Source organism: Serratia sp. CY71090 (assembly GCF_052166845.1).
Lineage (GTDB): Bacteria > Pseudomonadota > Gammaproteobacteria > Enterobacterales > Enterobacteriaceae > Serratia > Serratia nematodiphila.
In genome coordinates this window covers 55,275-111,052 of record NZ_JBJNOA010000005.1, presented here as the reverse complement: position 1 = coordinate 111,052, position 55,778 = coordinate 55,275, and the positions used below count along the sequence as shown (strand labels likewise).

Annotated in this window: 53 protein-coding genes and 3 tRNA genes (2 of these 56 cut by a window edge); 16 read left to right on the top strand and 40 right to left on the bottom strand. The window is 62.1% G+C overall.

All coding sequences use genetic code 11. The features are described from left to right. A protein-coding gene (sltY, locus tag ACJ8OK_RS11395; protein WP_033631751.1) for a murein transglycosylase crosses the window boundary here: on the bottom strand, positions 1-1,745 show its 5' portion. The gene continues 184 nt to the left of window position 1, outside the view; the window shows 1,745 of its 1,929 coding nt (coding positions 1-1,745); its start codon is at positions 1,743-1,745; the stop codon falls past the left edge of the window. Between the two features lie 638 nt (positions 1,746-2,383). Between sltY and ACJ8OK_RS11390 the strand changes: the two genes are divergently transcribed. The 4 genes from ACJ8OK_RS11390 (at position 2,384) to ettA (ending at position 6,579) form a co-directional block, all read left to right on the top strand. Further along, entirely contained in the window at positions 2,384-2,989 is a 606-nt protein-coding gene (locus tag ACJ8OK_RS11390) for a YfiR family protein (protein WP_015376603.1), read from the top strand. Further along, positions 2,986-4,233 (top strand): diguanylate cyclase domain-containing protein, encoded by a 1,248-nt coding sequence (locus tag ACJ8OK_RS11385; RefSeq protein ID WP_033631750.1) that lies wholly within the window; start codon positions 2,986-2,988, stop codon positions 4,231-4,233. The genes ACJ8OK_RS11390 and ACJ8OK_RS11385 overlap by 4 nt, the downstream gene beginning before the upstream one ends. Positions 4,234-4,271: 38 nt before the next feature. Next, on the top strand, positions 4,272-4,769 hold the full coding sequence (locus tag ACJ8OK_RS11380) for an OmpA family protein (protein ID WP_015376601.1): 498 nt from the start codon (positions 4,272-4,274) through the stop codon (positions 4,767-4,769). Positions 4,770-4,911: 142 nt separating this feature from the next. Then, on the top strand, positions 4,912-6,579 hold the full coding sequence (gene ettA, locus ACJ8OK_RS11375; protein ID WP_015376600.1) for an energy-dependent translational throttle protein EttA: 1,668 nt from the start codon (positions 4,912-4,914) through the stop codon (positions 6,577-6,579). A gap of 30 nt (positions 6,580-6,609) precedes the next feature. Here ettA and ACJ8OK_RS11370 read toward each other — a convergent pair whose 3' ends face one another. Further along, positions 6,610-7,521, bottom strand: a complete 912-nt coding sequence (locus ACJ8OK_RS11370; RefSeq protein ID WP_280597891.1) for a LysR family transcriptional regulator — start codon at positions 7,519-7,521, stop codon at positions 6,610-6,612. 97 nt (positions 7,522-7,618) lie between these two features. On the opposite strand from ACJ8OK_RS11370, the gene ACJ8OK_RS11365 reads away from it, so the two are divergent. Continuing rightward, positions 7,619-8,620, top strand: a complete 1,002-nt coding sequence (locus ACJ8OK_RS11365; RefSeq protein ID WP_280597890.1) for a zinc-binding alcohol dehydrogenase family protein — start codon at positions 7,619-7,621, stop codon at positions 8,618-8,620. A gap of 31 nt (positions 8,621-8,651) precedes the next feature. Here ACJ8OK_RS11365 and ACJ8OK_RS11360 read toward each other — a convergent pair whose 3' ends face one another. The 4 genes from ACJ8OK_RS11360 to serB all read right to left on the bottom strand — a co-directional run bounded on the left by ACJ8OK_RS11360 (position 8,652) and on the right by serB (position 13,934). Beyond that, a complete protein-coding gene (locus ACJ8OK_RS11360) occupies positions 8,652-10,085 on the bottom strand; it encodes a glycosyltransferase family 39 protein (protein ID WP_033631746.1) in 1,434 nt (477 codons plus the stop codon). A 133-nt stretch (positions 10,086-10,218) separates the two neighbouring features. Beyond that, positions 10,219-11,493 carry a multifunctional transcriptional regulator/nicotinamide-nucleotide adenylyltransferase/ribosylnicotinamide kinase NadR gene (nadR, locus tag ACJ8OK_RS11355; protein WP_442530588.1) on the bottom strand — a complete coding sequence of 425 codons (1,275 nt, stop codon included), beginning with the start codon at positions 11,491-11,493 and terminating at the stop codon, positions 10,219-10,221. Positions 11,494-11,551: 58 nt separating this feature from the next. Next, positions 11,552-12,937: a DNA repair protein RadA gene (radA, locus tag ACJ8OK_RS11350; protein ID WP_025159617.1), complete on the bottom strand. Its 1,386-nt coding sequence runs from the start codon at positions 12,935-12,937 to the stop codon at positions 11,552-11,554. Between the two features lie 19 nt (positions 12,938-12,956). Further along, positions 12,957-13,934 (bottom strand): phosphoserine phosphatase, encoded by a 978-nt coding sequence (gene serB, locus ACJ8OK_RS11345; RefSeq protein WP_004933052.1) that lies wholly within the window; start codon positions 13,932-13,934, stop codon positions 12,957-12,959. Between the two features lie 110 nt (positions 13,935-14,044). Between serB and ACJ8OK_RS11340 the strand changes: the two genes are divergently transcribed. Next, positions 14,045-14,725 carry a YtjB family periplasmic protein gene (locus ACJ8OK_RS11340; RefSeq protein ID WP_033631744.1) on the top strand — a complete coding sequence of 227 codons (681 nt, stop codon included), beginning with the start codon at positions 14,045-14,047 and terminating at the stop codon, positions 14,723-14,725. Position 14,726: 1 nt separating this feature from the next. Here ACJ8OK_RS11340 and yjjJ read toward each other — a convergent pair whose 3' ends face one another. The 14 genes from yjjJ to ACJ8OK_RS11270 form a co-directional block, all read right to left on the bottom strand. Continuing rightward, positions 14,727-16,070, bottom strand: coding sequence for a type II toxin-antitoxin system HipA family toxin YjjJ (yjjJ, locus tag ACJ8OK_RS11335; protein WP_442530587.1), 1,344 nt, complete (start codon positions 16,068-16,070; stop codon positions 14,727-14,729). 137 nt (positions 16,071-16,207) lie between these two features. After that, positions 16,208-16,939: a purine-nucleoside phosphorylase gene (gene deoD, locus ACJ8OK_RS11330; protein WP_004933059.1), complete on the bottom strand. Its 732-nt coding sequence runs from the start codon at positions 16,937-16,939 to the stop codon at positions 16,208-16,210. Positions 16,940-17,035: 96 nt separating this feature from the next. Continuing rightward, positions 17,036-18,259, bottom strand: a complete 1,224-nt coding sequence (gene deoB / locus ACJ8OK_RS11325) for a phosphopentomutase (protein ID WP_004933063.1) — start codon at positions 18,257-18,259, stop codon at positions 17,036-17,038. A 70-nt stretch (positions 18,260-18,329) separates the two neighbouring features. Further along, entirely contained in the window at positions 18,330-19,652 is a 1,323-nt protein-coding gene (gene deoA / locus ACJ8OK_RS11320; RefSeq protein ID WP_004933068.1) for a thymidine phosphorylase, read from the bottom strand. A gap of 66 nt (positions 19,653-19,718) precedes the next feature. Beyond that, a complete protein-coding gene (deoC, locus tag ACJ8OK_RS11315) occupies positions 19,719-20,498 on the bottom strand; it encodes a deoxyribose-phosphate aldolase (protein ID WP_004933072.1) in 780 nt (259 codons plus the stop codon). 370 nt (positions 20,499-20,868) lie between these two features. Beyond that, on the bottom strand, positions 20,869-22,146 hold the full coding sequence (locus tag ACJ8OK_RS11310; RefSeq protein ID WP_004933076.1) for a NupC/NupG family nucleoside CNT transporter: 1,278 nt from the start codon (positions 22,144-22,146) through the stop codon (positions 20,869-20,871). Positions 22,147-22,329: 183 nt separating this feature from the next. Next, entirely contained in the window at positions 22,330-23,112 is a 783-nt protein-coding gene (locus tag ACJ8OK_RS11305; RefSeq protein ID WP_033631742.1) for a TatD family hydrolase, read from the bottom strand. Further along, positions 23,109-24,227 (bottom strand): patatin-like phospholipase family protein, encoded by a 1,119-nt coding sequence (locus ACJ8OK_RS11300; protein WP_033631741.1) that lies wholly within the window; start codon positions 24,225-24,227, stop codon positions 23,109-23,111. The genes ACJ8OK_RS11305 and ACJ8OK_RS11300 overlap by 4 nt, the downstream gene beginning before the upstream one ends. Before the next feature lie 10 nt (positions 24,228-24,237). Further along, positions 24,238-24,423 (bottom strand): CsbD family protein, encoded by a 186-nt coding sequence (locus ACJ8OK_RS11295; RefSeq protein ID WP_004933086.1) that lies wholly within the window; start codon positions 24,421-24,423, stop codon positions 24,238-24,240. 68 nt (positions 24,424-24,491) lie between these two features. Further along, complete coding sequence (locus ACJ8OK_RS11290; RefSeq protein WP_004933089.1) at positions 24,492-24,653, bottom strand: DUF1328 domain-containing protein; 162 nt, start codon at positions 24,651-24,653, stop codon at positions 24,492-24,494. Between the two features lie 160 nt (positions 24,654-24,813). After that, a complete protein-coding gene (osmY, locus tag ACJ8OK_RS11285; protein ID WP_004933091.1) occupies positions 24,814-25,428 on the bottom strand; it encodes a molecular chaperone OsmY in 615 nt (204 codons plus the stop codon). Positions 25,429-25,943: 515 nt separating this feature from the next. Continuing rightward, the gene (gene prfC / locus ACJ8OK_RS11280; RefSeq protein WP_004933094.1) at positions 25,944-27,533 is read right to left on the bottom strand and encodes a peptide chain release factor 3; all 1,590 of its coding nucleotides are present in this window, start codon (positions 27,531-27,533) and stop codon (positions 25,944-25,946) included. Positions 27,534-27,684: 151 nt separating this feature from the next. Next, positions 27,685-28,128: a ribosomal protein S18-alanine N-acetyltransferase gene (gene rimI, locus ACJ8OK_RS11275; protein ID WP_033631740.1), complete on the bottom strand. Its 444-nt coding sequence runs from the start codon at positions 28,126-28,128 to the stop codon at positions 27,685-27,687. Beyond that, positions 28,073-28,510 carry a DNA polymerase III subunit psi gene (locus ACJ8OK_RS11270; RefSeq protein ID WP_442530586.1) on the bottom strand — a complete coding sequence of 146 codons (438 nt, stop codon included), beginning with the start codon at positions 28,508-28,510 and terminating at the stop codon, positions 28,073-28,075. The genes rimI and ACJ8OK_RS11270 overlap by 56 nt, the downstream gene beginning before the upstream one ends. 146 nt (positions 28,511-28,656) lie before the next feature. Here ACJ8OK_RS11270 and rsmC point away from each other — a divergent pair, with 146 nt between their 5' ends. Further along, positions 28,657-29,697, top strand: a complete 1,041-nt coding sequence (gene rsmC / locus ACJ8OK_RS11265) for a 16S rRNA (guanine(1207)-N(2))-methyltransferase RsmC (protein ID WP_004933106.1) — start codon at positions 28,657-28,659, stop codon at positions 29,695-29,697. A 50-nt stretch (positions 29,698-29,747) separates the two neighbouring features. Here rsmC and ACJ8OK_RS11260 read toward each other — a convergent pair whose 3' ends face one another. Continuing rightward, positions 29,748-30,740 (bottom strand): aldo/keto reductase, encoded by a 993-nt coding sequence (locus ACJ8OK_RS11260; protein ID WP_033631738.1) that lies wholly within the window; start codon positions 30,738-30,740, stop codon positions 29,748-29,750. A 118-nt stretch (positions 30,741-30,858) separates the two neighbouring features. Between ACJ8OK_RS11260 and ACJ8OK_RS11255 the strand changes: the two genes are divergently transcribed. The 4 genes from ACJ8OK_RS11255 (at position 30,859) to ACJ8OK_RS11240 (ending at position 32,214) form a co-directional block, all read left to right on the top strand. Continuing rightward, positions 30,859-31,803 carry a LysR family transcriptional regulator gene (locus ACJ8OK_RS11255; protein WP_015376553.1) on the top strand — a complete coding sequence of 315 codons (945 nt, stop codon included), beginning with the start codon at positions 30,859-30,861 and terminating at the stop codon, positions 31,801-31,803. Positions 31,804-31,875: 72 nt separating this feature from the next. Next, positions 31,876-31,962, top strand: a tRNA-Leu gene (locus ACJ8OK_RS11250). Between the two features lie 36 nt (positions 31,963-31,998). Beyond that, positions 31,999-32,085 (top strand) — tRNA-Leu (locus ACJ8OK_RS11245). A gap of 42 nt (positions 32,086-32,127) precedes the next feature. Continuing rightward, a tRNA-Leu gene (locus ACJ8OK_RS11240) sits at positions 32,128-32,214 on the top strand. An 89-nt stretch (positions 32,215-32,303) separates the two neighbouring features. Here ACJ8OK_RS11240 and ACJ8OK_RS11235 read toward each other — a convergent pair. Further along, positions 32,304-32,588, bottom strand: a complete 285-nt coding sequence (locus tag ACJ8OK_RS11235) for a DUF1435 domain-containing protein (RefSeq protein ID WP_004933115.1) — start codon at positions 32,586-32,588, stop codon at positions 32,304-32,306. 259 nt (positions 32,589-32,847) lie between these two features. Between ACJ8OK_RS11235 and ACJ8OK_RS11230 the strand changes: the two genes are divergently transcribed. Then, positions 32,848-33,927: a GGDEF domain-containing protein gene (locus tag ACJ8OK_RS11230; protein ID WP_442530610.1), complete on the top strand. Its 1,080-nt coding sequence runs from the start codon at positions 32,848-32,850 to the stop codon at positions 33,925-33,927. Positions 33,928-33,964: 37 nt separating this feature from the next. Here the strand turns inward: ACJ8OK_RS11230 and ACJ8OK_RS11225 are convergent, their stop codons facing one another. After that, positions 33,965-34,561: a TetR/AcrR family transcriptional regulator gene (locus tag ACJ8OK_RS11225; protein WP_015376551.1), complete on the bottom strand. Its 597-nt coding sequence runs from the start codon at positions 34,559-34,561 to the stop codon at positions 33,965-33,967. Positions 34,562-34,698: 137 nt separating this feature from the next. Here ACJ8OK_RS11225 and ACJ8OK_RS11220 point away from each other — a divergent pair, with 137 nt between their 5' ends. After that, a complete protein-coding gene (locus tag ACJ8OK_RS11220) occupies positions 34,699-35,895 on the top strand; it encodes an MFS transporter (RefSeq protein WP_407573169.1) in 1,197 nt (398 codons plus the stop codon). 10 nt (positions 35,896-35,905) lie between these two features. On the opposite strand, the gene ACJ8OK_RS11215 is transcribed toward ACJ8OK_RS11220, so the two are convergent. Beyond that, a complete protein-coding gene (locus tag ACJ8OK_RS11215) occupies positions 35,906-36,817 on the bottom strand; it encodes a LysR family transcriptional regulator (protein ID WP_164095949.1) in 912 nt (303 codons plus the stop codon). A 108-nt stretch (positions 36,818-36,925) separates the two neighbouring features. Here ACJ8OK_RS11215 and ACJ8OK_RS11210 point away from each other — a divergent pair, with 108 nt between their 5' ends. After that, positions 36,926-38,128 (top strand): MFS transporter, encoded by a 1,203-nt coding sequence (locus tag ACJ8OK_RS11210; protein ID WP_442530585.1) that lies wholly within the window; start codon positions 36,926-36,928, stop codon positions 38,126-38,128. Between the two features lies 1 nt (position 38,129). On the opposite strand, the gene fucP is transcribed toward ACJ8OK_RS11210, so the two are convergent. From fucP to ACJ8OK_RS11175, 7 genes are read right to left on the bottom strand one after another with little or no spacing between them, the layout of a single operon-like run. Further along, positions 38,130-39,359, bottom strand: coding sequence for an L-fucose:H+ symporter permease (gene fucP / locus ACJ8OK_RS11205; protein ID WP_442530584.1), 1,230 nt, complete (start codon positions 39,357-39,359; stop codon positions 38,130-38,132). Between the two features lie 40 nt (positions 39,360-39,399). Beyond that, entirely contained in the window at positions 39,400-39,759 is a 360-nt protein-coding gene (locus ACJ8OK_RS11200) for an L-rhamnose mutarotase (protein WP_015376547.1), read from the bottom strand. Beyond that, positions 39,756-40,532: an SDR family oxidoreductase gene (locus ACJ8OK_RS11195; RefSeq protein ID WP_442530583.1), complete on the bottom strand. Its 777-nt coding sequence runs from the start codon at positions 40,530-40,532 to the stop codon at positions 39,756-39,758. Before ACJ8OK_RS11195 ends, ACJ8OK_RS11200 begins: the two co-directional genes overlap by 4 nt. Continuing rightward, positions 40,510-41,373: an amidohydrolase family protein gene (locus tag ACJ8OK_RS11190; RefSeq protein ID WP_099982018.1), complete on the bottom strand. Its 864-nt coding sequence runs from the start codon at positions 41,371-41,373 to the stop codon at positions 40,510-40,512. The genes ACJ8OK_RS11195 and ACJ8OK_RS11190 overlap by 23 nt, the downstream gene beginning before the upstream one ends. Before the next feature lie 14 nt (positions 41,374-41,387). After that, on the bottom strand, positions 41,388-42,665 hold the full coding sequence (locus tag ACJ8OK_RS11185) for an L-fuconate dehydratase (protein ID WP_099982019.1): 1,278 nt from the start codon (positions 42,663-42,665) through the stop codon (positions 41,388-41,390). Positions 42,666-42,679: 14 nt separating this feature from the next. Further along, positions 42,680-43,525 carry a fumarylacetoacetate hydrolase family protein gene (locus tag ACJ8OK_RS11180; protein ID WP_242141310.1) on the bottom strand — a complete coding sequence of 282 codons (846 nt, stop codon included), beginning with the start codon at positions 43,523-43,525 and terminating at the stop codon, positions 42,680-42,682. A gap of 25 nt (positions 43,526-43,550) precedes the next feature. After that, a complete protein-coding gene (locus ACJ8OK_RS11175) occupies positions 43,551-44,291 on the bottom strand; it encodes an SDR family oxidoreductase (RefSeq protein ID WP_021505398.1) in 741 nt (246 codons plus the stop codon). Between the two features lie 235 nt (positions 44,292-44,526). Here ACJ8OK_RS11175 and ACJ8OK_RS11170 point away from each other — a divergent pair, with 235 nt between their 5' ends. Both ACJ8OK_RS11170 and ampH read left to right on the top strand, forming a co-directional pair. Beyond that, on the top strand, positions 44,527-45,285 hold the full coding sequence (locus tag ACJ8OK_RS11170; protein ID WP_033631726.1) for a FadR/GntR family transcriptional regulator: 759 nt from the start codon (positions 44,527-44,529) through the stop codon (positions 45,283-45,285). A 126-nt stretch (positions 45,286-45,411) separates the two neighbouring features. Then, the gene (gene ampH / locus ACJ8OK_RS11165) at positions 45,412-46,554 is read left to right on the top strand and encodes a D-alanyl-D-alanine-carboxypeptidase/endopeptidase AmpH (RefSeq protein WP_015376541.1); all 1,143 of its coding nucleotides are present in this window, start codon (positions 45,412-45,414) and stop codon (positions 46,552-46,554) included. 33 nt (positions 46,555-46,587) lie between these two features. On the opposite strand, the gene hpaC is transcribed toward ampH, so the two are convergent. The 9 genes from hpaC to hpaE all read right to left on the bottom strand — a co-directional run. Next, the gene (gene hpaC / locus ACJ8OK_RS11160) at positions 46,588-47,103 is read right to left on the bottom strand and encodes a 4-hydroxyphenylacetate 3-monooxygenase, reductase component (RefSeq protein WP_004933156.1); all 516 of its coding nucleotides are present in this window, start codon (positions 47,101-47,103) and stop codon (positions 46,588-46,590) included. A gap of 16 nt (positions 47,104-47,119) precedes the next feature. Next, entirely contained in the window at positions 47,120-48,682 is a 1,563-nt protein-coding gene (hpaB, locus tag ACJ8OK_RS11155) for a 4-hydroxyphenylacetate 3-monooxygenase, oxygenase component (RefSeq protein WP_004933158.1), read from the bottom strand. A 178-nt stretch (positions 48,683-48,860) separates the two neighbouring features. Then, positions 48,861-49,757: a 4-hydroxyphenylacetate catabolism regulatory protein HpaA gene (gene hpaA / locus ACJ8OK_RS11150; RefSeq protein ID WP_004933161.1), complete on the bottom strand. Its 897-nt coding sequence runs from the start codon at positions 49,755-49,757 to the stop codon at positions 48,861-48,863. A 34-nt stretch (positions 49,758-49,791) separates the two neighbouring features. Further along, positions 49,792-51,162: a 4-hydroxyphenylacetate permease gene (gene hpaX / locus ACJ8OK_RS11145; RefSeq protein ID WP_442530582.1), complete on the bottom strand. Its 1,371-nt coding sequence runs from the start codon at positions 51,160-51,162 to the stop codon at positions 49,792-49,794. Between the two features lie 3 nt (positions 51,163-51,165). Beyond that, the gene (gene hpaI / locus ACJ8OK_RS11140) at positions 51,166-51,960 is read right to left on the bottom strand and encodes a 4-hydroxy-2-oxoheptanedioate aldolase (RefSeq protein WP_033631724.1); all 795 of its coding nucleotides are present in this window, start codon (positions 51,958-51,960) and stop codon (positions 51,166-51,168) included. Between the two features lie 75 nt (positions 51,961-52,035). Then, positions 52,036-52,839 carry a 2-oxo-hept-4-ene-1,7-dioate hydratase gene (hpaH, locus tag ACJ8OK_RS11135; protein ID WP_015376538.1) on the bottom strand — a complete coding sequence of 268 codons (804 nt, stop codon included), beginning with the start codon at positions 52,837-52,839 and terminating at the stop codon, positions 52,036-52,038. A 14-nt stretch (positions 52,840-52,853) separates the two neighbouring features. Then, the gene (locus tag ACJ8OK_RS11130) at positions 52,854-53,240 is read right to left on the bottom strand and encodes a 5-carboxymethyl-2-hydroxymuconate Delta-isomerase (protein ID WP_350986845.1); all 387 of its coding nucleotides are present in this window, start codon (positions 53,238-53,240) and stop codon (positions 52,854-52,856) included. A 50-nt stretch (positions 53,241-53,290) separates the two neighbouring features. Then, positions 53,291-54,364 carry a 3,4-dihydroxyphenylacetate 2,3-dioxygenase gene (gene hpaD / locus ACJ8OK_RS11125; protein ID WP_099032679.1) on the bottom strand — a complete coding sequence of 358 codons (1,074 nt, stop codon included), beginning with the start codon at positions 54,362-54,364 and terminating at the stop codon, positions 53,291-53,293. Between the two features lie 37 nt (positions 54,365-54,401). Next, on the bottom strand, positions 54,402-55,778 hold the 3' portion of the coding sequence (gene hpaE / locus ACJ8OK_RS11120) for a 5-carboxymethyl-2-hydroxymuconate semialdehyde dehydrogenase (RefSeq protein WP_033631722.1). Its footprint extends 78 nt past the window's final position; 1,377 of the gene's 1,455 nt are visible here — the last part of the coding sequence; its start codon lies off the right edge, out of view; its stop codon occupies positions 54,402-54,404.

Here is a 55,778-nt window from a genome sequence, read left to right as displayed (position 1 = left end):
CGCGACGGGCCGGCATTATAGGCGGCGCTCGACAGAATGCGGTTGCGGCCGAACTGCTGATAGACCGACTCCAGATAGCTGGTGCCGATGGTGATGTTAGTCTGTGGATCGAACAGCTGGCTCGGGCCGACGTAACCGGGAATATTGAACATCTGCACCGTATGCTGCGCGGTGCGCGGCATCACCTGCATCAGGCCGGTAGCGCCAACCGGCGACTGCGCTTTCGGATTCCAGGCGCTCTCCTGACGCGCGATCGCCATCGCGTAGCTGGTGGTGATCCCCTTGTCATCGGTCGCGCGGCGGAACTCCTGCGGCCAGGCGACCGGGAAGCGCTCCTCCAGATGATCCCACAGCTTGCCGACGATGGTCGCCTGCACGCTCAGATCGGCCCATTTTTGCTCAAAGGCGTAGCGCGCCAGCGCTTCTTGTTCCGGCCGGCTGCGGCTGGCGACGTAAGAGCCCCACTCGCTGCGGGCCAGGTTGTCCATATTCCAGTACATCAGCTCGCGCACCCGGGCGACCTCCGGCCCGTCGACCAGCGACGTGCGCGGCTTGGCCGCCACCGCCACCATCACCGGATAAGTGGCGTTCAGCTTCTGCGCCGCCACCATCGGATAAAAGCCGCGTTCGGTCATCAGGTTACGCAACATCTCCTCGCCTTCGGCGCGTTTGCCTTCGTCCATCAGTTGACTGGCGCGCCAGTAGCGCCACTCATCCTTGTTGCGCGACTCTTCCGGCAGGCGGGCCAGCCAGGTCGCGACGCCCTGCCGATCGCCGTTGCCCAACGCCATGCGCACCCGGCGCTCCAACAGCGAAGGCGAACGGCTGCGCAGGATCACCCGATCGCGCCACTGCGCCTGCTCGTAGGTAGCGTCGCTGCCCATCAGGCGCCAGGCCACCGCCTCTTCCAACCCCAGCCGTTCGTCGTCGCTCATTTTCTGCAGCCGCGCGAGCGTCGGGATCATCGCCCGTGCGTTTTCCACATCCTGCCGCGCCAGGCGTTCAAAGGCGATGCCGGTAGCGGCGCGGGTAAAGTCAGTCGGCCCCACGCTGCGGGCGAAGGCTTCCACGGTGGTCGGATCGTTTTGCAAGCGCACCAGGGCGTTGCCCATGGTCTGATAGTCGGCCGGCAACTGGTTATAAAGGTTGCTGACCAGCGAACTGTTACCCTCTTTCAACGCCAGCTTCATGCGCGCCAGAATATCCAGCGGCGTTTGCTTGCCTGCGCCGCGCCAGACGCTGAACAGACGATCGCAGGCGCCCGGCAGCGTTTTGCCGTTCAGCCACAGTTCATCGGCACCGCTCCAGGCCGCCTGCTGGTCGCCGGTAGCCCATTTGGCGTAGTAATAGTTGCAGCGCGCCGCCACCGGTTTGGGCGGCTGCGCGCTGAAGGCCAACAGAGTGCGCCAGTCTTCGCGCCGCGCCAGTTCATTGACGAAGCGCGGCACCAGTGATTTCGCCGGCGGCAGCGTCGGGTGGCGTTTGATAAAGTCGTTCACCTCGGAGAACCCCGCCTGGCTCAGATCCTGTGTCAGCTCGCGGTATTCCAGGTAAGGATAAAGCGGGTAATCGCGCAGCGTCGGCATCAGCTGCGCCACCACGTCCATCTGATTGCCATCCCACGCCTGTTTGATCTGCTGGTAACGCTGACGTTGCGCATCCAGAGAATCCGCCAGCGCCGCGCCTGAAAACGCCGTCAGACACAGGCCCATTGCCAACAGCCGTCGCTTGTCCACCTTGACCATCCTCGCTCTTTCCTCACTGGTTATACCGCAGGAGCCGCCCAGCTCCCCCGGTGACCGCCGCACCACGGCGCCGCGGGACAAAATAAAGCCGGGCGCACGGCCCGGACGCGGATATCTACCATAGACAGCGCAATCGCTTATCCATTCAATACTGTAGAAGAAGAAGTGTATCGCCATGACGCGGGCCAGGTAAAAACGTTTACTTTGGCTGACAAATCAGGCCGGCGGGATATTTCCAGCCACCGGATTTTTATTAGCTGCCCCGGCGCTTATTGGAGAAGTAAAATACTTTTTAATTATTAGTCATCACATTATTTGATTTGTTATATGGCGCCACCGTTGCGCAAATCGCCTGACAGCGGGCTAAACGCGCCAACTTTGCAGAAAAGCGGTGGCAAACCCGGGTGGGCATTTTTATACTATCAAAAATAAGTAGGATAATTCCGAGAAAACAGCACATAAAGCGCCCAACGAAGACATCTTATAATACAATCCGCGCCAATTATGGGTAGATAGTGTTCATTAGGCAGTGCGACTGACAGCTTTCAGCAAAACGATTGTCCCTTCAAGCGGGCCGGATTTTTCCTTGTCAGGCCACGGCCTGCGGGCAGTGGATCAGGCCGGAATGGCGGGTGAAGATGGTGAATAAGACCGCGATAGCGATGCGTTGCGCAAAAAGCCCCGAACCGGGCTTCCTTGACGCACGCCTGAATATCGGCCGCCTGCTGCTGATCGTTTTGTTGGTGCTGCTGACGTTGTCCGAGCCTGCGCACGCCGCCGCTGATCCCTATCAAAAGCGCACGCACGCCGTGACGACCGTAGTGGTAGGCATCATCAGCTACGCACGCTGGTCGCGTGAACCTAATCCGATCCGCTTGTGCGTGACCGCACCCACCCAGTATGCCGAAGGGCTGTTTGATCCGATCCTGCTGAGCGCGCCGCGTCCGATTAAAGCCGAGCGCGTGCCGTTCGATAGCCCAACGCTGAGTACCGGCTGTGATGTCATCTACTTAGGGAACATCACCGCCGCGCAGAGACAAAATTTCATGCAGCGTATTTCCGGCAACTCCATTCTCAGCATCAGCGAGAACGATAGCGAATGCTCCGCCGGCAGCGCATTTTGCCTGCAGATTGATGGGGACCAGGCCAGTTTCAAAGTCAACCTGGACGCTCTGGCGCGCAGCGGCGTGCGCGTTCATCCCAACGTGTTGCAGCTGGCACGCAAACAGGCGCCGCCGCTATGAGGCTGTTGCGTAGAAACCGCTCCGGCAATGCGCGCCCGACGCTGGGCCGAGTGCTGCAGCGGGTGCATCTTGGGCTGGCGCTGATCGCCGTCGGCACCGCCGGCATCTTTTTGACGCTGGTGGCGCTGTTTGCGCTGCGCGCCTATGCCAATCACAACCTGCACCTGATCGCGCGCTCCATCAGCTATACCGTCGAGGCCGCCGTGGTGTTTGAAGACCGCACCGCCGCGCGCGAGGCGCTGATGCTGATATCCTCCAACGAAGAGGTATCAGACGCACGGATCCTCGACAACAACGGCAAGATGCTGGCCAACTGGCGCCATCCTACCGATGGGCCGCTGCACGGCCTGGAGCAGATCGTCGCGCACTGGGCGCTGCCCGAACCGGTCATTCTGCCTATCACCCACGAGGGCAAGCAGGTCGGCCAGGTCTGGCTGAGCGGCAACGGCGGCAGCCTGCTGCGTTTCCTGTTGCGCGGCATGGTCGGCATGATCGCCTGCCTGGTGCTCAGCACCCTGTGCGCCCTGGTGCTGTCGCGCCGCATGCTGGTCGGCATCGTCAGTTCGCTGGACGACATCGCCAACGTGGCGCATGCGGTGCGCCGCGATCGTACCTTCGGCCTGCGGGTGCCGTCAGCGCCTATCGCCGAGCTGCATGAGCTCAGCAACGATTTCAACGGCTTGCTCGACGAGCTGGAGGCCTGGCAGGCCCATCTGAAGCAGGAGAACGACTCGCTGGCTCACCGGGCGACGCACGACAGCCTGACCGGCTTGCCGAACCGCGCCTTCTTCGAAGGGCGGCTGAGCCGCGCGCTGGGCGATATCGAACCGCCGGCGAAATTGGCGGTGCTGTTTATCGACGGCGATCGCTTCAAGGAGGTGAATGACAGTTACGGCCACGCCGCAGGCGATGCGGTGCTGACCACCATTGCCGGGCGCATTCGCGCGCAGCTGCGCGAGACCGATCTGGTCGCCCGCCTGGGAGGGGATGAATTCGCCGTGCTGCTGGCGCCGGTACACAGCACGGAAGATGTCTTGCAGATCGCTGACAACATCATCGACTGCATGACGCAACCGGTCATTCTGCCGAACGACGAGGCGGTCATCACCTCTCTGAGTATCGGTATTGCGCTGTACCCTGATCACGCGTCGACGCCTCAGGGTCTTTTGCACGAAGCTGACGATGCGATGTATCAGGCAAAGCATCGTTATAACGGAGGCTGGCGGCTGGCTATACATAAATAAGAGCCCCGGCTATAACACTTGAACTAGGGATTTTGACTATGATACAGCAACTTTTTAAAGGCCGTTTTTCACTGCTGACGATGATGTTCGTCGCTCTGCTGGCGCTCGCCGGCTGCCAGAGCAAACCGCAGGGCCTGACACCCGAGCAGGTCGCGCTGTTGCAATCGCAGGGCTTCAAACTGACCGATAACGGCTGGGAGTTCGGCCTGTCGGATAAGGTGCTGTTCGGCAACAACATCGGCAAACTGAACCCGGAAAGCACCGAGACGGTACAGAAGATGGGCCGTGCGCTGCTGAGCGTCGGCATCACCAAGTTCCGCCTGGACGGCCATACCGACAACTACGGTGAAGACAGCTATAACGATCAGCTCTCCCTGCGCCGCGCCGATGCGGTGGCCGATCTGCTGGCCAGCGTCGGCATTCCGCGCGCCAATATCGAAACCCGCGGCATGGGCAAGCGCGATCCCGTTGCCGATAACCGCACCTCCAGCGGCCGTGCGGAAAACCGCCGCGTCGCGATCGTCGTCACGCCATAAGCCACCAATATGCGCCTTTATCGGCGCATAAACGGTTATACTTAGCGATCGCTGAGCGATGTCTGGGATCCGAGATCGAAACGGGCTACACTCATGCCGCCAGACATCCTATAAATACTGATATAGAGAGGCTTAGAGCAACGTGGCTCAATACGTCTATACCATGCACCGCGTCGGCAAGGTGGTACCGCCGAAGCGTCATATTTTGAAAAACATCTCCCTGAGCTTCTTCCCTGGGGCCAAAATCGGCGTGCTGGGCCTGAACGGCGCCGGTAAGTCCACCCTGCTGCGCATCATGGCCGGCATCGATACCGATATCGAAGGGGAAGCGCGCCCGCAGCCGGGCATCAAGATCGGTTACCTGCCGCAGGAGCCGCAGCTTAACCTCGAACACACCGTGCGTGAGTCGGTGGAAGAAGCGCTGGCGGAAGTGGTCGGCGCGCTGAAGCGCCTGGACGAAGTGTACGCGCTGTACGCGGAAGAAGGCGCAGACTTCGACAAGCTGGCCGCCGAACAGGGTCGCCTGGAAGAGATCATTCAGGCGCACGACGGTCACAACCTCAACGCCCAGCTGGAACGCGCCGCCGATGCGCTGCGCCTGCCGGACTGGGACGCCAAAATCGCCCACCTGTCCGGCGGTGAACGCCGCCGCGTCGCGCTGTGCCGCCTGCTGCTGGAAAAGCCGGACATGCTGCTGCTGGACGAACCGACCAACCACCTGGACGCCGAGTCCGTGGCCTGGCTGGAACGCTTCCTGCACGATTTCGAAGGCACCGTGGTAGCGATCACCCACGACCGTTACTTCCTGGATAACGTGGCCGGCTGGATCCTCGAACTTGACCGCGGTGAAGGCATTCCATGGGAAGGCAACTACTCCTCCTGGCTGGAGCAGAAAGACGCGCGTCTGGCACAGGAAGCGTCCGCCGAAGCCGCCCGTCGCAAGTCGATCGAGAAAGAGCTGGAGTGGGTGCGTCAGGGCGCCAAAGGCCGTCAGTCCAAAGGCAAGGCCCGCCTGGCCCGCTTTGAAGAGCTGAACAACACCGAATATCAGAAACGTAACGAAACCAACGAGCTGTTCATTCCGCCTGGCGCACGCCTGGGCGATAAAGTTGTCGAAGTCAGCAACCTGCGTAAGTCCTATGGCGACCGCCTGTTGATCGACGACCTGTCGTTCTCGGTGCCGAAAGGCGCGATCGTCGGCATCATCGGCCCGAACGGCGCGGGTAAATCCACGCTGTTCCGCATGATGTCCGGCCAGGAGCAGCCTGATTCCGGCAGCATTGTGCTGGGCGATACCGTCAAGCTGGCGTCCGTCGATCAGTTCCGCGACAACATGGACGGTTCGAAAACCGTGTGGGAAGAAGTCTCCGGCGGGCAGGACATCATGCGCATCGGCAACACCGAGATGCCAAGCCGCGCCTATGTCGGCCGCTTCAACTTCAAGGGTGTCGATCAGGGCAAACGCGTGGGCGAGCTGTCCGGCGGTGAGCGTGGCCGTCTGCATCTGGCCAAGCTGCTGCAGGTTGGCGGCAACGTACTGCTGCTCGATGAACCGACCAACGATCTGGATATCGAAACCCTGCGCGCGCTGGAAAACGCCCTGCTGGAATTCCCTGGCTGCGCCATGGTGATCTCGCACGACCGTTGGTTCCTCGACCGTATCGCCACCCACATCCTGGACTACCAGGACGAGGGCAAGGTGGAATTCTTCGAAGGCAACTTCACCGAGTACGAAGAGTACAAGAAGCGTACGCTGGGCGCCGACGCGCTCGAGCCGCACCGCATCAAGTACAAGAAGATCGCCAAGTAATACCCAAGGCGCCGCATGCGGCGCCTTTTTTTACTCCCGCGCCAGCTCGCGGGCGTAGTCGTCGAACGCCGGATGCTGCAGCACCACATCGATGAAGCAGGCCAACGCCGCGGAATTCAGCTTGCGGCTCGGGTAGACCAGATATAGCTCATTACCTTCTGCGCGCCACGCCGGCAGCACCTCCACCAACAGTTTCTGCGCCACCACCTCGCGGCTGAGAAACGCCGGCAGCAGCGTGATCCCCGCGCCGGCGATGGCGCATTCGCGCGCATACAGCAGATTGTCGGTGGTGTGCGCCAGCGGCAGCTGCCAACGGTAGTAGTCATCGCCGCAGCGCAGGTTCCAGGCCGTCCAGGCGCGGTGGGCGATGCAGCGATGCTGCTGCAGCTGTTGCGGATTTTCGATCGGCGGGTGCTGCGCCAAATAGGACGGTGCGGCCAACAGATAGCGCGGCGCATACCCGAGACGGCGGCCGATCAGCGAAGAGTCCTGTGGCTTGCCGGTGCGCAGCGCGGCGTCGTAACCTTCCTGCACCAGATCCACCATGGCGTCGGACACCGACACCTCCAGCGAAACGTCCGGGTACTGGCGCTGAAAATCCGCTGCCAGCCGCGCCACCAGGGTCGCCCCCAGCCCGGCGGGCGTCGAGATGCGCAGGCGGCCGCTCGGGTTATCTCGCAGCCGCTGCAACGCCAGATCGGCCCGCTCGGCAGCAGACATCATGACCTGACAATGTTCCAGATAACGCTCACCGGCGAAGGTCAGGTTCAGCTGGCGCGTGGTGCGATTGAGCAGCCGTAGCCCCAGCGTCTGCTCGAGCTGGCTGATGCGCTGGCTGACGCTGGATTTCGGCAACCCAACGCGCTGCGCGGCGGCGGTAAAACTGCCGCACTCCGCCACCAGCGCGAACAACGCCATGTCCTGCAGTTGTTTGAATTCCATTGTTCACCTTAAACGAACACTCCGTTAGATATTGTCCATCTTATCACCCCACTGTCGCGGGTCTACACTGGGGGCATCATTTGAAAGGAGTACAATCATGTCGATAAAAGCCATTGCCGTAGACCCGCAGAACCCCGCCGATTTCATCGAAATCTCACCGGAGATGCCGGTTCCCGGCCAGTACGATCTGCTGGTGGAAGTGAAAGCGGCGTCGGTCAACCCGGTGGACACCAAAGTGCACGCCGGTCTGCAGAAAAACGGCCTGCAGCAGCCGCGCATTCTCGGCTGGGACGCCAGCGGCGTCGTGGTGGACGTGGGCAACAGCGTCAGCGGCTTCAAGCCCGGCGATGAAGTGTGGTACGCCGGCGACATCACCCGCCCCGGCAGCAACAGCAGCCACCAACTGATCGACTCACGCATCGCCGCGCACAAGCCGCGCAGCCTGAACTGGGCCGAGTCCGCCGCCATGCCGCTCACCGCCCTTACCGCCTGGGAGGCGCTGTTCGAACACCTGAACATTCAGGACGCGCCGGAGCACAAGACGCTGCTGATCATCGGCGGCGCCGGCGGGGTCGGCTCGCTGGCCATTCCGCTGGCCGCACTGCGCAGCAAGGTGAAAGTGATCGCCACCGCATCAAGACCGGAATCCGCCGCCTGGTGCCGTGAGCGCGGCGCCGATCTGGTGGTGGACTACCGCGATCTGAAGGGCAACCTGGCGCAGCAGGGCATCGAGCAGGTGGATTACATCCTGTGTCTGAACGATACCGACGGCCACTGGCCGGCGATGGCCGAACTGATCGCGCCGCTCGGCCATATCTGCACCATCGTCGAGAACGCGCAGCCGTTGGATCAAAACGCGCTGAAGTTGAAAAGCGCCGCGCTGCACTGGGAATTCATGTTCACCCGCAGCATGTTTACCACCCCGGACATCGCGCAGCAGGGCAAGATCCTGCAGCAGGTGGCGCAGCTGCTGGACGAGGGCAAGCTGAGCACCACGCTGAGCGAAACCCTGCACGGGCTGTCGGTAGACACGCTGACCGCCGCGCATCAACAGCTGCTCGGCGGCCATATGCAAGGCAAGCTGGTTATCGCTTACTGAGCCTGAATCGCGGCGGCGCAGCGCGCCGCCGTTACTGCGGACGAACGAAGCCGACGCACAGCGTCTGCTCGTCGCTATGCGGATCGGCGCGGAACGTCAGCGTCTGCTGCCAATCGAGGCGCATCTTCGGCCAGTGGGCCAACTCGCCGCCGAAGTCGCTGCGCGCGCAGTCCTCACCCAACCGCCCGAACAGGGCAACGCCGTGCTGCGCAATCTGCGGATAGCTGATGTTGACGTTGTAGATATTCGGCCGCGTATGATTGGACCAACGCGTAATGGTTCGCGGCCGGGAACCGGCGTACACCGTCATCCACTGCGACAGGTATTCGCCGCCGACGTAGCGCAGTTCAACGCCATACCGCTCCTGCCACTGCCGCTCCACCTCGGCGCTGAACGTCTTGATACCCACCATTTTCTGGCCGGCGTTGCGCACGTTGCCCAGCATCACCGCGGCATACCCCAGGTAGACCGCCAGCGCCGCGCACATCAGACCAATGGTCGCCGCGCGCAGCGAACGCACCGGCGGCTGGCGCACGCAACCGACCAACAGCGCAGGCGCCAGCATGAAGAACGGCTGCAACCATTCGGTCAGCCGGCCGCCGACGTTGAAAGAGAACCAGAAGGTAATGATGCCGAGCGGCAACAGGTAGACCCACAGCAACACCCGCATCGGCAACGCCGATGGCCAGGCCAGCACCGCCCCGCTGCGCCGCAGGATCCCCCACAGCACCAGCGACGGATAGAACACCAGCAGCAGCGACTGCAGCATGTCGAGATTGAGCTGCATCTTGATCTGCGAATCCACCCACTTGAAGGCGGCGAAATCGTGGTTCCACAACCAGAACACGTTCGGCAACACCAGCGCCAACCAGATCGCCACCGCCAGATAGAACTGCGGCTGGCGATAACAGCGGCGGATCTGCGGTACGAACAGCGTCGACAGCGCGGCGAAATAGACGAAGGCGAAGGTCGAGTACTTCGCCATCATCGCCAAACCGGCCGTCAGCGCGAAGGCCGGCCACCAGTTGGCCGAACGCGAAATAGCCAGGTGGAAAAACAGCGCCATCCACGGCCACAGCATCACCAACAGGTAATTGTCGTTGTAGGGAATGATGTCGAAATTGATGATGCCGGACAGGTTGAGCGTCAACAGCGCCATCCAGGCCAGCGAGGTGCTGCCGCTCAGCCGGCGCGCCAACAGCCAGACGCCCAACATGCCGATGGCGATGGCGATGAAGTGCCCGCCATACCAGTACAGGTTCAGCGGCAGCCACGAGAACCCGATCGCCGGCTGCATCGCCGCCCCGACCAGCCACGGGTTTTTCGGTGAGCCCCATTCGCCGTTGAGACCCCAGTTGAGCGCCTCGACGGCGTCGTAAGGCAGGGTAGGATCGAGATGAACAGTCAGCAGCGTCCAGGCTGCGGCATAGCAGACCAACCAAAGAGCGAGCAAGCGATAAGACATGTCTTCTTCTAAGCGTTATTGTAAAGAAAAGCTTAACGTAGTCGCTGTCGAATGAACCATGTTTAAACAAGCCGTTAAATGTGCGCCAGGGCGGCTGTTTCTGCCGCGCGATCGCACATTACGCTAATTTTGCTCAGCCTGCGGCGTGATGCTGGGCGGGCGCGTTCGCCAACCGGCCGGCGTCCGCCGCCAGCAGCTGTTGCACCAGCTCGACGCAGCGCAGGAAGCGCTCCTCGTAATCGCTGGACTCAACGTGCACATACTCGATATTGTTGGCGCGCAGCATCTCCTCCAGCAGGCGCTGGAACGCCAGCCGATCGGCGGTACTGCCGAGGCTGCGCAGGCCGTCCGCCACCCACGGCGTGTTGTTTTCCAGCAGGATCACCAGATCGAAACGGTATTCGTCGATCAGCGCCTGCACGAAGGGGTGTTCACGCCCCTCGTACTTTTTGCAAAACGCCTGGGTGGTGACGAAATCGGTATCGATAAATGCCACCTTGTTGGCGTACTTGACCGCGAAATCCACGTATTGCGCCTGCCCGAGGGCAATTTTGTCGTAGTCGGAGTACTGCAGCGCCATCTCGTCGCCGCCCAGGTGCGAGAACACGTAATCGCGGCCATATTCCCAGGCGCTGGTGGTGTTGAAGATGTTGGCCAGCTTGTTGACCAGCGTCGATTTGCCGCTCGACTCGCCGCCGAGGATCGCCACGGTGCGCACGAAGAACGGCTTCACCTCGGTCGGGATGTAATCCCAGTAGCGGAACGGATCCTGGCGGATCTGATTGCCGCTGATGTTCATGAACGAACGCTCGGGATCGACCAGAATGGTTTCGATGCCCAGATGCTCGCGGTAACGCGGCGCATCCTGCGCTTCGCTGGAATAGATAAAGCTCGGCACGATGCCTTTCTGTTCCATAAAGGCCTTCATGCCGTCGCTCCACACGTTCCAGCCGTGCGGGTAGGGCTCGATGCCCTGCTCGTCGAACGAGTGGATATGGATGTTTTTCTGGTACTTGAAGGTCTGCAGCAGCCAGCGTAGGCGATCGCTGACCGTCGGCTGTTGCGACATCGAACTGTTCTCGAACAGTTCGCGGTCGCGCGGCTCGTCGTGGCACAAAATGACGTGCAGCTCATCCACCTGGCTGCAGGCGCGCTGGATCAGGTAGATGTGGCCGGTGTGCAGCGGGTAAAATTTACCAAACACCACGCCGACTTTAACCTCTTTACGCGGGAACTCCAGCCCGAGAAAACGGTGCAGCGCTTCCAGCTTTTGCGCGCTCGGGCTTTTGATCTTGTCGTTCAACAGCTGGCTCAGATAGCCCTTGGTCATGCCGCTGGCATCCGCCACCTGCTGCAACGTGCAGCCGTTTTGCTTGATGGACGTCTTCAGGTAATCAAATTGCGGCATGGCCACCTCCGTTTAGTATGCTAAACAAAATAGCATATCTTGCTCGCCGTCGGCGACATTAATAAAACTCTTCCAGCACGTCCAGCGCGTCCGCCAGCTTCTTGACCCCGAACACCTGCATGTTGGCCGGCGGCTTTTTCGGCATATTGCCGTGCGGCACGATGGCGCGCTTGAAGCCGTGCTTGGCCGCTTCGGAGATCCGCTCCTGGCCGCTCGGCACCGGGCGAATTTCCCCCGCCAGCCCCACTTCGCCGAACACCACCAGATCGTTCGGCAGCGGCCGATCGCGCAGGCTCGAGACCAGCGACATCAGCAACGCCAGATCGGCGCTGGTCTCACTGACTTTCACCCCGCCGACCACGTTGACGAACACGTCCTGATCCGACATCTGCAGCCCGCCGTGCCGGTGCAGCACCGCCAGCAGGATCGCCAACCGGTTCTGCTCCAGGCCCACCGCCACGCGGCGCGGGTTGGACATCATCGAGTGATCCACCAGCGCCTGGATCTCCACCAGCAGCGGACGGGTGCCTTCCCACACCACCATCACCGAGCTGCCGGAAGTGACTTCATCGCCGCGGCTGAGGAAGATCGCCGACGGGTTGCTGACTTCGCGCAGCCCCTGTTCGGTCATGGCGAACACCCCCAGCTCGTTGACCGCGCCGAAGCGGTTCTTGTGGCTGCGCAGGGTACGGAAGCGGGAATCGGCGTCGCCGTCCAGCAGCACCGAACAGTCGATACAGTGTTCCAGCACTTTTGGCCCGGCCAGCGAGCCGTCTTTGGTGACGTGGCCGACCATCACGATCGCCACGCCGCGCGTCTTGGCGAAGCGCGTCAGGTAGGCGGCGGTTTCCCGCACCTGCGCCACGCTGCCCGGCGAAGACTGAATGTCCGCCATGTGCATCACCTGAATCGAGTCGATCACCATCAGCTTCGGCTGTTCCTGCTCGGCGATCAGGCAGATCTGCTCGATGCTGGTTTCCGACAGCATGTTCAGGCCGCCGGTCGGCAGCCCCAGACGGTGAGCGCGCATCGCCACCTGCTGCAGCGACTCCTCACCGGTGACGTACAGGGTTTTCATCTGTTCAGACAGCTTGCACAACACCTGCAGCAACAGGGTGCTCTTGCCGGCGCCGGGGTTGCCGCCGATCAGAATCGCGCTGCCGGGCACCACGCCGCCGCCCAGCACGCGGTCGAACTCGAGAAAGCCGGTGGTGAAGCGCGGCAGCGCCTCCAGGCTGATTTCCGACAGTTTCTGCACCTTGCTGACGCCGGCGTCGCCGGCATAGCCGCTGAGGCGATCGTTGCGCGCCGCGGCGGGCGACGCGGCCAAACGCACTTCCGTGATGGTGTTCCAGGCATGACAGGCGCTGCACTGCCCCTGCCAACGCGGATAGTCCGCCCCGCACTCATTGCACACAAATGCCCGTTTTGCCGCTTTTGCCACGTCTTACCTCAATCTTTCGTTATCGCACTTCGTGTTTCAGGCTGCCGGTGAGAATACACAGCACGCCCATCAAATCCGCATGCCGGATCGATACCTGCGCTTTTTCATACACTTTCGGCTTGGCGTGGTAGGCGATGCCCAGCCCCGCCGCCTGCATCATTTTCAAATCGTTGGCGCCGTCGCCGATAGCCACGGTTTGCGCCAGCGGGATCTCCAGCTTCTCCGCCAGCCGCAGCAGCGTGTCGGCTTTAAACTGCGCGTCCACCACCGGCCCCAGCACTTCGCCGGTCAGCTTGCCGTCGCGGATCTCCAGCTCATTGGCCGCCGCCGCCACCAGCCGCAGCCGGTTGCGCAGGTATTCGGCGTAGTAGGTGAAGCCGCCGGAGGCGATCGCCACATGCCAGCCCATCGCCTGCAGCTTGCCCACCAGGCTGGTCAGCCCCGGCATCAACGGCAGCTCGTCGCGCACCTGCTTGAGGATGTTGGCGTCGGCCCCTTTCAGCGTGCCGACACGCTGGCGCAGGCTGGCGGTAAAGTCCAGCTCGCCGCGCATCGCGCGTTCGGTGACTTCCGCCACCTGTTCGCCGACGCCCGCCAATTTGGCGATCTCGTCGATGCACTCGATCTCGATCGCCGTCGAATCCATGTCCATCACCAGCAGCCCCGGCGTGCGCAGGTGCGGGATCTTGCCGAGCGGCGCCACGTCCAGCCCGCTCTCCGCCGCCAACAGCTTGGCGCGCGGCGTCAAGGTGCCCGCCAGGCGCACCACCTGATAGTCGTCCACGCCCCAGGCGGTGACGATCACCATCGCCGCGCCCAGCTTGCGTTGGAATTGGGTAATGCGCGCCTTGTCCAGCTTCCTGCCGTATAACAGCCACCCGGTATTGCCCGCCCGGTAGTCCAGCGGCATCACTTCGTCGCCGCTGAGCGAAAGGGGAAGACCCGGCCATTGAGAGATCTCCGCCGGAAGATCGCAATAGGTCAGACTGTTTGACATCATTGACTCCTGAATGGACAAAAACGCTGCATGATAAAACGACGCATCAAGCTATCCTATCGCCAGCGGTTCTGGCAACATAAAGTGTCCCCGATGCCCAAGGAACCTGCATGGCTCGCGCTAAACTGAAATTTCGCCTGCACCGCACCGCTATTATCCTGATTTGCCTGGCTTTGCTGGTGCTGCTGATGCAGGGCGCCTCTTATTTTAGCCTGAGTCACCAAATGGCGCGATCCGAGCAGGTGGAAGAGCTGGCGCAGACGCTGACCAAACAGGTCGCCTACAGCCTGGCGCCGCTGCTGGACGACGACGGCAACAACCCGCGCATCGACGCCATCCTCAAGCAGCTCACCGATCACAGCCGCATTCTCGACGTCAGCGTGTATCAGTTGGACGGCACGCTGGTCTCCCACGCCGGGGAGCAGATAAGTATACGCGATCGCCTGTCGCTCGACGGCAAACGCGCCGGCAGCTACTTCAACCACCAGTTGGTCGAATCCATTCAGGGCAAAGACGGCCCGATCGGCTTTATCCGCATCACCCTCGACACCCACGTGCTGGCGACCGAATCCAAACAGGTGGACAACACCACCAACCTGCTGCGCCTGATGATCCTGCTGGCGCTGGCGATCGGCATCATTCTGGCGCGCACCCTGCTGCAGCACCGCCGCAGCCGCTGGCAACAGTCGCCGTACCTGTTGACCGCCAACACGCCACTGGAAGAAGGCAATACGGTGGAAGACGACGAGGATGCGCCGGAGACAAAGCAGGAAGCGCCGAAGAAGGAGTAACTCAGGCCAGGCGTTGAATGCGTTCGTGCAGCTTCTGCAGTTGCGCCAGCATTTGCTCGGCAATCGCGCGGAAGGCTTCGCTGATGTCGTCATGTTGCGCCGTGCGCCGCCAGAACTCGAGAGCCAATAGCTCCGCTTGCCGCCAGACGGCGCCGCTCACCTCATTGCTCAAACGGATCTCCACCGCGTCATGGCGCAGATTGCCGCTGCTTGCCGGGGCAAAAGCCATCGGCAGCATATCGTACAAAGGCGCCAACATGACCGGCCGCTGCGTTGGCCGCAAGAACGACAGATTACCCTGGTGCATATCGCTATTGGCGATCAAGCGGCCAAAGGCCCAATACAGGGCAATCCGTTGGCAGGCAGAGCGATCGATCGCGCCTTGCTGCAATAACCGATTAGCCGCCACAACCCAGTTGGCATGGCCGCTGCCGCTGAACTCGGCATCCAGCGCCTCCAGTGACACCATCGCCACCCGCCCTTCTTCGCCGATGCGATCAAAGCGCTCTACCTCTAAAAAGCATTGTCGATCGGCGCCAAACAGGATTTGCGCCGTTGCGGCAGGCAATCCCGCAGCGGCGACCGTCTGCAACGCCAGCGACTCGGCGATCAGCAAATCGCTCCAGCGCTGTGCAATGGCATGCGTCGGCGCCAGACTGAACTTCACCAAAACATGCGCACGATGCCCAGGCGTCAGCTCAGCATAGGCGGCAAATTTGGGTTGTTCGCCACCGGCGGAGGAACCCACCAACTCCCCGGCCAGCGCCTGGACAGACAATGCGGCGTAACGCTCGGTTTTATCTTCCGCCGCGATAGCGACGGCAGTCTCCCGCATCAACCAACGCTGATAGCTGTCGGCGCCAGGCAGCAAATCGCCGGTCATGTCTTCGCCATAACGGCAGAGCGCCAACAGACGTTGGCCCTCATCCCATCGCCGCACATCCTCCGGCAAATTCAACTCGTGGGCCGCCGCTTTGCCCCAGGCTCGCCCAAGAAAGCCAATCGGCCTCAGGTCATTCAGATACCATGGCAGGCCGTCATAGAGCTGCCACTCTCCGCTGCGCTCATCGCACACCGCACAGTTATCGGCAGGATACAGCGGGCAAAGCGTGGCAAACAGGTGCGCCTTACCCCGTTCATCAACCCGATACAGCGGAAACTGCCTCTCACCGCCGATCCCGCGCCGCAATACATAGCGCGTCGCCTTACCTTTACCGAGGATCAATACGGCGCCCGCCAGTTCGCGGATACGGCGCGATAGCGTCGGCTGGCTGATGCCCAACGCTTCTGTCAGTTGACGAGCCGTGGCCGGCCCATGACGCAAAACATGTTCAACGGTGAGCATCGGATGAATAGATTGGTGAATAGATTGATAGAGGAAGTAATAGCGTTAAATGGCAGGAAGGTAAAGCGTTAGCCAAAAACGGCCGTGCGGAGTGAATAGATTGACGGGCGGGCGCCATGACGACGCCCGCCGCGGTATTACGCTTTGTCGCCCAGCAGCACGGATTCCAGCGCGATAACGATCATTTCGTTAAAGGTGGTCTGGCGTTCCGCCGCCGTGGTCGCTTCGTGACGCAGGATGTGGTCGGACACGGTGCAGATGGTCAGCGCTTTACAGCCGAACTCTTCGTACAGCTCCGCCGCCACGCCGTAGATGCCGGCCGCTTCCATTTCCACGCCCAGGATGCCGTACTTCTTCATCACCTGGAACATGTCCGGATCCGGGGTGTAGAACAGATCGGCGGAGAAGATGTTGCCCACGCGCGCCGGGATGCCCTGCGCCGCCGCGGCGTCGACCGCGTTGCGCACCATGTCGAAGTCGGCGATCGCCGCGTAGTCGTTGTCCTTGAAGCGCAGACGGTTCACCTTGGAGTCGGTGCACGCGCCCATGCCGATCACCACGTCGCGCAGTTTGATATCGTCACGCACCGCGCCGCAGGAACCCACGCGAATGATCTTCTTCACGCCGAACTCGGCGATCAGCTCGCGCGCATAGATCGAGCAGGACGGGATGCCCATGCCGTGGCCCATTACGGAGATGCGGCGGCCTTTGTAGGTGCCGGTGAAGCCCAACATGCCGCGCACGTTGTTCACTTCCACCGCGCCTTCCAGGAAGGTTTCGGCGATGTATTTTGCGCGCAGCGGATCGCCCGGCATCAGTACTACGTCAGCGAAATCACCCATCTCAGCATTAATGTGCGGCGTAGCCATAATTCTCTTCCTTTAAATCGTATTAAATAGCGTTAAACGTATAAGCCGTGGTATGTCAGACGGCGGCCAACTGCGCCACCGCCTTAAACTCACGAATTAAAACAGGGTCTTACCATAATCCATCGGCGACAGGCCAAAATAATTGGCGACGGTCTGGCCGATGTCGGCGAAGGTCTCGCGGTGGCCCAGCGAGCCCGGTTTCACTTTCGGGCCGTAGACCAGCACCGGGATGTGCTCACGGGTGTGATCGGTGCCCGGCCAGGTCGGGTCGCAGCCGTGGTCGGCGGTGAAGATGATGATGTCTTCGTCTTTCACCAGCTTCAGCAGCTCCGGCAGGCGGCGGTCGAACAGCTCCAGCGCGGCGGCGTAGCCCGCCACGTCGCGGCGGTGGCCGTAAGAGGAGTCGAAGTCCACGAAGTTGGTGAACACGATGGTGTTGTCGCCGGCCTTTTCCATTTCAATCAGGGTCGCGTCGAACAGCGCGTCGATGCCGGTTGCCTTCACCTTCTTGGTGATGCCGACGTTGGCATAGATGTCGGCGATTTTACCGATCGACACCACTTCGCCGCCCTTCTCGTCCACCAGCTTTTTCAGCACGGTCGGCGCCGGCGGCTCTACCGCCAGATCGTGGCGGTTGCCGGTGCGCTGGAAGTGGCCCGGCTTGTCGCCGACGAACGGACGCGCGATCACGCGGCCGATGTTGTAACCGCCTTCGGTTAGCTCTTCACGCGCGATTTCGCACAGCTCGTACAGGCGATCCAGGCCGAAGGTTTCTTCATGGCAGGCGATCTGGAACACCGAGTCGGCGGAGGTGTAGAAAATCGGCTTGCCGGTTTTCATGTGCTCTTCGCCCAGCTGATCGAGGATCACGGTGCCGGATGAGTGACAGTTGCCCAGGTAGCCCGGCAGGTTGGCGCGCTCCACCAGCTTATCCAGCAGCGCCTGCGGGAAGCTGTTGTGCTCGTCCTTGAAGTAGCCCCAGTCGAACAGTACCGGCACGCCGGCGATTTCCCAGTGGCCCGACGGCGTGTCTTTACCGGAAGAGAGCTCGCTGGCGTATGCGTAAGCGCCGATGATATCGGCATTGCGATCCAGCCCCTGCGGGAAGTTGCCGGTGGACTCTTCCGCCGCTTTGCCGAGCCCCAGGCGGCTCAGGTTAGGCAGCGTCAGCGGGCCCTGGCGGCCCACGTTGGCTTCACCGCGCGCGCAAACCTCGGCGATGTGGCCCAGAGTGTCGGAACCCTGGTCGCCAAAACGTTCGGCGTCTTCGCTGGCGCCGATGCCGAAGGAGTCCAATACCATAATAAATGTGCGTTTCATCTGTGCTCTCCTGCGTGTTCTCACGCTTTGGACGGCCGCGAAAAAGCCGCGGCCGTTCCTGATTCTTGGGTTATTCCGTGACGCGCTTATACACCACCGGCGTCGCCTCCGGCGCCTTGTCGCTCAGCGTCATTGCGCTACGCACCGCATCGGCCGCCTGCTGCCAGCTCTCTTCATCGTTGGCGTGGATCATCGCCAGCGGCTGCTGGGCATCCACCTTATCACCCAGGCGCGCCACCTCGGTCAGACCGACGCTGTAATCGATGGCGTCGCTCGCCCGGCGGCGGCCGCCGCCCAGCGAAACCACCGCCATGCCCAGCGCGCGGGTATCCATGGCGCTGATGATGCCCGGATTTTCAGCATACACCGGCTTGCTCAGCGTTGCCGCCGGCAGATAGCTATCATAACGTTCGACGAAGTCTATCGGCCCTTGCTGCGCCGCGACCATGCGGCCAAACACTTCCGCCGCCTTGCCGTTGTCCAGCACCGCCTGCAGTTTGGCGCGCGCATCGGCCTCGTCATTCGCCAGGCCGCCGGACAGCAGCATCTCCACGCACAGCGCCAGCGTCACTTCCAGCAGGCGCGGATTGCGGTATTCGCCGGTCAGGAAGCGCACCGCTTCGCGCACTTCCACCGCATTGCCGGCGCTGGAGGCCAGCACCTGGTTCATGTCGGTCAGCAGCGCGGTGGTCTTGCAGCCCGCGCCGTTGGCCACGCCGACGATCGCCTGCGCCAAATCTTGCGACAGGGCGTAGGTCGGCATAAAGGCGCCGGAACCGACCTTCACGTCCATCACCAGCGCATCCAGCCCTTCCGCCAGTTTCTTGGCCAGAATGGAGGCGGTGATCAGCGGGATAGAATCCACGGTGGCGGTGATGTCGCGGGTGGCGTAAAAACGTTTGTCCGCCGGCGCCAGCGAGCTGGTCTGGCCGATGATCGCCACGCCGACGTCCTGAATAATTTTGCGGAAGGCGTTATCGTCCGGGAAAATATTGAAACCCGGAATAGCTTCCAGCTTGTCCAGCGTGCCGCCGGTATGCCCCAGGCCGCGGCCGGAGATCATCGGCACATAGCCGCCGCAGGCCGCCACCATCGGGCCGAGCATCAGCGAGGTCACGTCGCCCACGCCGCCGGTCGAATGCTTGTCGACGATCGGGCCGTTCAGCGCCAAACTCTTCCAGTCCAGCACGGTGCCGGAATCGCGCATCGCCATGGTGAGCGCCACGCGCTCCGGCATGCTCATGTCATGGAAATAAATGGTCATCGCCAGCGCGGCGATCTGCCCTTCCGACACCACATTGTCGCGAATGCCGTTGATGAAAAAGCGGATTTCCGCTTCGCTTAACGGCTGGCCGTCGCGTTTCTTACGAATAATTTCTTGAGCCAGGAACAAGGCATCCCCCTGTGTCGCCGAGAGTCGGTGCAGACGGGCGCGCCTGGCGCCCGCCAACGAAATCGATCAGTAGCCGCCGCCGGCGGTCTGGGTCTGGTGGCCCAGCGCGGTCAGCAAGCTGGCCAGCAGGCTGGAAGCGCCAAAGCGGAAATGCCGCGCATCGGCCCACCCCTCGCCCAGAATACGATCGGCAAGTTGCAGATAATGCAGCGCGTCTTCCGCGGTGCGCACGCCGCCGGCCGGCTTGAAGCCCACCGTCTTCGCCACGCCCAGATCGCGGATCACCGACATCATCAGCTCGGCGCTCTCCAGGGTGGCGTTGACCGGCACCTTGCCGGTGGAGGTCTTGATAAAGTCAGCCCCGGCCTTGATGGCGATCTCGGACGCCTTGCGGATCAAATCGGCCTGTTTCAGCTCACCGGTTTCGATGATCACTTTCAGCAGCACGTTAGCCGCCTGGCAAGCCTGCTTGCACTGTTTCACCAGCTCGAAGCCGACCTGTTCGTTGCCGGCGATCAGCGCACGGTATGGGAACACCACGTCCACTTCATCCGCGCCATAGGCGATCGCCGCGCGGGTTTCCGCCAGCGCGATGTCGATATCGTCATTGCCATGCGGGAAGTTGGTCACGGTGGCGATGCGGATGTCCGGCGTGCCTTGCTCGCGCAGCGCCTTACGCGCCACCGGGATAAAACGCGGGTAGATGCAGATGGCCGCCGTGTGGCCGGCCGGGCTGTTGGCCTGACGACAGAGCGCGATCACTTTCTCGTCGGTGTCATCATCATTCAGCGTGGTTAAATCCATCAAGTTCAGCGCACGTTGCGCTGCTGCGGTTAATTCGGTCATAAAACTCTCCAACTGAGTACCTGGGTGTTGGCGAGCGGACTTGGTTCCATGAAGATAGCGCTGGGGAACGGCGTTCCCGCGGCGGCAACTGAGATCCTTCTCACCGCACATGGCCACCCGCCTTGCGGCCGGCCAGTAATAGCTATTTGAACACGAATGCCGGAGGCGATTCGCGTTCATCGTCACACTATATGAAATAGCACTGTAACAGACCGGAATTATATGTGAAGAGCATCACAAAATAACGCGATATCGTTCACAAATTCGCTAAAGAAGCGGCTGAAGATCGCGGGTGCGGCAAACACCCGCGTTGCTTAGAGTATAGGCGGAGTCCCGCGATCGGTCGCGCCGTCGCGGGCTCCGTGATGACTTACAGCGCCAGGAAGAAGCCGGCGATGGTGGCACTCATCAGGTTGGACAGCGTGCCGGCCGCCACGGCCTTCAGACCGAAGCGCGCGATGTCGTGGCGACGGTTGGGCGCCATGCTGCCCAGACCGCCCAGCAAGATCGCCACCGAGGAGAGGTTGGCGAAGCCGCACAGCGCAAAGGAGATGATCGCCTTGGTGTGCGTCGACAGCACCTGCAGGCCTTCCGCCGCCACTACGTCATCCGGGCGCAGATAGGCGCCGAAGTTCATGTAGGCGACGAATTCGTTGACGATGATCTTCTGGCCGATGAACGAACCGGCGGTCATCGCCTCGCTCCACGGCACGCCGATCAGGAAAGCGATCGGCGAGAACACCCAGCCGAGGATCAGTTCAAGCGACAGCTGCGGATAATCGAACCAGCCGCCGATACCGCCGAGAATACCGTTAAGCAAAGCGATCAGCGCGATAAACGCCAGCAGCATCGCACCGACGTTCAGCGCCAGCTGCATGCCGGAAGCCGCGCCGGAAGCCGCCGCATCGATCACGTTGGCCGGACGATCCTCTTCGGCGATCAGCTTCATCGCATCGTCTTTATCGTGGGTCTGCTCGGTTTCCGGCACCATCAGCTTGGCGAACAGCAGCCCGCCCGGCGCGGCCATGAAGGACGCGGCGATCAGATATTCCAGCGGCACGCCCATCTGCGCGTACCCCGCCAACACCGAACCGGCTACCGAGGCCAGGCCGCCGCACATCACGGCGAACAGTTCTGACTGGCTCATGGTGGCGATATAGGGGCGTACCACCAGCGGCGCTTCGGTCTGGCCAACGAAAATGTTGGCGGTCGCCGACAGCGATTCGGTGCGCGAGGTGCCCAGCAGCTTGTGCAGGCCGCCGCCCAACACGCGGATCACCAACTGCATGATGCCGAGGTAGTACAGCACCGCAATCAGCGAGGAGAAGAACACGATCACCGGCAGGACGCGCAGCGCGAATACGAAGCCGCCGCCGCCGAACACCTCGAACATCTTGTCGGACACCAGCCCGCCGAAGATGAACGAAATGCCCTGATTGCCGTAGGCGATAACGTTTGCCACGCCGTTAGACATACTGCCGAGAATGCTGCGGCCCAGCGGCACGTACAGCACCAGCGCGCCGATGCCGACCTGAATGATGAACGCCCACACCACGGTGCGCAATTTGATGGCCCGACGGTTGCTGGAGAGCAGCACCGCAATGGCGATCAGCACCGCCATACCGACCAGACTCATGATGAGTTGCATGCAAAGTTTCCCTGTTGCAAAAAATAAAATACATCCCTGCTCATGAAGAGAGGTCTGCTATTGGAGAGTTTCGGGGGGATTATACTGAGCGAGGTCACCCTCGCACCGATTTATGTCACAAATGTATACAACGAGACGCAAATGAAAATCCTATAACGTGACACAAGTCACGTTATAAGCTCATCAATCCGGCATGGCAAACAGTGACTGGGTATTGCGTTGCAGATGAGCGGCGATCTCGTCGGCCGGTTCCGGCCGCAGCTCGCACAGCGCGTGAAACACCTCGGCGGCACGCTCGGGGCGATTCGGCTGCCCCTGATAACCGGCCAGCGGCATGTCCGGCGCATCCGTCTCCAGCAGCAGCGCCTCAAGCGGCAGCTGCGCCATCACGCCGCGCGTTTTCTGCGCCCGCTCATAGGTGATGGTGCCGCCCACGCCGATGTAATAGCCGAGGCGGATAAACGCCTGCGCCTGCGACAGGCTGCCGGCGAAGCCGTGCACCACGCCGCGACGCGGCAGCTGCATGCGCCGCAGCGCCGCGGCCAGCTGATCGTGGGTACGCCGCGAGTGCAGGATCACCGGCAGGTCATGCTGTTTCGCCAGCCTCAGTTGGGCCAGCAGCACGCTTTGCTGGCGCTCGAACTGCGGGTTGTCCATATACAGATCGAGCCCGATCTCCCCCACCGCCACCAGCTTGCGCGGCCGTTCGGCCAACAGCGCCGCCAGCTGTTCCAGCTGCGGCTCATGATGCTGCGCGATATACAGCGGGTGCAGCCCCAACGCGGCGAACAGCGGCGCGTGATCCTGCGCCAGCCGCAGCACCCGCGTGAAGCGATCGGCGGTAACCGTCGGGACGATGATGCGCTGCACGCCGGCGCTTGCCGCCCGCGTCAGGCTCTCGGCCTCATGTCCGGTAAAGGGCGGGAAATCGAAATGGCAGTGGGTGTCGGTAAAGGCGTAGCTCACAGCGCGCCCCCTTCACCCGGCGGCAGATCGCCCGGCAGAATGAGCTTCGGCGCCGCCACCGCAGCCTCCGGCTGCGCCGTGAGATCGGGCGACATGGCGATGTCGGTCACGATCGGCGAAGGCATTCTGACGTTCTCCGGCTGGATAAGGCGGCGCGACAACGATTTTTGCACCTTGATACCGTCCGGTTCCTGCTGCGCCATCCACTGGCCGACGGTGGCCAGGAAGTAGCGGCCGCAGCGGCGCCCCAGGTGATAATCCTGATTGAGCGCCCCCAGTCGGCTGCCCAGCGCATTGCTGGCCAGCGGCTTAGGCGGGAAGATCTCGAAGATGCGCAGCTTGCCCGGCGGCTTCTCGATAAAGCGCTGGATGCGGTGATAGCTTTGCTCATGATGCTGCAGGATGCGCACCATCTGCTGCAGGCTGCTGTCGCTCAGCCAGTGCTCCATGCGCTTCATCCACTGCGGGGTGTAGTACATTTGCGAAGGCACGGTGCGGATCACCACGATGGTGTCGGCGCCGCGGCGGTAGGCCTCTTCCACCGGGATCGCATCGCTGATGCCGCCGTCCTGATAGCTGACGCCGTCCAACTCCACGCCCTGACGGTAAAAGCCGGGAATGGCGCTGGACGCCTTGATGGCCGGCAGCCAGCGTTCACGCTGCGCCGGCAGATAGGCCGGTTCGAAATCGTCGCTGCGGCAGGCGCACAGCAGGAATTCGCGCCCGTCGATAAAATGCTGTTCCGCCACGTCCATCGCCAGCGGCATCTGCGCCGCCGCCGTATCAACCAGCCAATCGAGATCGATCAGATGCCCGCCGCGCACGAAGCGCAGCGGATTGAAGAACTGGGCCGAGGTGGTGTAACGGGTGATCACCCGGCGCGCGTAGCCCATCTGCCCGCAGATATAGGCGGACAGATTTTGCGCGCCGGCCGACGTGCCAATCAGCAGATCGAAAGGGTTAAAGCCCGCGCGCTGAAACTCGTCCAGCACGCCGGCGGTGAAAATGCCGCGCTGGCCGCCGCCTTCGCAGACCAACGCCATTTTTCCTGGTCGAAAAGGTTTAGACGCCAGCGGTTCTATATTGCCGAGCGTGATGGGTATTCTGTATCCCAACTTGGCATCCTCAGTGAGACGTTTTCTCCGAGGATACCGCGTCTCGCTCTCTTCCGTAATCCTCTTGCAGCACGCCGACGAGGAAATCATTGCTGCCGGCCAACCAGGCACCATCGCTGCCGGACCATTCGGCCCACGCCTGCCATACCTGACCTTTCAGCTGTTTCCAGCGCCCGACGATGATGTCGCTGTTCATGGCCGGCCCTCCCCGAGGTGAGAAAAGGAATTAAGCTTTGTTACAGTTTGCAGGAAAATGCCGGCCGGCTAAGGGCGCCGACGGCCGGTGAACAGGCTGACCAGGAACAGGATGATGCCGACAACGAACACGACTTTGGCGGCCCAGGCGGCGGTGCCCGCCAGCGAACCGAACCCCAGTGCCGCAGCGATAAGCGCGATGACTAAAAAGATAATGCCCCAACGAAACATAAGCTTCTCCTTACCATTGTGAAAAAATTCGCTGCCGTCTACCGCCCCGACACCGGACGTCGACGGCAAATCAGTTTCTTTTTTTGGTGGTACACGTCGGGCCGCCTTGACGGCCCGACAGATGCGGCTTGTTGTTACTTGTTACGGGCGCCTGGCGGGATTACGGCTTGACCACCAGGTCGTTTTTCACGCTTTTCACGCCGTCGATAGCCTTGGCGATGCTTTCGGCACGCTCAGACTGCGCCTGCGTTTTCACCTCACCGGAAAGCTGCACCACGCCATCGGTGGTTTCCACTTTCACATTGCGCGACGGCACGATGTCATCGGCCAGCAGCTTGGCTTTCAGCTCGCTGGTGGTGGCGGTGTCGCCGGCATACGATTTGATCGACTGGTTGGCTTCATCTTTCACGTGCAGCTTGTCGCTGACGGTTTTGACGCCTTCCACCTTACCGGCAACCGCAACCGCATGCTCCGCCTGCGCCTGGCTGCCGACAAACCCGCTCAGGATCACGGTGCCTTTTTCGGTTTTCACCGAAATGTCAGTGCTTTTGATGGTTTTATCGTCCACCAACGCACTTTTAACTTTAGCCGTTATCGCGCTGTCATCCATGTAACCGTCAACTTTTTTCATGGAGCTATCGATTTTGGCACCGGCACTGTCCGCGGCGTTAGACGCCTTGTTGAGCAGACTGTCTTCGGCCAGCGCAGTGCCGCTCACCAAAGCAGAACCCAAAACAACAGCCATCAGCGAGTGTGCAAATTTGGTCTTTTTCATCGATCTCTTCCTTTTGTTGGGGGCCCCAGCGCCAGAGCGCCGGAACCCTTCAGCCGCCTTCACGCGGCCTCTCGGTAAATACTTCATCATCGCTATACGATTAAGCGTTCACGACAGGAATATTGCAACCGCCGTGCCAACTCCATAAACACCTTAAAAATCAAACAAAAAAAGCATTGAGTCGGATTTTTAATCAAAAAACTGTCACCTATTGACGACAGACTAAGTGACACGAAACGGTAAAACAGTCATCTCATTGATATTTAAGGAAACAGACTGTCTCCTATCGGCAACACATCAGAATAACTCACCAAACAATCAGCGTATTACAGTGATTTACTCTCAAGCAATGTGCAGACATCTCGTTAAAGATAGACCATGCGGCGGAAAACGCAGGCCTAACGAACGCTGCCTGGCGATATCGGTTTGCGGCATAAAAGGTGAGGAAGTTTTATTAATTAGCGGAGTGAGGATGAGGGAGATTGGCAGGGCGCACCGGGCGCCCTGCCGATTTATCAGTGTTCGCGGGTTTTGCGGAAGGTCACGTCAGGATAGCGTTCCTGCGTCAGGTTGAGGTTCACCATGGTCGGCGCGATGTAGGACAGGTTGTCCCCGCCGTCCAGCGCCAGGTTGATCTCGTTCTTGCGCTTGAACTCTTCGAACTTCTTCACGTCGTCGCACTCGACCCAGCGCGCGGTCGACACGTTGACCGATTCATACAGCGCTTCCACGTTGTACTCGCTCTTCAAGCGCGCCACCACCACGTCGAACTGCAGCACGCCGACCGCGCCGACGATCAGATCGTTGTTGGCGATCGGGCGGAACACCTGCACCGCGCCCTCTTCGGACAGCTGCACCAGCCCCTTCAGCAACTGTTTCTGCTTCAGCGGATCGCGCAGGCGAATGCGGCGGAACAGTTCCGGCGCGAAGTTCGGAATGCCGGTGAACTTCATGTCTTCACCCTGGGTGAAGGTATCGCCGATCTGAATGGTGCCATGGTTGTGCAGACCGATAATGTCGCCCGGGTAGGCTTCTTCCACGTGCGAACGGTCGCCGGCCATAAAGGTCAGCGCGTCGGAGATCACCACGTCTTTGCCGGTGCGCACCTGGCGCAGCTTCATGCCCTTCTCATAACGGCCGGACACCACGCGCATAAAGGCCACGCGGTCGCGGTGCTTCGGATCCATGTTGGCCTGGATCTTGAACACGAAGCCGGTGAATTTCTCTTCCGCCGCCGTCACTTCGCGGGTGTCGGTTTTGCGCGGCATCGGCGCCGGCGCCCAGGCCACCAGGCCGTCCAGCATATGATCCACGCCGAAGTTGCCGAGTGCGGTACCGAAGAACACCGGCGTCAGCTCGCCGCTCAGGAAAGCTTCCTGATCGAACTCGTGAGAAGCGCCCTGCACCAGCTCCAGCTCATCGCGCAGCTGCGCCGCCAGATCTTCGCCCACCGCCGCATCCAGCTCTGGGTTGTTCAGGCCCTTGACGATGCGCACTTCCTGAATGGTGTGGCCTTTACCGGTCTGGTACAGGTAGGTTTCATCCTTGTACAGGTGGTAAACGCCCTTGAACAGCTTGCCGCAGCCGATCGGCCAGGTGATGGGCGAGCAGGCGATCTTCAGTTCGCGCTCAACTTCATCCATCACTTCCATCGGATCGCGAATGTCGCGGTCCAGCTTGTTCATGAAGGTCAGGATCGGCGTGTCGCGCAGGCGGGTGACTTCCATCAGCTTGCGGGTGCGATCCTCAACGCCCTTGGCGGCGTCGATCACCATCAGACAACAGTCGACCGCGGTCAGGGTGCGATACGTATCTTCGGAGAAGTCTTCGTGCCCCGGGGTATCCAGCAGGTTGACCAGGCTGTCACGGTACGGGAACTGCATCACCGAGGTGGTGATCGAGATCCCGCGCTGCTTTTCCATTTCCATCCAGTCGGATTTGGCGTGCTGGCTGGAGCCGCGGCCTTTTACCGTACCGGCGGTCTGGATCGCCTGTCCGAACAGCAGCACTTTTTCGGTAATGGTGGTTTTACCGGCATCGGGGTGCGAGATGATGGCGAAAGTTCTTCTTTTGGAGACTTCGCGGGCAAATTCACTAGGAGACATGGTTTTCAGGTTCTACGGTTAGTCCGCCCTGCGACATCATCAGAACGCGCCGATCGCGGCGCCGGGCAAAGCGGTGAATAAAAGATAACAGCCGGGCATTTTCGCCGATTTGCCAACCGGTGACAATCAATGCTTTTTCCGGCCGGGCTGATTACGCCAGCGGCAGCGCCATCACGATCGCGTCTTCGCGGCCGTGGGCGCTCGGGTAATAATTGCGGCGCACGGTGACTTCGTTGAAACCGAGATCTTCATACAGCGCGATCGCCGCCTGGTTGGAGGCGCGCACCTCCAGCCACAGCGTGACCACGCCGCGGCTCTCCAGCTGTTCGATCAACGCGTTGAGCAGCAGGCGGCCAAAGCCCCGGCGCTGGTGCTGCGGATGAATGGCGATGTTGAACAGCGTGGCTTCGTCCAGCACGATCTGCGTGATGGCGAAACCCGCCATCTCCCCATCGGCGCTCAGCTTCAGGTTAAGGTAGCGATCGCCCTGATTGCTGGCGAAGGTGGTTTCCGTCCAGGGGAAAGCGTGGCTGGCTTGCTCAATGTTGAAGGCCGTGGCCAGGTCGGCCGCCGTCAGGGTAGAAATCGTGTTCATGATGACAAATCTGCTGCCAGAGGGCGCGTTTGGCCCCCGCGTCTTGGGAAAGCTCGGCCAGCGCCGGGCTGTGTAGCTGCGCGCCGGCGACCGCGAGCGGTTCCACCACGCCCAGCCGCCAACTGTTGCATGCGGTCTCTGCAGGCAGCATCGCCACCTGTTCCGGCGTCAGGCTGTAGGTTTGCGCCGGCGTCAGCCCCAGGCTGCGCAGCACGTCGCAAAACAGCGGATCGTCGGGCGCCGGCAGCGTCTGCGCCACCACCAGCAGGCGCGCCTCGGGTGGCAGACTGACCGCCACTTCGCCCTGCAACACGCCCGGGCGGCGCAATGTCCACTGCGTAATACCCAGTTGTTGTAACAGCCAGTCGCGTTTTGATGCCATGCCGATTCCTACCCGTTGTGGTGCGCCATGCCTGCCATGCGCCGCGCTATGCTAACAAACCCGCGCAGCCCGCGCCAACAAACCCGTCGAACATATCGCCACAAAGCTCTATAATCCCCGGTCTCATTTCCAGGAGCCAATATCTGATGTCTGCATTAACCCCCGCCAGTGAAGTCATGCTGCGCCACAGTGATGAATTTATCGAACGCCGCGTGCTGTTTGCCGGCGACCTGCAGGACAGCCTGCCGGCCCAATTCGAGGCCGCGGACGTGCGCGTCCACACTCAGCAATACCATCACTGGCAGTTACTGAACCGGACGATGGGCGATAACGTGCAGTTCGGTTTGACCGTCGATCCCGCTTTCGTCGCCGACTGCGACACGCTGGTTTACTACTGGCCGAAGAGCAAGCAGGAAGCGCAATTCCAGCTGTGCAACCTGCTGGCGCTGCTGCCGGTGGGCGCGGACGTGTTCGTGGTCGGTGAAAACCGCAGCGGCGTGCGCAGCGCCGAGCCAACGCTGGAAGGCCACGTCACGCTGGTGAAAATCGACAGCGCGCGCCGCTGCGGCCTGTATCACGGCCGCCTGGACGCGCAGACCGAGTTCGACCTGAACGAGTGGTGGGACAGCTATCAGCTGCACGATCTGGAAGTGAAAACGCTGCCGGGCGTGTTCAGCCGCGACGGCCTGGACGTCGGCAGCTCGCTGCTGCTGTCGACGCTGGAAAAACACATGAAAGGCAAGGTGCTGGACATCGGCTGCGGCGCCGGCGTCATGGCCTCGGTGATGGCCAAGCTGTCGCCGAAGGTGAAACTGACCCTCAGCGACGTCAATGCCGCCGCGGTGGAATCCAGCCGCGCAACGCTGGCCGCCAACGGCATCGAAGGCGAAGTGATCGTCAGCAACGTTTACTCCGATATCACCGGCCGTTTCGACATGATCATCTCCAACCCGCCGTTCCACGACGGGCTGCAGACCAGCCTGACCGCTGCCGAAACGCTGATCCGCGGCGCGGTGAAGCACCTGCCGATCGGCGGCCAGTTGCGCATCGTCGCCAACGCCTTCCTGCCCTACCCGGACATTCTGGACGCCACCTTCGGCAGCCACGAAGTGCTGGCGCAAAACGGCCGCTTCAAGGTGTACCAGGCGACCGTCGGCCGCCCGCCGCGCGCGCCGAAGAAAAAATAAGTTTCCGTTGGCGGAAAACGACAGAGCGCGGCCCGAGGCCGCGCTTTTTTTTAGCCGTTGATATAGGTCATCGACTCCGCGCCGTAGCGATCGCCGGCCGCCGCGCTCAGCGGAAACACCGCTTCTATCGCCGCCAGTTCAGCCGCGCTCAGCGCGATCTCCGCCGCGGCGACGTTCTCTTCCAGATAGCGACGGCGTTTGGTGCCGGGGATCGGCACAATGTGTTCGCCCTGCGCCAATACCCAGGCCAGCGCCAACTGAGAAGGCTTGACGCCCTTCTGCGCCGCCAGCTCGCTCACCTTCGCCACCAGCGCCAGGTTGCGGGCGAAGTTTTCCCCCTGGAAACGCGGGTTACTGCGGCGGAAATCGTCCTCGGCCAGATCCTCCGGCCGCCGGATAGCGCCGGTGAGGAAACCGCGCCCTAACGGGCTGTAGGGCACAAAACCGATGCCCAGGCGCTCGCAGGCCGCCAGCACGCCCTGCTCGGCGTCGCGCGTCCACAGCGAATACTCGGTCTGCAGCGCGGTGATCGGATGCACCTTGTGCGCCCGCTCCAGCGTGGCGACCGACGCCTCGCTCAGGCCGATGTGGCGGATCTTGCCTTCTCGGATCAGATCCGCCATCGTACCCACGACGTCTTCGATCGGCACTTGCGGATCGACCCGGTGCTGATAATAGAGATCGATCTCCTCCACGCCCAAGCGCCGCAGGCTCCCCTCTACGGAGCGCCGGATATACTCGGGCCGGCTGCTGACGCCGCGCGCCGAAGGATCCGCCGGATCGCGCAGGATGCCGAACTTGGTGGCCAGGAACACCTGTTGCCGCTTGCCCCTGATCGCCTCCCCCACCAGCTCTTCGTTGGTGTGCGGCCCGTACATGTCGGCGGTGTCGAGCAGCGTGACGCCCAACTCCAGCGCCCGGTGCAGCGTGGCGATGGCTTCCTGCCGATCGGCGCCGGTGGAATAGAAGTCGCTCATGCCCATGCATCCCAGCCCCAGGGCGGAGACGACGGGACCGTTGGAGCCGAGTTTACGTTGTTGCATTGTGCTGCCCTCATGCGATGAATGGATAACGCAGCAAAGTCTGGTTGTTTACGCGACAAAGATAAATAATGCAGATTGCACATCACTATTCAAAAATCACCAACAATCCGGAGTGGACATGGATCAGGTTCAAGCCATGCGCATTTTTACCCGCATCGTCGAACTGGGCAGCTTCAGCCGGGCGGCCGAACGCCTGCAGCTGCCGCGCGCCACGGTCAGCAACGCGCTGAAACGGCTGGAACAGCGGCTGGGCGTGCGCCTGCTGATCCGCACCACCCGCCAGGTGCAGGTGACCAGCGAAGGGAGCCTCTATTACCAGCGCTGCGTGCAGCTGCTGGGGGCGCTGGAAGAGGCGGACACGTTGTTCAGCCAGCATAAGCTGCAGCCGTCCGGCAAGGTGCGCATCGATATGCCCCATTCGCTGGCGCGCGAGGTGGTGATTCCGGCGCTGGACGACTTTTATCGGCGGTATCCCGACATCACGCTGGCGCTGGGCGCCAACGACACCCACGTCGATCTGTTGCGCGAAGGCGTGGACTGCGTGCTGCGCGCCTGGGAAACCGAAGACGACGGCCTGGCGGCGCGGCGCATCGCCCAGCTGCCGCAGGTCACCTGCGCCTCCCCCGCTTATCTGCAGGCCCACGGCACGCCGCTTGACATCGATAGCCTGGAGCCGCATCGCGCGGTGGGGTATTTTTCACTGGCCAGCAACCGCGATTACCCGCTGGAATTCTGCCGCGGCGGCAAGCTGGAACTGCGCGAACTGCCCGCCCGGCTCAGCGTCAGCGGCGCCGACGCCTACATCGCCGGCGCGCGCGCCGGCATGGGATTGATTCAGGCGGCGCGCTATTCGCTGGCGCCCTGGCTGAAACAGGGAGAGCTGGTGGAAGTGTTGGCGGACACGCCGCCCCCGCCGATGCCGATTTACATCATGTATCCGCCCGGCCGTTTCCTGGCGCCGCGGGTCAGGGTGTTGATTGATTGGCTGATTTGGCTGTTTGACCAGCAGAAAAGCGGCGATATGGCTGTTTTTCCAGCAAACGCCCGCAAAGCGGGGAAATAACTGTTGACGTGCCCGCCAAAATCTCTAGAATTCGCCTCCGTGGTAACGTTACTCCGGTAATGTTTCTGGTACGCGAAGGTGGCGGAATTGGTAGACGCGCTAGCTTCAGGTGTTAGTGTCCTTACGGACGTGAGGGTTCAAGTCCCTCTCTTCGCACCAAATAACCACATGATTTATATTGCACTCAGCATCGATGCGAAGGTGGCGGAATTGGTAGACGCGCTAGCTTCAGGTGTTAGTGTTCTTACGGACGTGAGGGTTCAAGTCCCTCTCTTCGCACCAAGCTGGCGACGTAATATAAATCAAAGTAACAACATCGACTGTGCGAAGGTGGCGGAATTGGTAGACGCGCTAGCTTCAGGTGTTAGTGTCCTTACGGACGTGAGGGTTCAAGTCCCTCTCTTCGCACCAATTGATGATCTCTCCGGTAGTTCCTTCGAAAAAATCCCAACGCATTGATGATAAACACGCTTAAGCGTGGTTTTGCCGTTTCTGGCGTTTCACCCAAAGCTGAAGTTGAGGCTGACTGCCGCCAGGCCACCCGCCAGCGCCATGCAGGAAGGCAGCAGCAGATAGTGGCGCAGCCGGCTATTGAACAGCATCACCAGCGTGGCCAACATCGCTATCACGATCAGGGTGCGCAACTGCAGCATATCCAGGTTGATCAAGGCCAGCAGCGGCATCAACGCACAAGGTAGCAAAACGCCCCAGGCGCTGGCCAGGCGATCCCCGAGGCACCAACTGACGCCCCACAGCCCGCACGCGGCAATCATGGCAGTGAGCATGACACCCCTCCTTAAGTGATAATGATAACCAATATCATATAACACTTTTTTGGCCGCTGCATCATTTTCACTGCGCTGACCAAACTCAGATGACACCAGCAGGAAAAAATGATAATTTGACATAAGAAAATTCCTAGTCCTGTTTGCATGATAATAATCACAATCCTCAACCATGCAATTCAAGTGGATATTCGCGCCAAAGGAATGCTTCTCAACCTTAATTATTCGACAGAACGACTTTGCAAAGAGTGACCTCCGTATGAACGCCCGTTCTTATCAGGAATTACTGAACAGCAAGCAGCGCCTGGCATTATTTCTTTTTCTGATAATGAATGCCGCCTCTTCCGTATTTACATTATTGTTCCCTTTTAGGGATACGCCCGCATTTACCCTACCTTTATTATGTATACCGCTATTTTGTCTGGTAGCGGCGCTATTTTCCCTGCAAACGCCACGTAACTATTTGTACAAACTCAACCTGTTCGCCAGCGTACTCGGCCTGCTCTGGGCCGCACATATTTACGTTAAAAGTCAATATTGCCTACCGAATAACCAAGATTTTTTATTAATTAGTTTGTTTAGCATCTTTTTTATCAGCGCTATTTCTCTGACGGATAACTTTACCGCCTTTTGTTTACACGCCGTACCTTCCGCAATGATGATCCTGGCTTTAGACGGCATGCATAATACCCTGCGGATATTATTCACCACGCTATTACCTATTATCGCTTTCTCCATTCATCACCTGATGTTGAAACGCAGTGAAATCTTTACCCACGCGCTGGTGGCCAACCTGTATAACGAGCGGGACAAATTCAATAATTTGAGCATGCTCGATCCCCTGACCGGCCTTTATAACCGACGTGGGCTGGAGAATAAGATCACTATGCTGCTGGAACCGCAAACCGGCCACCATTACGTGCTATTGCTGGATATCGACCACTTCAAGGTCTACAACGACAGCTACGGCCACGCCATGGGCGATCGGGCTTTGGTGCAGGTGGCGGTCGCCATCCGCGATGCGGTGCGTTCGCGCGATATCGTGGTGCGTTACGGCGGGGAAGAGTTTTTGGTGCTGCTGACCAACGTGCACGAAGGCTACGCGGCGCAGCTGGCCGAGCGGGTGCGCCAACGCGTGGCGGAACTGAACATCCCGCACGGCGCCAGCCCGCAGCACAGCGGCACGCTGACGCTTAGCGCCGGCATCTCCGCGCTGGAAAAACTGGACATCGAATCGGCGATAGGCGCAGCCGACGCCGCGCTCTATCTGGCGAAACACAGCGGCCGCAACAATATCCAGCTGGCGCAAAACGTCCAGCCCGTCGTCATTCACCCTTAAGCCGCCGCCGAAACGGCGCGGCGGCCGCCAGTAAAACTTAAGCAGAGGTGGAACGCAGCCCGTTCAACAACAGGTTCAAACTGGCCAAGGCCTGCTCCAGCGCCACGTCTTTTTCCGGCTGATGGGCGACCCACAGCGCAGCATCCATCAGGCCGCCATTGATTAAATGCGCCAGCGCTTCCGGTTCGGCGGTAGCGATACGCCGCTGCGCCATCAACGCCTGTAAGGCCCCCGTCATCCAGGTGATGCAACCCAGCTTGCTGGCCTGCAGATAGTCGGCTCCCAGCACCGAGGGCGAATCGCGTAACAGAATGCGCTGCGATTGCGGCTCCGTCATCATGATCAGATAACCGCGGCAACGCCCCGCGAAGGCCTCCCAGTCATCTGGCGTGCTGGCGGTAATGTCGGCGAGGCGCGCATCCATTTCGGCGTCGATTTCCTGCACGACGGCCAAAAACAATCCCTTCTTGTCGCCAAAATGGTGATAGAGCGCACCGCGCGTCATACCGGCTTGCGCAGTAAGCTCATCCATCACCGTCTCGGCATACCCCACGCCGCCGAACTGCTGACGGGCGGCCGCCACCAGCTTACGCCGGGTTTCTTCAATCATTTCTGTGCGCGCTTTACGTGCCATGGATTCACTCCCGTCTCGCCATTGATGACGTTATAATTGACATACGCCATGTATGTCAATTAACGTAACATACGTGGCGTATGTCAATGATGGGCATTGCGCGAATACCGAGCCGCCAACATTCAGGAGCCCTATTCATGGCTAATCCTTATTTCACACTGTTCAGCGCACCGGGCAGCAAGGCGTTTTCCTCTGCCGGGTTGATCGCGCGCCTGCCGATCTCAATGACCGGTATCGGCATCATCACCATGCTTTCGCAGGTACGCGGCTCCTATTGGCTGGCGGGTGCGGTGGCGGCGACATTCGCCTTTTCCATGGCGCTGCTCGCGCCGCAAATCGCACGCGCGGCGGACCGCTACGGCCAAAACCGCGTGCTGCCCTACGCCACCGGGGTCAGCGCACTCGCCCTGTTGCTGCTGCTGATCTGCACCCACTATCGGGCGCCGGACTGGACGCTGTTCGTCTTCGCCGCGCTCGCGGGCGGCATGCCCAGCATCTCCGCGATGGTCAGAGCCCGCTGGAGCGAAATCTATCGCGGCACGCCGCAGCTGCACACGGCGTATTCATTCGAGTCCGTACTGGATGAGGTCGCCTTTATTGTCGGCCCGCCGATCGCCGTGGGGCTCAGCGTTGCGCTCTTCCCTGAAGCCGGCCCTCTGGCGGCCGCGCTGCTTCTGGTGGCGGGCGTTTCGGCATTCGCCTGGCAAAAAAGCACTCAGCCCCCGGTTTATCCCCGCAATAACCAGCGGCAGCGCGCCATCCTGGCCATGCCGTCGATGCAGATCCTGGTCCTGACGCTGATCGCGCTGGGCACCATCGTCGGCACCGTGGACGTCATCAGCGTGGCCTTCGCCGAGCAGCAGGGGCAGCCGGCCGCCGCCAGCATCGTGCTGTCGGTTTACGCAGGCGGCTCCTGCCTCGCCGGGCTGATTTTCGGCGCAATAAAGCTGCCGTCCCCATTGCCTCGGCAGTTCTTATACGCCGCCTTCGCCACCGCACTCACCACTCTGCCGCTGCTGTGGGTGCACAATGTCTTAACGCTGGCGGCGGCGATGTTTGTCGCCGGACTGTTTTTCGCGCCGACCATGATCGTCGCCATGGGGTTGGTTGAACGCCTCGTGCCGCCTTCACGTTTGACGGAAGGATTGACCTGGATGGTGACCGGCCTGGGGGTTGGCGTGGCGCTCGGCGCCGCCTTGGCGGGGCTGGCGATCGATGCGCTGGGGATCAAGGCCGGCTTTGGCGTCACGCTCACGGCTGGCCTGGTCGTACTGCTGGTGGCGGCCGGCGGCTATCGCTTAATGCGGCGAACGCTGGCCGTGCAAGCGGCATGAACCGCTCGCGCTAGGCGCTTTCCCAAATCGCCTTGCCCTGCCAGCGCCGTTCGATCGCCGCCAGAAACAGTTTCACCTTGGGGGAAAGGTGGCGCCGGCTGGGATAGACGGCGCAGATCGGCGGCCCCGGGCGACAATAGCGCTCCAGTATCGGCACCAGCGTGCCGGCCGCAATCTGCTCACCGACCAGAAACGCCCCTACCTGACACAGACCGGCCCCGGCGACGGCCGCATCCCGCAATGCCTCGACGTTGTTGAAACGCATCCGGCCGCGCACCGGCTGTTCGTGCAGTTGACCGTTAACCCGATAGCGCCAGGGCGCCGGCAATCCCTGGTGGCTGAAGACCAGCGTCTCGTGATCGCCCAACGCCTCCGGTTTCGCAGGCGTACCGTGCCGCGCCAGATAGTCCGGCGCCGCGCAGGTGATCAGGCGGTGCGGCGCGAGCACCCGCCGCACCAGTCGGCTGTCGTCGCTGCCGCCGACGCGGATCGCCACGTCGATGCCGTCGCGCACCAAATCGCTGTAATCGTCGGAGAAGCTGACGTCGGCGTCCACCTCCGGCCACTGCGCCAAAAACTCCCGCAAAATCGGCAGAATATGCAATCGCCCCAGCGAGACCGGCACATCCAGCCGCAGCCGCCCGCGCGGGGTTTGCCGCCGCGTATTGAGCGCCGTTTCCGCCTCTTCGGCCTGCGACAGGATACGCTGCGCATACTCGTAAAACACCGCGCCGTCTTCGGTCAGGCTGACGCTGCGCGTGGTGCGCTGCAGCAGCCGAGTCGCCAATCGCGCCTCCAATCGGGTCACGCATTTGCCCGCCGCCGAACGGGAGATGCCCAGCCTCTCGGCCGCCAGCGTGAAGCTGCGGGCATCGGCGACGCGAATGAACACCAGCAGGTCGGTCAGGTTATCCAACGGCATAGACGGTAAATTAGCCACGATTTGTCCCCAATGTTGCGCATTCAGGCCAGTTTATCAGCCATTTTGGCGCGGATACACTGGGGTTCTTCATCTGTTGGGAGAGTCATTATGAGTGCCTTACACGCCGACGGCGGCGCAAAAGCGTGGCTGGCGACCTTCACGATCGGCCTGTCCACCTTTACCGTCGTCACCGCAGAAATGCTGCCCGTCGGGCTGCTGACCCCGATCGTCAATACCCTGAACGCGACGATCGGCCGCGCCGGGCTGCTGATTTCCCTGCCGGCCCTGTTCGCCGCGCTGTTCGCCCCGCTGGTGGTGCTGGGCGCCCGGCGCACGGACCGCCGCAGCCTGTTGGCGGGCTTTCTGCTGCTGCTGATCGCCGCTAACCTGCTGGCCGCCGCCGCCACCTCCCTGGCCCTGCTGTTCGCCGCGCGCATCCTGCTGGGTTTTTGCATCGGCGGTATCTGGGCCATCGCCGGCGGGCTGGCGGAACGCCTGGTGCCGCCGGCCTCAGTCGGATTGGCGCTGTCCATCATCTTCGGCGGCGTAGCGGCGGCCTCGGTGTTCGGCGTGCCGCTCGGGGTATTCCTCGGTGAAGCGCTGGGCTGGCGCCTGGCGTTTCTGGCGGTCGCCGTTCTGGCGGCGCTGACCCTGCTGCTGCTGGTATGCGTGCTGCCGCCGCTGCCGGTCACGCAGGCGATAAGCTGGAGGTCGTTCACCGCGCAGCGCGCGAATCGCCGGCTGCTGACCGGGCTGCTGCTGACGTTTTTGCTGGTCGCCGGTCACTTTATGGCTTACACCTTTGTCCGTCCGCTGCTGCAGACGGTCTCCGGCATCGAGAGCCGCTGGGTGGGGCCGCTGCTGTTCGCCTACGGCGTCGCCGGCCTCGTCGGGAATTTCATCGCCGGCCAGGCCGCCGCCAAACGGCTGCGCCGCACCCTGGCGCTGATCGCCCTCGGGCTGGCGCTCGCCGCCCTGCTGCTGCCGCTGCTGGGCCACGCGCCGCTGAGCGGCGGCGCCTTCCTCCTGCTGTGGGGCCTCGCCTACGGCGGCGTTTCCGTTTCGTTGATGGCGTGGATGCTCAAGGCGGCGCCCGACGCGGTCGAGGTCGCCTCTTCGCTGTATATCGCGCTGTTTAATCTGGCGATTTCCTGCGGTTCGCTGGCGGGCGGGCTGGTGGTGGACGCCGGAAGCTTGACGATAAACGGCGCGCTGTGCGGCATGGTGCTGCTGCTGGCGTTGGCCATCCTGATGGGAACCCGGCGGCAGATGCCGAAAGCGGCGGCGAAGGCCGATTCGCCGCCGGGGTGAATCAGGCACGGCGCTGCCGCAGGCCGTAAACCAGCACCACCGCGAAGCACAGCAGCGGCAGCAGATAAGAGAGCGCGGTGCTGTAACGGTCGGCCAGCGCCCCCATAAAGTAAGGCATGATGGCGCCGCCGACGATCGCCATGATCATGAACGAGCTGGCGCGCTTGGTGTGCTTGCCCAGATTTTTCACCCCCAGGGCGAAAATGGTCGGGAACATGATCGACATAAAGAAGAACACCGCGATCAGCGCCACCACCGATACGCCGTCGACGCTCAGCATCACCACGCCGCACAGCGCGATGTTGATCAGCGCATAGACCGCCAGCAGCGTCGCCGGTTTGACCCGCCCCATCAGCCAGGTGCTGAAGAAGCGCCCGACCATAAAGCAGATCATGGCGATCGACAGCAGGTAAGAGGCGTTCTGGTTAGACACCTCGCGCCAGTGCTCGGTGGCGTAGTTGATGAAGAACGCCCCCACGCCCACCTGCGCCGCCACGTAGAAGAACTGTGTGATAACCCCGCCGACGAAATGCGGATGCTGCCACAATCCCTGCGCTATCACGCCGTGCACCGGTTTTTCCTCTTCGCGGATCGCCGGCAGCCGGGTGCGGCTGAACAACAGCGCGATCAGCAACACCAGCGCGGCGATCGCCACATAGGTCATCTTCACCGCGCTCTGATCGCCGTCGCCGGCGGACTGGCCGGCGGAGAAGAACAGCGTGCCGCCGATCAGCGGGCCGATAAACTGCCCGAGGCCGTTGAACGACTGCGCCAGGTTGAGCCGCCGTTCGGCGCCCTGCGCGTCGCCCAGCACCGTGGCGTAAGGGTTGGCGGCCGTTTCCAGACAGCCCAGGCCGCTGGCGATAACGAACAACGCAAACAGGAACACGCCGAAGCTGTTGGCCGACGCCGCCGGCACGAACAGCAGCGCCCCCAGCGCGTACAGGCACAGCCCGACCAGAATCCCCGCCTTATAACCCTTGCGATCCATAAAGTACCCGGCGGGCAGCGCCACCAGGAAATAGGCGCCGAAGTAGGCCGCCTGCAGCAGCCCCGACAGCGCCTTGGTGACGTGCAACGTCTCCTGAAAATGTTTGTTTAATACGTCCAGCAGGCCGTAGGACAGCCCCCACATGAAGAACAGGCTGGTGACCAGGATAAAGGCCCAGCGCAGATTGGCGGTCACGGGGACGCCCGGCTGCGCGGAGGCCGCACTTTTTTCAGCAAGCATGGTGATACCCTCGTATCGTCTGGCGATGATGATGTTGGCGTTATTGCTGTTGCAGAGAGAAAATCCGCGCCATTTCCACCCATTTTTCGCCCTGCGGCGTCCAGGGGGTGGCGGCCTGGTAGTGCCACATCAGCGCTTCCCATCGCTGTACTTCGGGGTTGTTCAGGCTGGCGGCGTCAAAACGCGCGGCGTCGAAATCGGCGCTGACCTCCACAATCATGAACAGCCGGGTGCCCAACCGGTAAATCTCCATGTCCAGAATGCCGTGCTCGCGCAAATGCGCGGCGATGCCCGGCCAAATGCGCTGATGATGCTGCTGGTACTCCGCAATTAGCGCCGGTGAGTCAATCAGATCGAGCGCCTGGCAGAAACGGCGCCGCCCTGCCGCCGCGCCGCTCACGTCAGCGCCCGATCGAGATGCAGGTAGCCGCCGTCCACCGACAGCCACTGCCCGGTGGTGTGCGATGACCGCGACGACAGCAGAAACGCCACGGTGTCGGCGATCTCCTGCGGCGTGGTCATGCGTTGCCCGAACGGGATGCGCGCGGTGATTTTCTCCATCTGCCGCTGCGGCTCGACGAAGGTGTTGAGCCAGCGCTGGTACTGCGGGGTGATCACCTCCGCCGGCACCACCGCGTTCACCCGCACCCCGTCATGGCGCAGCGATACCGCCCATTCGCGCGTCAGTGCCAGCACCGCGCCCTTAGCGGCGGTGTAACCGCTGGTGCCCCCCTGGCCGCTGAGCGCGGTCTTGGAAGCGATGTTGACGATGGCGCCCCGGCTCTCCCGCAGCGCCGCCTGGCACAGGTGCGCCATCAGGTAGTAGTGCACCAGGTTCTTTTCCAGCGAGCCGACGAACGCCTCGCGCCCCGCCTCCAGCCCGACGCCGTCATTGACCCCGGCGTTATTCACCAGCCCGTCGATGCGGCCGAAGGTCGCCAGCGTCTGGCTGACCGCCCGGCGGCAGGCCGCCTCGTCGCACAATTCGGTGAGGATCACCTCGGTGCGCGGCTGCAGCCGCTGCAAATCGGCCAGCAGCGCCGCCTCCGGCGCGGCGTTAGTGACCAGCACCGGGATCGCCCCTTCCTCGGCCAGCACATGAGAAATCGCCGCGCCAATGCCGGAACCGCCGCCGGTAACCAACACCACCTTATCTTGCAGATACAGATCCATAACCAGACTCCGTTAAACCGTAAATTCGCCAGGCGGTGCCGCCCCAAATCGCCGCCTGTTCGGCGGCCCCCAGCGTCGACAGCGCCTGTTCGCACAGTTGCACCACCTGGCGGTAGTCGCCGGCCAACAGGCACACCGGCCAGTCGGAGCCGAACATCAGCCGCTGCGGGCCGAACGCCTCCAGCGCGGCGTCGAAGAACGGCAGCAGCTCCTCCGCCCGCCACCGCCCGCCCGGCGCCTCGGTGATCAGTCCCGAGAGCTTGCAGGCCACGTGCGGCAATGCCGCCAGCGGCCGGATTTGCTGCGCCCAGTGCCGCGCACCGCGCGCCACGTCCGGCTTGCCGAGATGATCCAGCACCAGCCAGTGTTGGTCGTGGCGGGCGGCAAACGCCGCCGCGGCCGCCAGATGCCGGTGCGTCACCAGGATCTCGTACACATACCCGGCGCGCTGCAGCGTTTGCATGCCGCGTTCCACCTCCGGCCGCGCCAACCAGGCCGCCGGATCCGCTTCGTCCTGCACCTGATGGCGCACCCCGCACAGCGCGCGATAAGGCCGCAAAGTTTCCAGACGCTGCGCCAGCTGTGGCGAAGCGATATCCAGCCACCCCACCACGCCGCATACGCCCTCGCTCTGCTCAGCCAGCGCCAGCAGGGCCAGCGTCTCTTCCTCGCTGGGGCGCGCCTGCACCGCCAGCGCGCCGTCGAAACCGTGTTCCTGCAACAGCGGCCGCAGCCGGGGCGGATCGAAATCCTGCCGCAGCACGCGCATCCGCTCGTCGATCCACGGGTAGTGCTGCGGGTGGTAGCGCCAGTAGTGCTGGTGAGCGTCGATGCGCGGCATGCGATCCTCCCGCTTCACCCGCGGAACCGGTATTGCTCGATCGACGACGGATGCATCTCGATCGAGTAACCGGGCCGGCTCGGCGGCATGTAGGCCGCGCCGTTGATCACGCAGGGATCGACAAAGTGTTCATGCAAATGATCGACGTACTCGATCACCCGGCCCTCGTGGGTGCCGGCGATGCACAGGAAGTCGATCATCGACAGGTGCTGCACGTATTCGCACAGCCCGACGCCGCCGGCGTGCGGGCAGACCGGCAACTGGTATTTGGCCGCCATCAGCATCACCGCCAACACTTCGTTGACGCCGCCGAGGCGACAGGCGTCGATCTGCACCACGTCCACCGCGCCGCGCATGATGAACTGTTTGAACATGATGCGGTTCTGGCACATCTCGCCGGTAGCCACCTTGACCGGCACCACCCCTTCGCGGATGCGGCGATGCCCTTCCACGTCGTCCGGGCTGGTCGGCTCTTCGATAAACCAGGGTTTGGCGAACGCCAGATGCTTCACCCACGGAATGGCTTCATCGACTTCCCACACCTGGTTGGCGTCGATCATCAGCCGGCGATCCGGGCCGATCACCTCACGCGCGATGCGCACCCGGCGAATGTCGTCTTCCAGATCGCGCCCAACCTTCAGCTTCAGGTAGGAGAAACCGGCGTCGACCGCCTCCTGGCACAGGCGGCGCAGCTTGTCGTCCGGATAACCCAGCCACCCTGCCGAGGTGGTGTAGCAGGGATACCCTTCCTGCAGCAGCCGCTCCAGGCGGCGTTCTTTGCCCTCGGCCCGCTGTTTCAGCAGCGCCAGCGCTTCCTGCGGCGTGATGCAGTCGGTGATGTAACGGAAGTCGATGCAGCGCACCAGCTCCTCCGGCGTCATCTCTGCCACCAGCCGCCACACCGGTTTGCCGACCGATTTGGCCCACAGATCCCACACCGCGTTGACCACCGCGCCGGTCGCCAGGTGAATGGCGCCCTTGTCCGGCCCGATCCAGCGCAGCTGGCTGTCGCTGGTGAAGCGCCGCCAGAAGGCGCCCATGTCAGCGGCGATATCCTCCAGCCGCTCGCCGACGATCTGATGCTCCAGCGCGCGGATCGCCGCGCAGCAGATCTCGTTGCCGCGCCCGATGGTGAACGTCAGCCCGTGGCCGCTGAGATCCGCGCGATCGGTCTCCAGGATCACGTAGGCGGCGGAATAGTCGGGATCCGGATTCATGGCGTCGGATCCGTCCAGCCCCAGCGACGTGGGGAAACGAATGTCTTCAACCCGCAGTGCGGTAATGGTGGTCATGGCGGCGCTCCCGGTTAAGCCTGTACGGTTTGCTGGCGCTGTTCGCCCAGCCCTTCGATACCCAGACGCATCGTCTGGCCCGCCCGCAGGTAGATGGGCTGCGGTTTCTGCCCCATGCCGACGCCCGGCGGCGTGCCGGTGGAGATCACGTCGCCCGGCTGCAGGCTCATGAAGCGGCTGAGGTAGCTGACGATCTGCGGAATGCGGAAGATCATGGTGCTGGTGTTGCCGTCCTGATAGCGCTTGCCGTCCACCTCCAGCCACAAATTCAGGCTGTGCGGATCGGCGATCTCGTCGGCGGTCACCAGCCAGGGCCCGATCGGCCCGAAGGTGTCGCAGCCTTTGCCCTTGTCCCAGGTGCCGCCGCGCTCAATTTGATATTCGCGTTCTGAGACGTCGTTGATCACGCAATAACCGGCGACGTGGCGCATCGCATCCGCTTCGCTGATGTAGCGCCCGCCCAGGCCGATCACCACGCCCAGCTCCACTTCCCAGTCGGTTTTCTGCGAGCCGCGCGGGATCTCCACCCGGTCGTAGGGGCCGACCACCGCGCTGGTCCATTTGTTGAACACCACCGGTTCTTCAGGAATGGCTGCGCCGGTTTCCGCCGCGTGATCGGCGTAATTCAGGCCGATGCAGATGAACTTGCCGATGCCGCCGACGCAGGCGCCGAGGCGCGGCTGCCCTTCGACCAGCGGCAGCGCGGCGCTGTCCAGCGCGCGCAGTTTGGCGAGCGACGCCGGCGATAACGCGGTGCCGCCCACGTCGGCGATATGCTGCGACAGATCGCGCAGGCGACCTTGCGCATCCAACATGCCGGGGCGCTCTTGCCCGGGTACCCCATAACGTAAAAGTTTCATGCCTTCCTCTCTCAAAAATGACGGATCAGTTGCTCCAGCCGCCGTCGATGATCTGCACCGTGCCGGTGGTGTACGAACTGGCGTCGGAGGCCAGATACAGCGCCAATTGGGCGATCTCCTCGGTGGTGCCGATGCGCCCGATCGGCTGACGGGCGACGAACGCCTGATACACCTCTTGCTCGCTGCGCCCCTGTTCGCGCGCCTGCTCATTGATGCGCTGGCGCAGCGACGGCGATTCCACCGTGCCGGGGCAAATGGCGTTGCAGCGGATGCCCTGGGTGACGTAATCCGCCGCCACCGAGCGCGTCAGGCCGATCACCGCCGCCTTGCTGGCGCCGTAGGCGAAGCGGTTCGGCACCCCTTTCACGCTCGAGGCCACCGAAGACATGTTGATGATCGAGCCTTTGCCGCGCGCCAACATGCCCGGCAGGAAAGCGCGGATCATGCGGAACATCGCGGTCACGTTGAGATCGAGCGCGAACGCCCACTGATCTTCGCTGCAATCGAGGATCGATCCGCTGTGCACCACGCCGGCGCAGTTGAACAGCACATCGATCGGGCCGATCGCTTCCGCCGCCGCCGCGATGGCGGCCGGATCGGTGACGTTCAGCGTCAGCGCGCGGATCCCGGCGCAGCCCTGCAGGCGCTCGAGGTTGATGTCGCTGGCGATCACCTCGGCACCGGCGGCGGCGAACAGCCTGGCGGTGGTAAAACCGATCCCTTGCCCGGCGGCGGTGATCAGTACGCGTTTCCCGGTTAAATCCATCTTGACTCCTCGGCCTAAAGGTCTAATGGTCAGGCCACTAAGGGCGATTAAAGGTCAGGCCTCTAACATGACAAAAGACGCTTTACGCGTTATCGTTGGGGGAAGAAGTTAATAAAACAGCCTTGAAACCACATTTCAATTAACCATTTTTTTACACTTGAATAACGATTACTCAAGCGCCTTGTCGCATAATTGTGCGCCAAATCACTGAACGCCGAATCGTCAAAGGTCAAAAATGCCGATTACCCGACTGGAAAACCCAAGGATTTACAGACAGATAGCCGACCAGCTCAAACGTCTTATCGAGAATAACGAATTTCCGCCTGGCAGCCGCCTGCCCTCGGAGCGCGATCTTGCCCAGCAGTTGCAGGTCAGCCGCGCGTCGGTGCGCGAGGCGCTGATCGCGTTGGAAGTGATCGGCCTGGTGGACGTCAAGGTGGGCAACGGGGTGATCGTGCGTTCGCAAACGCCGCCGCCAACGTCGCAGGAATCGGTGATGGCCCAGGCCGGCCGCAACCAGTGGGCGGAGATCGACGACGAACTGAATATCGAGCTGGATTTCAACGCCGAGCTGCCGCCGTTTTCACTGCTGCAAACCCGCCTGCTGATTGAACCGGAGACCGCCGCGCTGGCCGCGCGCCACGCCACCGACGAGGAGCTGGCGGGCATCCGCGCCGCCTATGAGCAGAACTGCCGCGATAACCGCGCCGGCTCCGCCACCCACCCCGGCGATCGGCTGTTCCACATCCGCATCGCCCAAGCCAGCGGCAACCCGGCTTACGCGTTCATCATCGGCCATCTGCTCGGCCACCGCTACGGCAGCATGTTCCGCGTGCTGCAGCGCCACTATACGCCGGACGACATGCCGCACCGCTCCGAGCTGGAACACCGGGCGATCCTGGCGGCGATCGAAGCGCGCGACGTGCGCGGCGCCCGCAAAGCGATGAAGGCGCACCTGGATGAAGTGATCGCCATTTTCGCCCGCGCGCAGTAAGCCGCCGGCGGTTAAAAAATTTTATCGCCACCGCTCTTTTTTCTACATGCAGCGGGGGGGCGGGCGCATTACACTGGGCGATGGATTACGCCCTTTCCCGCTGCATTGTTAAATGGATAACGACCGTTGAAGAACTCTGTCTCCGCTTTATTGCTGGCGCTGGGCCTGTGCGCCGCGCCGCTGGCCGTGCAGGCCGCGCCCCCGCAGCTGGCTTCGCAAATCGTCGACCAGTATGCCGAACATATTTTCTACAACAGCGGCGCCACCGGCATGGCGCTGGTGGTGATCGACGGCAATCAGGTGGTTAACCGCAGCTTCGGCGACACCAAGCCCGGCAACAACCTGCGCCCGCGCCCGGATTCGCTGATCCGCATCGCCTCGATCACCAAGCTGATGACCAGCGAAGTGATGGTGAAAATGGCGGCGGCAGGCCAGGTCAAGCTGACCGACCCGCTGCGCAAGTACGCTCCCAAGGGCGCCTATGTGCCGTCTTACAACGCCGGCCAGCCGATCACGTTATTGAACCTGGCCACCCACACCAGCGCGCTGCCGCGCGAGCAGCCGGGCAAGAAGCCGCCGAAAACGCCGGTGTTCACCTGGCCGACCAAGGCTCAGCGCTGGCAGTGGCTGGCGCATGCCAACGTCACGGTGCCGCCGGGCGTGCGCGCCGCGTATTCCAACCTGGCGTACGATCTGCTGGCCGACGCGCTGTCGCGCGCCGCGGGCAAGCCTTACAGCGCGCTGCTGAAAGAGAAAATCACCGCGCCGCTCGGCATGGTCGACACCACGTTGACGCCGAGCCCCGAACAATGCTCGCGCCTGATGGTGGCGGCGGCCGGCCCGAGCGCCTGTCGCGACACCACCGCCGCGGCCGGCAGCGGCGGCGTCTACTCCACCCCGCGCGACATGCAGCGCTGGATGCAGCAGTTCCTCTCCTCCAGCGCCAGCGGCCCGCGCAAAGCCACCGCCGCCAGCGAGCAAACCATGTACTTCCAGCGCCACGATCTGGTGTCGCTGAAGGGCATGGACGTGCCGGGGCAAGCGGATGCATTGGGATTGGGCTGGGTGTATATGGCGCCGAAGGACGGGCTGCCGGGCATCATTCAGAAGACCGGCGGCGGCGGCGGATTCATTACCTACATGGCGATGATCCCGGCGAAAAACGTCGGGGTGTTCGTGGTGGTGACCCGTTCGGAGCTGAGCAAGTTCACCAACATGAGCGATCCGGTCAACCGCCTGGTGAGCGATCTGGCGGCCAACAAGAGTTGAGATGAGGGGCGCAGCCAACTGCGCCCCCACGCCTCAGGCCGGCACCGCCATCTGGTGGATCACCGAATGGAAGTTGCGCTTGAAGTAGATCAGGCCGTTGCCGGCTTCGCTCAGCGCGATCTGCTTGATCTGCACCAGGTACATCTGGTGAGTGCCGATGCTCTGGATCTGCTCGATCTCCCCTTCCAGGCTGGCCAGGGTATTGCGCAATACAGGCTGCCCCAACGCGCCAAGCTGCCACTCTTCCAGCCTGAAACGATCTTCCATGCTGACGCCGGTCATGCCGGCGAAGTGGCGCGCCATCAGCTCCTGTTCGTGGTTGAGCACGTTGACGCACAGCCTGCGATTTTCCTGAAATACCGGGTTCATCGCGCTGTTGCGGTTGATGCACACCAGCAGCGTCGGCGGCGTATCGGTTACCGAGCACACCGCCGTGGCGGTGATGCCGCAGCGCCCCGCCGGGCCGTCGGTGGTGACGATATTCACCGCCGCCGACAGGCTGGCCATCGCGTCGCGAAAGCGCAACCGCTGTTCATTTTCCTGAGACATACAACCTCCTCCTGAATTACTTCAGCAGATTATCCAACTGATTAATATCGTCATTGTTCCGCAGGTGCGGCACCTTCCAGCCATGCTGATCGTAATCGGCCAGGCACTTGTCGACCATCTGCATCATGCGATCCATGTTGCCGGATCCCTGCGCGTGGCGCAGGCACTGCAGGCGGATCTCATCCTGGCTGCCGGCGTAGTTGATCTCATACAGCTCGTGACGGCCGCCGAATTCGCTGCCGATCGCATCCCACATCAGCTTGAGGATCTTGATGCGCTCGACGTGATCCATGCCGTCCGATCCGCGCACGTAGCGCGCCAGGTACTTGTCGATCTCCGGATTGTTCATGTCGCGCACGCTGGACGGCAGGTAGATCAGGCCGCTGGTGACGTTCTTCTCGATGATGTGTTTCACCTTGGTGTAGGCCATCGGCGCCATCACGCGGTAGGTCTGCAGCGCGGCGGAATCCGGCAGGTAGGCACCGTTTTCCCATTGCGTGGCTTCGGCGCACATCGCGTCGCTCAGCGACCAGAACAGGTTGCGCCAGGCCACCACTTCGCCCAGATCGGCCTGCACGCCGCGGAACTCCAGCACGCCGGTACACGAGAGGCTCTTTTGCAGCAGCGCAGTGATGAAGTCCATCTTCACCGCCAGGCGCACGCAGGCCTGCAGCGGGAACAGCCGGGCGAAACCGCCCTGGGTGCTCCAGCGGCGACAGCGGTCGAAATCGCGGTAGATCAGCACGTTTTCCCACGGGATCAGCACATGATCCATGATCAGGATCGCGTCGTTCTCGTCGAAGCGGCTGGTCAGCGGGTAGTCGAACGGCGAACCGGTCGCGCCGGCCACCAGCTCATAGGAGGCGCGTGAAATCAGCTTCACCCCTTCGGCGTCCATCGGCGCCACGAACATCAGCGCGAAGTCCGGGTTATCGCCCATCACCTGCGCCGAACCGAAGCCAATGAAGTTGTAGTGGGTCAACGCCGAGTTGGTGGCCACCACTTTGGCGCCGCTGACGATGATGCCGGCGTCGGTTTCTTTCTCCACCTGAATGTAGACGTCCTTCACCTCGTTGACCGGCTTATGACGATCGATCGGCGGGTTGACGATAGCGTGGTTGAAATAGAGCCCGGTTTCCTGAATGCGTTTGTACCAGTGGCGCGCGTTGTCGGCGAACTGGCCGTAGAACTCCGGATAAGCGCCCAGCGCGCAGCCGAAGGCCGCCTTATAATCCGGCGTGCGCCCCATCCAGCCGTAGCTTTGGCGCGACCAGTCGGCGATGGCGTCGCGCTGCTGGCGCATCTCTTCCGGGCTGCGGGCATAGCGGAAGAACTTGTGGGTGTAGCCGCCGTTGCCGGTGTCGGTATTCCAGCACAGGCGATCCTGGCTGGCCGGATCGTGCAGCGCGTCGTACAGCTGGCCGACCGAGGCCGCCGCATTGCGGAACGCCGGGTGGGTGGTGACGTCTTTTACGCGTTCGCCGTAAATGTAGATTTCGCGGCTGTCCTGCAAACTTTTCAGGTACTCGGCGCCGGTGAACGGACGCTTGCTGTCGGCACGAAAGTCTTCTGGTTTCATCGGGTCTTCCTCGTAATCGGCATTTTTCAGGCCGTGGAGTCGGCCATTTGTTAAAATAATGTTTTCTTTTGGTTGCTTAATTGAAGCTGCCAAAGCCGGTTTCGAGAAGAGACTTTTGCGGCAATCGCCGGTACTTTTCAGGTCAGTTTGCCGCTTTCGCGGCAAACTGTGATCGCGGTTACGAAAGGGCGTGTTGCGCCGCGCGGTAGGTCGAGGGGGAACAGCCTTCCAGCCGATTGAAAAACCGGGCGAAATAGGCCGGATCCTTGAAGCCGAGGCTGTAGGCGGTTTCATGCACCGTGCAGGCGCTGAACAGCAGCATGCGCTTGGCCTCGCGCAGCAATCGATCGAAGATCAGCCGCTTGGGTGGCCGGTTGGCGAAGCGCCGACACAGGTCGTTGAGCCGCGATTCGGTCACCCCCAACGCCTGCGCATACTCCGGCACCGGCAGGTGCTCGCGAAAACGCTCGTCCACCATCTTGTTGAAGCGCTGGAACAGCTGCAGTTCGCCACGCACGCCGCTGTTGGCGCTGTCTTCCAGCGCGGTATTGCGCAACAGCAACGTGAACACCGCCTGCGCCAGCAGCGCCAGCGTCTGTTCGCGCCCGGCCAGGTTCTGCGCGAACTCGCGGCGGATCAGCGCCCAATAGTGGCTGAGCGCCGTCAGCTCCTGCGGCGCGTCGGCCAGCGACAGGCAGATGCCCGGCATGTCGAGCGCCAGGTTGCTGCCGGGGTACAGGCGCTCCAGCAGCGGCCAAATCAACTCCTGACGCACCGTCAGCACGTGGCCGTCGCTGTCCGGTTCGGTGAAGAACGCATGCGGCACCGACGGCGGCGTGAGGATGAACAGCGGCGCCTGCACCGAATAGTGCTGATCGTCGAGCTGCAGCTCTATCTTGCCGGTCTCCAGAAAATGCACCTGGAAGAAGCAGTCGTGCCAGTGCACCTGCATGTCGCGGCCAAAGAATGCCGCCAGCCCGGCGAAGGTTTCGTAGTGCACCTCGTCGGCGGCGTAGCGCGCGTCATACTCTTTGCAAATATCGATGTTGGCGATAAAACCGGTACTTTTCCGCACCTCATTACCTCCTGCAATCCTGCCTGTCTGCGTATCAAGGCGTCGCTCTCGGGCGCGAATCCTTCATCGGGATGCGCCACACCAGCACGGCGCCGACGATCAACAGCGCCGAGACGAAATACAGCCCGGAGTTGAAGCTGCCGGTCAGATCCTTGAACCAGCCGATCAGCAGTGGGCTGAGCGCCGATCCGATGTTGCCGGTGGCGTTGATCACGGCGATCCCCACCGCTCGCGCTTCCAGGCTGATCGACTGATCCGGCGTGGTCCAGAAGATCGCCATGGCGGTAAAGGAACCGACCGACGCCATCACGATCCCCAGCAGCTGGATCAGGTTGTGATCGGTGGCGGACGCCAGCAGCCAGCCGGCGGCGGCGAACAGGTACGGCAGCGCGGTGTGATGCTTGCGCTCCTGCAGCCGGTCGGATCGTTTGCTCCACCACACCATGCCGGCGATGGTGCAGATCTGCGGGATCGCCGCCAGAATGCCGATCGTCACGTTGCTGCTGCCCTGGTTGAAGCTCTGCAGGATCTGCGGCGTCCAGATATTGATCGCGCTCAGGGTGTTGGTCAGGCAGAAATAGGCCAGCGTATACATCAACACAATCGGCGTGAAAATCTCGCGCCACAGGCTGCGCTGCTGCAGCGCGCGGTGGCTGCTCGGCCCGTTGGGCTGCACCAGCTGCAGCTTGTCGACCTCCATCATCGCCTTCAGGTTGGCTTTTTCCTCGTCGGTCAGCCACTTGGCCTTAGCCGGCGTGTCGTCGAGGTAGAACCACACCACCACGCCCAGCAGTACCGACGGAATGCCTTCCAGCAGGAACAGCCACTGCCAGCCCTTCAGGTTCATCACCCCGTCCAGCGCCAGAATATAGCCGGAGACCAGCGAGCCGATCGCCATGGTCACCGGCATGGCGATCATGAACAAGGCGTTGGCGCGGGCGCGGTAGAACGCCGGGAACCAGTAGGTGAGGTACACCAGAATGCCCGGCAGAAAGCCGGCCTCGGTGATGCCGACGATCATGCGCAGCACGTACAGGCTGGTGGGTCCGGTGGCGAACATGGTGCAGGTGGAGGCGACGCCCCACAGCACCATGATGGTGGCGATCCAGCGCCGCGCGCCGACCCGGCTCAGCATCATGTTGCTGGGAATGCCGAAGATCACGTAGGTGACATAGAACAACGTCGCCGCCAGCCCGAACATGGTCGAGCTGAGGCCGAGATCTTTGCCCATCGTCAGCCCTGCGAAGCCGATGTTGATGCGGTCGAGGAAAGAGAAAACAAACAACACGAACAGGAAAATAATCAGGCGCCGAAACAACTTTTTAATCACCGATTGCTCGGCGGCGGTTAACGCTTTATGTTGCTGCGCCGGGTTGGCCGGCGGCAGCGAATCGACGTGGTTCATGGTTCAGTAGACTCCCGATGAAGGCGCTTGCGCCCCGCCCTGTTTGAACTCGTCCGCCAGGGCTTCCGCCGCCCGCGCCAGCAGGGTGGTGTCTACCCCTACCGCGACGAACAGCGCGCCGGCTTCCAGATAGCGCTGCGCCAGCGCCTTGTTGGCCATCAGAATGCCCGGCGCCTTGCCGGCGGCGCGGATGCGCGCGATGGCGTCGTCGATGGTGCGCTGTACCTCCGGATGCTGCGGATTGCCGGCGAAGCCCATGTCGGCGCTGAGATCCGCCGGGCCGATGAACACGCCGTCCACCCCTTCCACCTGCAGAATGGCGTCGAGGTTTTTCACCGCCTCGCGGGTTTCAATCTGCACCAGCACGCACATCTGCTCGTCGGCCTGCTGCAGGTAATCGGGCACCCGGTTCCAGCGCGAAGCGCGCGCCAGGGCGCTGCCGACGCCGCGCACGCCGTGCGGCGGATAACGCGTGGCGCGCACCGCGTCGCGCGCCTGTTCGGCGTTCTGAATCATCGGGATCAATAAGGTTTGCGCGCCGACATCCAGCAACTGCTTGATGATCACCGCGTCGTTCCACGGCGGCCGCACCACCGGCTGGCTCGGGTAAGGGGCGACCGCCTGCAGCTGCCCCAGCACCGTCTGCACGTTGTTGGGCGCATGTTCGCCGTCGATCAACAGCCAGTCGAAACCGGCGCCGGCCAGCAGCTCGGCGCTGTAGCTACTGCACAGACCGAGCCACAGCCCGATCTGCGGGCGTTTTTCCTGCAGCGCACGCTTGAAGTGGTTGGTTAACATCGCATTCTCCCTGACAAGCGGGCGCGGCGCACGGCCCCGCCCGGTTATTGCGGCCCGGTTCGCCGAGCCGGCTTATTAGACGAAGCGGCAGCTGATGCAGCCCATCGGGCCGTAGTCGACGTGGAAGGTATCGCCGCGCCGCGCCGGCACCGGCCGGGTGAAGGAACCGCCGAGGATCACCTGCCCCGCTTCCAGCTCCACCTCATACGGCGCCAGCTTGTTGGCCAGCCAGGCCACGCCGTTGGCCGGGTGGTTGAGCACCGCCGCCGCCACGCCGGACTCTTCAATCACGCCGTTGCGGTACAGCAGCGCAGAGATCCAGCGCAGATCCAGCGCATCCGGCTTGATCGGCCGCCCGCCCATCACCACCCCGGCGTTGGCGGCGTTGTCGGAGATGGTGTCGAACACCTTGCGCGGCCGCTGCGTCTCGGGATCGACGTTGTGGCTGCGCGCGTCGATGATCTCCAGCGCCGGAATGACGTAGTCGGTGGCGTTGTAGACGTCGAACAGCGTACAGTTAGGCCCGCGCAGCGGCTTGGCCAGCACGAACGCCAGCTCCACTTCCACCCGCGGCACGATAAAACGATCGATCGGAATGTCGCTGCCGTCGTTGAAGAACATGTCGTCCAGCAGCGCGCCGTAATCCGGCTCGGTGATCTGCGAGCTGACCTGCATGGCGCGCGAGGTCAGGCCGATCTTGTGGCCTTTGAGCGTGCGCCCCTCGGCGATCTTCAGATCTACCCACTGCCGCTGAATGGCATAGGCGTCTTCAATGGTGATCTCGGGATGATCGAGCGACAGCGCGCGGATCTGCTCACGGCTCTTTTCCGCCTGATGCAGACGCTGCACGGCGCGGTTAACCTGCTCTTTATCCAGCATTTACGACCCCTTATTCACGCCTTGTTGAACAGCGCGTGGACATTGTTCTGTTTGTAATTCAGCACCGGATCCAGCTCTTCCATGGTGAAAGAGAGCGCCAGGTAACGCTGCGCCATCAGCGCGGCGAAGTGTTCCTTGATCAGCGCAAACAGCATCTCGCCCACCTGCTGACGGCTTTCCAGACTGCGGCCGTGGCCGATCTTCAGCGTCATGTGCACGAAGGCGTAATCCTGCTTGCCGTCGGCCATTTGCCAGGTATCAAGCCAGATGGCGCGGCTGCGCACGCCGGCCAGCGGGAAGATGCCGGTCGCCGCCAGCACCTCGTTGACCTTGGCGAACAGGGTGGGCAAATCCGCCTCGCGGCGGATGTTGTCGGTACATTCAGCGTAAAAATGGGGCATAGCGTTCTCCAGACGGCGCATAGGCGCGGGCGAAGCCCGCGCAGCGGCATTTACAGCGTATTGCCAAGTTTGAAACCTTTTTCCGTATCGCCCTCGCGGGTATAGGAAAAACCGTCTGCGCCGATGGTGACGGCCATTTCGCTGGGCGCGCTGCGTTCGATCACCGGCTGCGGCTGCCCATCGAGATCCAACACCAGCGATCCTTCGGTGTACCAGCTCGGCACCACCGGATTGCCCCACCAGTCGCGGCGCTGGTTGTCATGCACGTCCCAGGTCACGGTCGGGTTGTCCGGATCGCCGGTGTAGTAATCCTGCGTGTAGATTTCCACCCGGTGGCCATCGGGATCGCGCAGGTAGAGATAGAACGCGTTGGAGACGCCGTGACGGCCAGGGCCGCGTTCGATCACATCGGATTTGCGCAGCGCGCCGAGCTTGTCGCAGATGGCCAAAATATTGTGTTTTTCATGGGTGGCGAAGGCGATGTGGTGCATGCGCGGCCCGGCGCCGCCGGTCATCGCGGTATCGTGCACCGTCGCCTTGCGGCGCATCCAGGCGGCGTAAACCACGCCGTCTTCATCGCGGATGTCTTCCGTCACGCGGAAACCCAGCCCCTGGATATATTCCACGGCGCGCGGCACATCAGGGGTGATTTGGTTAAAGTGGTCGAGGCGCACCAGCGCGCCCGGCGTATACAGATCGTAACGCCAGGCCAGACGCTCGACGTGCTGCACATCGTAGAAAAACTCATACGGGAAACCGAGCGGATCTTCTACCCGCACCGCATCGCCGATGCCTTTGGCGAACCCGTTCACCCGCCGCTCGGTGCGGCAGCCAAGCGCCTTGAAATACGCTTCGGCGCGATCGACGTCTTCCGGCGTGCGCACGCGGAAAGCAAACGCCGCCACGGCGGCGACCGGGCCTTCGCGCAGCACCAGGTTATGGTGAATGAACTCCTCCATCGAACGCAGGTAGAGGGTTTTGTCATCTTCGGCGGTCACGACCAGGCCGAGGATATCGACGTAAAATTCGCGTGCGGCTTTAAGGTTCGTGACCTGAATCTCCATGTAGGCACAGCGCACGACGTCGGGAGCAGGGACAGCATTAGTGGTCAGTTTTGTCGTCATTGTTCTCATCTCTTTCGTTATTATTGTGGCCTGAGGCTCAGACGCCCCATTTCGGGATCGGGTGGTCGCCCATGGAAATGCACACGTTCTTCATTTCGGCGAACACTTCGAAGCTGTATTCCCCGCCTTCGCGGCCGGTGCCAGAGGCTTTCACGCCGCCGAACGGTTGGCGCAGATCGCGCACGTTTTGGGTGTTGACGAAAACCATGCCCGCTTCGATGCCGCGGGCCAGGCGCAGAACCTTGCTCACATCCTGCGTCCAGATGTACGACGCCAGGCCGTACTCCACGTCGTTGGCCATGCGCAGGCCGTCTTCTTCTGATTTGAACGGCAGCAGGCAGGCCACCGGCCCGAAGATCTCCTCCTGCGCCACGCGCATCCGGTTGTCGACATCCGCCAGCACCGTCGGGCGCAGGAAGTTGCCGTGGCTCAAGCCGGCCGGTTTATCCGGGCCGCCGGCCAACAGGGTCGCCCCTTCCTCCACCCCGAGGCGGATATAGCCGGAGACTTTTTCCCAGTGCTGCGGGCTGATCAGCGCCCCTACCTGGGTGTTGGGATCTTGCGGATCGCCGACGCGCAGACGGTTGGCGCGCTCGGCGAAACGTTTGACGAATTCCGGGTAGATGCTCTCCTGAATGAAGATGCGCGAACCGGCGGTGCAGCGTTCGCCGTTGATCGAGAAGATGGTGAACAGCGCGGCGTCGAGCGCCCGCTCGATGTCGGCGTCTTCAAAGATCAGCACCGGCGACTTGCCGCCGAGCTCCATGGAGAATTTCTTCAGCCCGGCGCTTTCGATGATGCGCCGGCCGGTGGCGGTGCCGCCGGTGAAAGAGACCGCGCGCACGTCTTTATGGCGCACCAATGCGTCGCCGGCGGTGGCGCCGTAGCCCTGCACCACGTTCAGCACCCCGGCCGGAATGCCAGCCTCCAGCGCCAGCTCGCCCAGGCGATCGGCGCTCAGCGGCGACAGTTCGGACATTTTCAGCACCGCCGTGTTGCCCAGCGCCAGGCAAGGCGCAGTTTTCCAGGTGGCGGTCATGAACGGCACGTTCCACGGCGACACCAGCGCGCAGACCCCCACCGGCTGCACCAGCGTGTAGTTGAGCATCTTGTCGTCCACCGGGTAGGTCTTGCCGTTCATCTGTTGGCACACCTCGGCGAAGAATTCGAAGTTGTGCGAGGCGCGCGGGATCAGCACGTTTTTGGTCTGATGGATCGGCAGACCGGTGTCGGCGGTTTCCATTTCGGCGATTTGCGGCACGTTCTGGTCGATCAGTTCACCCAAACGGCGCATCAGACGCGCGCGCTCTTTCATCGGCGTGTTGGCCCATTTGGGGAAAGCCTCTTTCGCGGCCGCTACCGCCTGGTCGATCTCCAGCTGGCCGCCAGAGGCCACCTCCGCCAGCACCTCGCC

Excerpts from the sequence above, each read along its gene's own strand:
- ACJ8OK_RS11310 (WP_004933076.1), bottom strand. The coding sequence starts at position 22,146 with ATGCAACTCATCATGAGTCTGGTCGGTATGGCGGTGCTGATCGCCATT.
- rimI (WP_033631740.1), bottom strand. The coding sequence starts at position 28,128 with ATGAACACGATTTCTACCCTGACGGCGGCCGACCTGGCCACGGCCTTC.
- deoC (WP_004933072.1), bottom strand. The coding sequence starts at position 20,498 with ATGACCGAATTAACCGCAGCAGCGCAACGTGCGCTGAACTTGATGGAT.
- ACJ8OK_RS11255 (WP_015376553.1), top strand. The coding sequence starts at position 30,859 with ATGGATCAGGTTCAAGCCATGCGCATTTTTACCCGCATCGTCGAACTG.
- hpaC (WP_004933156.1), bottom strand. The coding sequence starts at position 47,103 with ATGTCTCAGGAAAATGAACAGCGGTTGCGCTTTCGCGACGCGATGGCC.
- ACJ8OK_RS11365 (WP_280597890.1), top strand. The coding sequence starts at position 7,619 with ATGTCGATAAAAGCCATTGCCGTAGACCCGCAGAACCCCGCCGATTTC.
- ACJ8OK_RS11130 (WP_350986845.1), bottom strand. The coding sequence starts at position 53,240 with ATGCCCCATTTTTACGCTGAATGTACCGACAACATCCGCCGCGAGGCG.
- ACJ8OK_RS11210 (WP_442530585.1), top strand. The coding sequence starts at position 36,926 with ATGAGTGCCTTACACGCCGACGGCGGCGCAAAAGCGTGGCTGGCGACC.
- ACJ8OK_RS11260 (WP_033631738.1), bottom strand. The coding sequence starts at position 30,740 with ATGCAACAACGTAAACTCGGCTCCAACGGTCCCGTCGTCTCCGCCCTG.
- ACJ8OK_RS11180 (WP_242141310.1), bottom strand. The coding sequence starts at position 43,525 with ATGAAACTTTTACGTTATGGGGTACCCGGGCAAGAGCGCCCCGGCATG.
- nadR (WP_442530588.1), bottom strand. The coding sequence starts at position 11,493 with ATGCCGCAATTTGATTACCTGAAGACGTCCATCAAGCAAAACGGCTGC.
- ACJ8OK_RS11270 (WP_442530586.1), bottom strand. The coding sequence starts at position 28,510 with ATGGCATCAAAACGCGACTGGCTGTTACAACAACTGGGTATTACGCAG.
- prfC (WP_004933094.1), bottom strand. The coding sequence starts at position 27,533 with ATGTCTCCTAGTGAATTTGCCCGCGAAGTCTCCAAAAGAAGAACTTTC.
- ACJ8OK_RS11225 (WP_015376551.1), bottom strand. The coding sequence starts at position 34,561 with ATGGCACGTAAAGCGCGCACAGAAATGATTGAAGAAACCCGGCGTAAG.
- ACJ8OK_RS11170 (WP_033631726.1), top strand. The coding sequence starts at position 44,527 with ATGCCGATTACCCGACTGGAAAACCCAAGGATTTACAGACAGATAGCC.
- hpaI (WP_033631724.1), bottom strand. The coding sequence starts at position 51,960 with ATGTTAACCAACCACTTCAAGCGTGCGCTGCAGGAAAAACGCCCGCAG.
- fucP (WP_442530584.1), bottom strand. The coding sequence starts at position 39,359 with ATGCTTGCTGAAAAAAGTGCGGCCTCCGCGCAGCCGGGCGTCCCCGTG.
- rsmC (WP_004933106.1), top strand. The coding sequence starts at position 28,657 with ATGTCTGCATTAACCCCCGCCAGTGAAGTCATGCTGCGCCACAGTGAT.
- ACJ8OK_RS11195 (WP_442530583.1), bottom strand. The coding sequence starts at position 40,532 with ATGGATCTGTATCTGCAAGATAAGGTGGTGTTGGTTACCGGCGGCGGT.
- hpaH (WP_015376538.1), bottom strand. The coding sequence starts at position 52,839 with ATGCTGGATAAAGAGCAGGTTAACCGCGCCGTGCAGCGTCTGCATCAG.
- ACJ8OK_RS11390 (WP_015376603.1), top strand. The coding sequence starts at position 2,384 with ATGGTGAATAAGACCGCGATAGCGATGCGTTGCGCAAAAAGCCCCGAA.
- ACJ8OK_RS11215 (WP_164095949.1), bottom strand. The coding sequence starts at position 36,817 with ATGCCGTTGGATAACCTGACCGACCTGCTGGTGTTCATTCGCGTCGCC.
- ACJ8OK_RS11230 (WP_442530610.1), top strand. The coding sequence starts at position 32,848 with ATGAACGCCCGTTCTTATCAGGAATTACTGAACAGCAAGCAGCGCCTG.
- ACJ8OK_RS11175 (WP_021505398.1), bottom strand. The coding sequence starts at position 44,291 with ATGGATTTAACCGGGAAACGCGTACTGATCACCGCCGCCGGGCAAGGG.
- yjjJ (WP_442530587.1), bottom strand. The coding sequence starts at position 16,070 with ATGCTCACCGTTGAACATGTTTTGCGTCATGGGCCGGCCACGGCTCGT.
- deoB (WP_004933063.1), bottom strand. The coding sequence starts at position 18,259 with ATGAAACGCACATTTATTATGGTATTGGACTCCTTCGGCATCGGCGCC.
- ACJ8OK_RS11295 (WP_004933086.1), bottom strand. The coding sequence starts at position 24,423 with ATGAACAGCGACATCATCGTCGGGCGCTGGAAACAGCTGAAAGGTCAG.
- ACJ8OK_RS11185 (WP_099982019.1), bottom strand. The coding sequence starts at position 42,665 with ATGACCACCATTACCGCACTGCGGGTTGAAGACATTCGTTTCCCCACG.
- ACJ8OK_RS11380 (WP_015376601.1), top strand. The coding sequence starts at position 4,272 with ATGATACAGCAACTTTTTAAAGGCCGTTTTTCACTGCTGACGATGATG.
- ACJ8OK_RS11340 (WP_033631744.1), top strand. The coding sequence starts at position 14,045 with ATGGCTCGCGCTAAACTGAAATTTCGCCTGCACCGCACCGCTATTATC.
- ACJ8OK_RS11385 (WP_033631750.1), top strand. The coding sequence starts at position 2,986 with ATGAGGCTGTTGCGTAGAAACCGCTCCGGCAATGCGCGCCCGACGCTG.
- hpaB (WP_004933158.1), bottom strand. The coding sequence starts at position 48,682 with ATGAAACCAGAAGACTTTCGTGCCGACAGCAAGCGTCCGTTCACCGGC.
- ACJ8OK_RS11190 (WP_099982018.1), bottom strand. The coding sequence starts at position 41,373 with ATGCCGCGCATCGACGCTCACCAGCACTACTGGCGCTACCACCCGCAG.
- deoD (WP_004933059.1), bottom strand. The coding sequence starts at position 16,939 with ATGGCTACGCCGCACATTAATGCTGAGATGGGTGATTTCGCTGACGTA.
- ACJ8OK_RS11220 (WP_407573169.1), top strand. The coding sequence starts at position 34,699 with ATGGCTAATCCTTATTTCACACTGTTCAGCGCACCGGGCAGCAAGGCG.
- ACJ8OK_RS11290 (WP_004933089.1), bottom strand. The coding sequence starts at position 24,653 with ATGTTTCGTTGGGGCATTATCTTTTTAGTCATCGCGCTTATCGCTGCG.
- ACJ8OK_RS11235 (WP_004933115.1), bottom strand. The coding sequence starts at position 32,588 with ATGCTCACTGCCATGATTGCCGCGTGCGGGCTGTGGGGCGTCAGTTGG.
- ACJ8OK_RS11360 (WP_033631746.1), bottom strand. The coding sequence starts at position 10,085 with ATGTCTTATCGCTTGCTCGCTCTTTGGTTGGTCTGCTATGCCGCAGCC.
- osmY (WP_004933091.1), bottom strand. The coding sequence starts at position 25,428 with ATGAAAAAGACCAAATTTGCACACTCGCTGATGGCTGTTGTTTTGGGT.
- hpaD (WP_099032679.1), bottom strand. The coding sequence starts at position 54,364 with ATGACGACAAAACTGACCACTAATGCTGTCCCTGCTCCCGACGTCGTG.
- serB (WP_004933052.1), bottom strand. The coding sequence starts at position 13,934 with ATGTCAAACAGTCTGACCTATTGCGATCTTCCGGCGGAGATCTCTCAA.
- ACJ8OK_RS11370 (WP_280597891.1), bottom strand. The coding sequence starts at position 7,521 with ATGGAATTCAAACAACTGCAGGACATGGCGTTGTTCGCGCTGGTGGCG.
- hpaX (WP_442530582.1), bottom strand. The coding sequence starts at position 51,162 with ATGAACCACGTCGATTCGCTGCCGCCGGCCAACCCGGCGCAGCAACAT.